The 57671-nt window shown below is 52.7% G+C and carries 53 protein-coding genes (2 of these 53 cut by a window edge); 14 read left to right on the forward strand and 39 right to left on the reverse strand.

The features are described from left to right. Nucleotides 1-296 carry the beginning of a methyltransferase domain-containing protein gene (locus BM025_RS02675; protein ID WP_085847035.1) on the reverse strand. It extends 463 nt beyond the left edge of the window, so only the first 296 of its 759 coding nucleotides appear in the window; its start codon is at nucleotides 294-296; its stop codon lies off the left edge, out of view. Between the two features lie 63 nt (nucleotides 297-359). Between BM025_RS02675 and gloB the strand changes: the two genes are divergently transcribed. The 3 genes from gloB (at nucleotide 360) to BM025_RS02690 (ending at nucleotide 4698) form a co-directional block, all read left to right on the forward strand. After that, nucleotides 360-1145, forward strand: coding sequence for a hydroxyacylglutathione hydrolase (gene gloB / locus BM025_RS02680; RefSeq protein WP_085847536.1), 786 nt, complete (start codon nucleotides 360-362; stop codon nucleotides 1143-1145). Nucleotides 1146-1381: 236 nt separating this feature from the next. Further along, nucleotides 1382-3715 carry an ATP-dependent Clp protease ATP-binding subunit ClpA gene (gene clpA, locus BM025_RS02685; RefSeq protein ID WP_085847034.1) on the forward strand — a complete coding sequence of 778 codons (2334 nt, stop codon included), beginning with the start codon at nucleotides 1382-1384 and terminating at the stop codon, nucleotides 3713-3715. Nucleotides 3716-3726: 11 nt separating this feature from the next. Beyond that, nucleotides 3727-4698, forward strand: a complete 972-nt coding sequence (locus BM025_RS02690; RefSeq protein WP_244515395.1) for a M23 family metallopeptidase — start codon at nucleotides 3727-3729, stop codon at nucleotides 4696-4698. Between the two features lie 4 nt (nucleotides 4699-4702). On the opposite strand, the gene BM025_RS02695 is transcribed toward BM025_RS02690, so the two are convergent. The 3 genes from BM025_RS02695 to BM025_RS02705 all read right to left on the reverse strand — a co-directional run bounded on the left by BM025_RS02695 (nucleotide 4703) and on the right by BM025_RS02705 (nucleotide 8238). Continuing rightward, the gene (locus tag BM025_RS02695; protein ID WP_085847033.1) at nucleotides 4703-6430 is read right to left on the reverse strand and encodes a peptidoglycan -binding protein; all 1728 of its coding nucleotides are present in this window, start codon (nucleotides 6428-6430) and stop codon (nucleotides 4703-4705) included. Between the two features lie 3 nt (nucleotides 6431-6433). Continuing rightward, on the reverse strand, nucleotides 6434-7609 hold the full coding sequence (locus tag BM025_RS02700) for a biopolymer transporter ExbB (RefSeq protein WP_085847032.1): 1176 nt from the start codon (nucleotides 7607-7609) through the stop codon (nucleotides 6434-6436). Nucleotides 7610-7689: 80 nt separating this feature from the next. Beyond that, on the reverse strand, nucleotides 7690-8238 hold the full coding sequence (locus tag BM025_RS02705; RefSeq protein WP_085847031.1) for a gamma-glutamylcyclotransferase: 549 nt from the start codon (nucleotides 8236-8238) through the stop codon (nucleotides 7690-7692). A 102-nt stretch (nucleotides 8239-8340) separates the two neighbouring features. Here BM025_RS02705 and BM025_RS02710 point away from each other — a divergent pair, with 102 nt between their 5' ends. Next, complete coding sequence (locus BM025_RS02710; protein ID WP_170842096.1) at nucleotides 8341-9342, forward strand: DUF2125 domain-containing protein; 1002 nt, start codon at nucleotides 8341-8343, stop codon at nucleotides 9340-9342. 5 nt (nucleotides 9343-9347) lie between these two features. Here BM025_RS02710 and BM025_RS02715 read toward each other — a convergent pair whose 3' ends face one another. From BM025_RS02715 to BM025_RS02740, 6 genes are all read right to left on the reverse strand, one after another. After that, entirely contained in the window at nucleotides 9348-10037 is a 690-nt protein-coding gene (locus BM025_RS02715) for an extensin-like domain-containing protein (RefSeq protein WP_244515396.1), read from the reverse strand. 65 nt (nucleotides 10038-10102) lie between these two features. Beyond that, nucleotides 10103-11023: a prephenate/arogenate dehydrogenase family protein gene (locus tag BM025_RS02720; RefSeq protein ID WP_085847029.1), complete on the reverse strand. Its 921-nt coding sequence runs from the start codon at nucleotides 11021-11023 to the stop codon at nucleotides 10103-10105. Further along, a complete protein-coding gene (gene hisC / locus BM025_RS02725) occupies nucleotides 11020-12108 on the reverse strand; it encodes a histidinol-phosphate transaminase (protein WP_085847028.1) in 1089 nt (362 codons plus the stop codon). The genes BM025_RS02720 and hisC overlap by 4 nt, the downstream gene beginning before the upstream one ends. Before the next feature lie 199 nt (nucleotides 12109-12307). Further along, nucleotides 12308-12928 (reverse strand): 30S ribosomal protein S4, encoded by a 621-nt coding sequence (gene rpsD, locus BM025_RS02730; protein WP_085847027.1) that lies wholly within the window; start codon nucleotides 12926-12928, stop codon nucleotides 12308-12310. Nucleotides 12929-13182: 254 nt separating this feature from the next. Next, nucleotides 13183-14244, reverse strand: a complete 1062-nt coding sequence (locus tag BM025_RS02735) for a Hint domain-containing protein (RefSeq protein WP_085847026.1) — start codon at nucleotides 14242-14244, stop codon at nucleotides 13183-13185. A 125-nt stretch (nucleotides 14245-14369) separates the two neighbouring features. After that, nucleotides 14370-15293 carry a lipid A-modifier LpxR family protein gene (locus BM025_RS02740; RefSeq protein ID WP_170842098.1) on the reverse strand — a complete coding sequence of 308 codons (924 nt, stop codon included), beginning with the start codon at nucleotides 15291-15293 and terminating at the stop codon, nucleotides 14370-14372. A gap of 252 nt (nucleotides 15294-15545) precedes the next feature. Here BM025_RS02740 and hpaR point away from each other — a divergent pair, with 252 nt between their 5' ends. Next, nucleotides 15546-16001 carry a homoprotocatechuate degradation operon regulator HpaR gene (hpaR, locus tag BM025_RS02745; protein WP_085847024.1) on the forward strand — a complete coding sequence of 152 codons (456 nt, stop codon included), beginning with the start codon at nucleotides 15546-15548 and terminating at the stop codon, nucleotides 15999-16001. Between the two features lie 23 nt (nucleotides 16002-16024). Here hpaR and BM025_RS02750 read toward each other — a convergent pair whose 3' ends face one another. After that, a complete protein-coding gene (locus tag BM025_RS02750) occupies nucleotides 16025-17491 on the reverse strand; it encodes an FAD-binding oxidoreductase (protein WP_170842099.1) in 1467 nt (488 codons plus the stop codon). Nucleotides 17492-17632: 141 nt separating this feature from the next. On the opposite strand from BM025_RS02750, the gene BM025_RS02755 reads away from it, so the two are divergent. Then, nucleotides 17633-18307 (forward strand): GntR family transcriptional regulator, encoded by a 675-nt coding sequence (locus BM025_RS02755; protein ID WP_085847022.1) that lies wholly within the window; start codon nucleotides 17633-17635, stop codon nucleotides 18305-18307. Here BM025_RS02755 and BM025_RS02760 read toward each other — a convergent pair. From BM025_RS02760 to dctP, 5 genes are all read right to left on the reverse strand, one after another. Then, on the reverse strand, nucleotides 18304-19821 hold the full coding sequence (locus BM025_RS02760; RefSeq protein ID WP_085847021.1) for a malonate--CoA ligase: 1518 nt from the start codon (nucleotides 19819-19821) through the stop codon (nucleotides 18304-18306). The genes BM025_RS02755 and BM025_RS02760 overlap by 4 nt on opposite strands. A 14-nt stretch (nucleotides 19822-19835) precedes the next feature. Then, on the reverse strand, nucleotides 19836-21083 hold the full coding sequence (locus BM025_RS02765; RefSeq protein WP_085847020.1) for a malonyl-CoA decarboxylase: 1248 nt from the start codon (nucleotides 21081-21083) through the stop codon (nucleotides 19836-19838). Continuing rightward, a complete protein-coding gene (locus BM025_RS02770; RefSeq protein ID WP_085847019.1) occupies nucleotides 21080-22396 on the reverse strand; it encodes a TRAP transporter large permease in 1317 nt (438 codons plus the stop codon). The genes BM025_RS02765 and BM025_RS02770 overlap by 4 nt, the downstream gene beginning before the upstream one ends. Nucleotides 22397-22398: 2 nt before the next feature. Further along, on the reverse strand, nucleotides 22399-22959 hold the full coding sequence (locus BM025_RS02775; protein WP_085847018.1) for a TRAP transporter small permease: 561 nt from the start codon (nucleotides 22957-22959) through the stop codon (nucleotides 22399-22401). 65 nt (nucleotides 22960-23024) lie between these two features. Beyond that, nucleotides 23025-24011, reverse strand: a complete 987-nt coding sequence (dctP, locus tag BM025_RS02780; protein WP_085847533.1) for a TRAP transporter substrate-binding protein DctP — start codon at nucleotides 24009-24011, stop codon at nucleotides 23025-23027. Nucleotides 24012-24145: 134 nt separating this feature from the next. Between dctP and BM025_RS02785 the strand changes: the two genes are divergently transcribed. Further along, on the forward strand, nucleotides 24146-24802 hold the full coding sequence (locus BM025_RS02785; RefSeq protein WP_085847017.1) for a GntR family transcriptional regulator: 657 nt from the start codon (nucleotides 24146-24148) through the stop codon (nucleotides 24800-24802). A gap of 63 nt (nucleotides 24803-24865) precedes the next feature. Here the strand turns inward: BM025_RS02785 and phnE (BM025_RS02790) are convergent, their stop codons facing one another. The 5 genes from phnE (BM025_RS02790) to BM025_RS02815 form a co-directional block, all read right to left on the reverse strand. Next, the gene (gene phnE, locus BM025_RS02790; protein WP_085847016.1) at nucleotides 24866-25672 is read right to left on the reverse strand and encodes a phosphonate ABC transporter, permease protein PhnE; all 807 of its coding nucleotides are present in this window, start codon (nucleotides 25670-25672) and stop codon (nucleotides 24866-24868) included. Beyond that, on the reverse strand, nucleotides 25669-26469 hold the full coding sequence (phnE, locus tag BM025_RS02795) for a phosphonate ABC transporter, permease protein PhnE (protein ID WP_085847015.1): 801 nt from the start codon (nucleotides 26467-26469) through the stop codon (nucleotides 25669-25671). The genes phnE (BM025_RS02790) and phnE (BM025_RS02795) overlap by 4 nt, the downstream gene beginning before the upstream one ends. Further along, a complete protein-coding gene (gene phnC / locus BM025_RS02800) occupies nucleotides 26466-27281 on the reverse strand; it encodes a phosphonate ABC transporter ATP-binding protein (protein ID WP_085847014.1) in 816 nt (271 codons plus the stop codon). The genes phnE (BM025_RS02795) and phnC overlap by 4 nt, the downstream gene beginning before the upstream one ends. A 64-nt stretch (nucleotides 27282-27345) precedes the next feature. Further along, nucleotides 27346-28302, reverse strand: coding sequence for a phosphate/phosphite/phosphonate ABC transporter substrate-binding protein (gene phnD / locus BM025_RS02805; protein ID WP_085847013.1), 957 nt, complete (start codon nucleotides 28300-28302; stop codon nucleotides 27346-27348). Nucleotides 28303-29114: 812 nt separating this feature from the next. Beyond that, complete coding sequence (locus tag BM025_RS02815; RefSeq protein WP_085847012.1) at nucleotides 29115-30200, reverse strand: ABC transporter ATP-binding protein; 1086 nt, start codon at nucleotides 30198-30200, stop codon at nucleotides 29115-29117. A gap of 106 nt (nucleotides 30201-30306) precedes the next feature. On the opposite strand from BM025_RS02815, the gene BM025_RS02820 reads away from it, so the two are divergent. The 7 genes from BM025_RS02820 (at nucleotide 30307) to BM025_RS02850 (ending at nucleotide 36956) form a co-directional block, all read left to right on the forward strand. Beyond that, nucleotides 30307-31002, forward strand: coding sequence for a GntR family transcriptional regulator (locus tag BM025_RS02820; protein WP_085847011.1), 696 nt, complete (start codon nucleotides 30307-30309; stop codon nucleotides 31000-31002). Next, entirely contained in the window at nucleotides 30999-31961 is a 963-nt protein-coding gene (locus BM025_RS02825; protein WP_085847010.1) for an alpha/beta hydrolase, read from the forward strand. The genes BM025_RS02820 and BM025_RS02825 overlap by 4 nt, the downstream gene beginning before the upstream one ends. A gap of 22 nt (nucleotides 31962-31983) precedes the next feature. Next, complete coding sequence (locus BM025_RS02830; RefSeq protein ID WP_085847009.1) at nucleotides 31984-33240, forward strand: ABC transporter substrate-binding protein; 1257 nt, start codon at nucleotides 31984-31986, stop codon at nucleotides 33238-33240. Nucleotides 33241-33314: 74 nt separating this feature from the next. Next, entirely contained in the window at nucleotides 33315-34214 is a 900-nt protein-coding gene (locus BM025_RS02835; RefSeq protein ID WP_085847008.1) for a carbohydrate ABC transporter permease, read from the forward strand. Beyond that, complete coding sequence (locus BM025_RS02840) at nucleotides 34211-35044, forward strand: carbohydrate ABC transporter permease (RefSeq protein ID WP_085847007.1); 834 nt, start codon at nucleotides 34211-34213, stop codon at nucleotides 35042-35044. The genes BM025_RS02835 and BM025_RS02840 overlap by 4 nt, the downstream gene beginning before the upstream one ends. Nucleotides 35045-35055: 11 nt before the next feature. Next, nucleotides 35056-35943 carry a sugar phosphate isomerase/epimerase family protein gene (locus BM025_RS02845; protein ID WP_085847006.1) on the forward strand — a complete coding sequence of 296 codons (888 nt, stop codon included), beginning with the start codon at nucleotides 35056-35058 and terminating at the stop codon, nucleotides 35941-35943. Next, nucleotides 35940-36956 (forward strand): Gfo/Idh/MocA family protein, encoded by a 1017-nt coding sequence (locus tag BM025_RS02850; RefSeq protein WP_244515400.1) that lies wholly within the window; start codon nucleotides 35940-35942, stop codon nucleotides 36954-36956. The genes BM025_RS02845 and BM025_RS02850 overlap by 4 nt, the downstream gene beginning before the upstream one ends. Nucleotides 36957-37171: 215 nt before the next feature. Here the strand turns inward: BM025_RS02850 and BM025_RS02855 are convergent, their stop codons facing one another. The 18 genes from BM025_RS02855 to BM025_RS02940 form a co-directional block, all read right to left on the reverse strand. Next, nucleotides 37172-38869, reverse strand: a complete 1698-nt coding sequence (locus BM025_RS02855; RefSeq protein WP_085847005.1) for an ABC transporter ATP-binding protein — start codon at nucleotides 38867-38869, stop codon at nucleotides 37172-37174. 29 nt (nucleotides 38870-38898) lie between these two features. After that, nucleotides 38899-39663, reverse strand: coding sequence for an ABC transporter ATP-binding protein (locus tag BM025_RS02860; protein WP_085847004.1), 765 nt, complete (start codon nucleotides 39661-39663; stop codon nucleotides 38899-38901). Further along, the gene (gene fhuB, locus BM025_RS02865) at nucleotides 39660-41627 is read right to left on the reverse strand and encodes a Fe(3+)-hydroxamate ABC transporter permease FhuB (RefSeq protein ID WP_085847003.1); all 1968 of its coding nucleotides are present in this window, start codon (nucleotides 41625-41627) and stop codon (nucleotides 39660-39662) included. Before fhuB ends, BM025_RS02860 begins: the two co-directional genes overlap by 4 nt. Further along, nucleotides 41624-42550, reverse strand: coding sequence for an ABC transporter substrate-binding protein (locus BM025_RS02870; protein WP_280139317.1), 927 nt, complete (start codon nucleotides 42548-42550; stop codon nucleotides 41624-41626). Before BM025_RS02870 ends, fhuB begins: the two co-directional genes overlap by 4 nt. Further along, nucleotides 42544-44682, reverse strand: coding sequence for a TonB-dependent siderophore receptor (locus BM025_RS02875; RefSeq protein WP_085847002.1), 2139 nt, complete (start codon nucleotides 44680-44682; stop codon nucleotides 42544-42546). Before BM025_RS02875 ends, BM025_RS02870 begins: the two co-directional genes overlap by 7 nt. 42 nt (nucleotides 44683-44724) lie before the next feature. Then, on the reverse strand, nucleotides 44725-45687 hold the full coding sequence (locus BM025_RS02880) for an AraC family transcriptional regulator (RefSeq protein WP_244515403.1): 963 nt from the start codon (nucleotides 45685-45687) through the stop codon (nucleotides 44725-44727). A 419-nt stretch (nucleotides 45688-46106) separates the two neighbouring features. Next, complete coding sequence (locus tag BM025_RS02885) at nucleotides 46107-46424, reverse strand: hypothetical protein (protein ID WP_085847001.1); 318 nt, start codon at nucleotides 46422-46424, stop codon at nucleotides 46107-46109. Nucleotides 46425-46439: 15 nt separating this feature from the next. After that, nucleotides 46440-47150: an orotate phosphoribosyltransferase gene (locus BM025_RS02890; RefSeq protein ID WP_211753541.1), complete on the reverse strand. Its 711-nt coding sequence runs from the start codon at nucleotides 47148-47150 to the stop codon at nucleotides 46440-46442. Then, nucleotides 47147-48424, reverse strand: a complete 1278-nt coding sequence (locus BM025_RS02895) for a Zn-dependent hydrolase (RefSeq protein ID WP_085846999.1) — start codon at nucleotides 48422-48424, stop codon at nucleotides 47147-47149. The genes BM025_RS02890 and BM025_RS02895 overlap by 4 nt, the downstream gene beginning before the upstream one ends. After that, nucleotides 48421-49371 (reverse strand): dihydroorotate dehydrogenase, encoded by a 951-nt coding sequence (locus tag BM025_RS02900; RefSeq protein WP_085846998.1) that lies wholly within the window; start codon nucleotides 49369-49371, stop codon nucleotides 48421-48423. Before BM025_RS02900 ends, BM025_RS02895 begins: the two co-directional genes overlap by 4 nt. After that, nucleotides 49371-50213, reverse strand: a complete 843-nt coding sequence (locus BM025_RS02905) for a dihydroorotate dehydrogenase electron transfer subunit (protein ID WP_244515405.1) — start codon at nucleotides 50211-50213, stop codon at nucleotides 49371-49373. Before BM025_RS02905 ends, BM025_RS02900 begins: the two co-directional genes overlap by 1 nt. A 14-nt stretch (nucleotides 50214-50227) precedes the next feature. Beyond that, complete coding sequence (locus BM025_RS02910; RefSeq protein WP_085846996.1) at nucleotides 50228-51511, reverse strand: TRAP transporter large permease; 1284 nt, start codon at nucleotides 51509-51511, stop codon at nucleotides 50228-50230. After that, a complete protein-coding gene (locus BM025_RS02915) occupies nucleotides 51508-51999 on the reverse strand; it encodes a TRAP transporter small permease (protein WP_085846995.1) in 492 nt (163 codons plus the stop codon). Before BM025_RS02915 ends, BM025_RS02910 begins: the two co-directional genes overlap by 4 nt. Before the next feature lie 103 nt (nucleotides 52000-52102). Continuing rightward, nucleotides 52103-53110 carry a TRAP transporter substrate-binding protein gene (locus tag BM025_RS02920; RefSeq protein WP_085847529.1) on the reverse strand — a complete coding sequence of 336 codons (1008 nt, stop codon included), beginning with the start codon at nucleotides 53108-53110 and terminating at the stop codon, nucleotides 52103-52105. Nucleotides 53111-53254: 144 nt separating this feature from the next. Next, nucleotides 53255-54139 carry a helix-turn-helix domain-containing protein gene (locus BM025_RS02925; protein WP_085846994.1) on the reverse strand — a complete coding sequence of 295 codons (885 nt, stop codon included), beginning with the start codon at nucleotides 54137-54139 and terminating at the stop codon, nucleotides 53255-53257. A gap of 369 nt (nucleotides 54140-54508) precedes the next feature. Then, nucleotides 54509-55642 carry an ABC transporter ATP-binding protein gene (locus BM025_RS02930; RefSeq protein WP_085846993.1) on the reverse strand — a complete coding sequence of 378 codons (1134 nt, stop codon included), beginning with the start codon at nucleotides 55640-55642 and terminating at the stop codon, nucleotides 54509-54511. A 96-nt stretch (nucleotides 55643-55738) separates the two neighbouring features. After that, nucleotides 55739-56956, reverse strand: a complete 1218-nt coding sequence (locus BM025_RS02935; protein WP_244515407.1) for an extracellular solute-binding protein — start codon at nucleotides 56954-56956, stop codon at nucleotides 55739-55741. A gap of 37 nt (nucleotides 56957-56993) precedes the next feature. After that, on the reverse strand, nucleotides 56994-57671 hold the 3' portion of the coding sequence (locus BM025_RS02940) for a carbohydrate ABC transporter permease (RefSeq protein ID WP_085846991.1). Its footprint extends 204 nt past the window's final position; the window shows 678 of its 882 coding nt (coding positions 205-882); its start codon lies beyond the right edge, outside the window; its stop codon occupies nucleotides 56994-56996.

Below are 57671 nucleotides of genomic sequence, written 5' to 3' on the forward strand. Positions count from 1 at the left end.
TTATCAACGAATCCCGTTTGCAAAGGCCAAGCCGTTTCGTGGCACAACGTCGATGTGTTTTCCATTCCGGCAGGCCAGTGCATCACGCCTTGCTGATCCGGCATCAACGCCACAACGCGGCGTGCATCAGCCAAATAGGGCCGCAACAAAGGCACCGAAAACCCAAAGCCTGCAACAGTTTGCCGTGACGCGTTGGGCCAATAGGCCACAACCTGATCACGGATCACGCGCTGCGCCGCACGGCCCAAACCAGTGCGATAATAGAAATTTCTCAGTTCAACAACATCAAGGTGCATTGCAAATCTGCGTTCCATAGCCAACTGTTGTATCAACCATGACGCACAATGCGAGAAAACACCATGACCGAACTCGTCACCTTTCCCGTTCTCAAAGACAACTACGCGTTTCTCTTGCATGATCATGTGTCATTGCGCACGGCTGTGGTTGATGTCGCGGATCACGCTCCTATTATTGCAGAGCTTGAAAAGCACGGCTGGGATCTCACCGATATTTGGCTGACCCACCACCACTGGGACCACATCGATGGGCTTGCCCCTTTGCTCGAAGCTTGTGCTGCCAAAGGCTGGCACCCACGCGTTGTTGCCGCCAAAGCTGACATGCACCGCCTGCCCCATACGCTGATCACCGATCAAGTCGAAGATGGCGATACCTTTATGTTCGGCGATATCCCTGTGCACATTATCAATGTGCCCGGACACACGGTGGGGCACATCGCCTACCACGTGCCAAGCATCGCAACATTGTTCACCGCCGATAGTCTTATGGCGCTGGGATGTGGACGCTTGTTTGAAGGCACCCCTGCGCAAATGTGGAACAGCCTGCAAAAATTGCGCGCCCTGCCGCCACACACGACAGTCTGTTCGGGTCATGAATATACCGAAAGCAATGCCGCCTTTGCCATGTCCATCGATCCAGAAAACCCAGCGCTGCAGGCGCGTGTGCGCGACGTTAAAGCTGCCCGCGCTGCAAATATGCCGACAGTGCCGTCGCAATTGCAGCTTGAGATGGACACAAATCCATTTTTACGCGCCGACAATAAAGACTTAAAATCAGCTGTCGGCATGGCGAATGCATCCGATTTAGACGTCTTCACCGAAATCCGTGCCAGAAAAGACAGGTTCTGATGTTGCATTTCGCCCTTGCAAAGGCGGCGTTCTAACATACATCATAACAACAAGGGGGCGGCTACGATGCGCCCTAATGAACAAATATTGGACGAACACGGAAAAGTTTACGTGTGTTAACCAAAAAACCTCTTGAAGTGCGCAGGTTTCAATCGAACTTTAAGAGTATGCGGCGACGGTGGCATTAAGACCGCCATCTGCACCGTCTGGACCCGAATGAAAGGAGCACCCCCACAGTGCCATCATTTTCGAACACCCTTGAGCAAGCCATTCACGCTGCGCTGGCTCTGGCCAATGCACGCAAACATGAACTCGCAACGCTCGAGCATTTGTTGCTCGCGTTGATCGATGAACCGGATGCTGCACGCGTTATGCAAGCATGCAACGTCGAGCTTGAAGAACTGCGCAAAACACTTGTCGATTACATTGAAGATGATTTGACAACGCTCATCACCGATGTTGAAGGGTCCGAAGCTGTGCCAACAGCTTCTTTCCAGCGCGTCATTCAACGCGCTGCCATTCACGTGCAATCCTCAGGGCGTACTGAAGTGACTGGTGCCAATGTGCTGGTCGCGATCTTTGCTGAACGCGAATCCAACGCGGCCTTCTTTTTGCAAGAACAAGATATGACACGCTACGATGCGGTCAATTTTATCGCACATGGCGTTGCCAAAGATCCTGACTTTGAAGAAGCGCGGCCTATTTCCGGCGCAGATGATGACATTGAAGGCCCAACATCTGGCGGGCCTACCTCTGGCGGTGAAGAAAAAGAATCTGCACTCGCCAAATACTGTGTTGATTTGAACAAGAAAGCCGCTGAAGGGGACGTGGACCCCTTGATCGGCCGCACACATGAAGTCGAACGCTGCATTCAGGTGCTATGCCGTCGCCGCAAAAATAACCCGCTTTTGGTTGGCGACCCTGGCGTTGGCAAAACCGCTATTGCCGAAGGTCTCGCCCGTAAAATCGTTGACGGCGAAACCCCTGAAGTTTTGTCTAAATCAACCATCTACTCTCTCGATTTGGGCGCACTCTTAGCGGGCACCCGCTACCGTGGTGATTTTGAAGAACGCCTCAAAGCCGTGATGAAAGAACTCGAAGATCACCCAGATGCCGTGCTGTTCATTGATGAAATTCACACCGTCATCGGCGCAGGCGCGACCTCTGGCGGCGCTATGGATGCGTCAAACTTGCTCAAACCTGCTCTTGCAGGCGGCAAGCTGCGCTGCATGGGCTCAACAACTTACAAAGAATTCCGTCAACATTTTGAAAAAGATCGTGCTTTGGCGCGCCGCTTCCAAAAAATTGATGTGAATGAACCATCCGTGGATGATGCGGTTAAAATTCTGATGGGCCTCAAACCCTATTTCGAGGACCACCACGACATTCGCTACACCAACGATGCGATTAAATCCGCTGTCGAATTGGCTGCGCGCTACATTCATGACCGCAAGTTGCCCGACAAAGCGATCGATGTGATCGACGAAGCGGGCGCTGCTCAGCACCTTGTCTCTGAAAGCCGTCGTCGCAAAACCATCGGTCCGAAAGATATCGAAGCTGTGGTGGCGAAAATTGCACGCATCCCACCGAAAAGCGTGTCTAAAAATGACACCGAAGTGCTTAAAGATCTGGAATCCACGCTCAAACGTGTTGTTTTCGGACAAGACAAAGCCATCGTTGCCCTGTCTTCGGCCATCAAACTGGCACGCGCAGGCTTGCGTGAGCCTGAAAAGCCCATCGGCAACTACCTGTTCGCAGGGCCGACAGGCGTTGGTAAAACCGAGGTGGCCAAGCAACTCGCGGACACGCTTGGCGTTGAACTTTTGCGGTTTGACATGTCCGAGTACATGGAAAAACACGCCGTTTCACGCTTGATTGGCGCGCCCCCCGGCTATGTCGGCTTTGACCAAGGCGGCATGCTCACCGACGGTGTCGACCAGCATCCGCACTGTGTGTTGTTGCTCGATGAAATGGAAAAGGCCCACCCTGATGTGTACAACATCTTGCTGCAGGTGATGGACAACGGCAAACTCACGGATCACAATGGCAGAACCGTCGATTTCCGTAATGTTATCTTGATCATGACAACAAATGCCGGCGCGTCTGAACAAGCTAAAGAAGCCATCGGCTTTGGTCGTGATCGCCGTGAAGGCGAAGACACCGCTGCGATTGAACGCACATTTACACCTGAATTCCGCAACCGTTTGGATGCCGTGATTTCCTTTGATCCACTGCCAAAAGAAGTCATCTTCCAAGTTGTCGAGAAATTCGTTTTGCAACTTGAAGCTCAGCTCATGGACCGCAATGTCCACATTGAACTGACCCACGCTGCGGCCGAATGGCTAGGCAATAAAGGCTACGATAGTAAAATGGGCGCGCGTCCACTTGGCCGCGTGATCCAAGAGTACATCAAAAAACCACTGGCAGAAGAATTGCTGTTCGGCAAGCTTGCCAAAGGTGGTGTTGTACAAGTTGGTGTCAAAAACGGCCAAATCGACCTTCGCATCGAAGAACCCGGCGACAGACGTATCAGCGCTAGAAAAAAGCCTCCTTTGCTGACAGCTGAATAAAACACCTTGCTATGATGCGCCACACCGCAGCTCTCGCAATGACAATCATATCCCTCGCAAGCCCAATGCTTGCGGGGGATATTTCTTTGAGTTTGCCGATTGACTGCACGCTCGGTCAAACTTGCTACATCCAAAACTTTGTTGACGCTGACCCAAGCAATAAGGCGACAGATTTCACCTGTGGAAACCTGACTTATAACACCCACAAAGGTACCGATTTCGCCCTACCCACACACGCCGACATGTTTAAAAAAGTCGATGTGCTAGCTGCAATATCAGGAACGGTTTTGGGCGCACGCGACGGAATGGAAGACCACGCACAAAGCACAGTTGGAGCACCTGATGTGACAGGGCGAGAATGCGGGAACGGTCTAACCATTGACAATGGACACGGTTGGACAACGCAATATTGCCATATGATGCAAGGCTCCATCACAGTCCGAAAAGGCGACCAGATCCGCGAAGGCGCAGTATTGGGACAGGTCGGTCTTTCCGGTAAAACCGAATTTCCCCATGTCCATTTCATGGTTAGAAAAAACGGGGATGTGATCGACCCTTTTAATCCGTCAACCTCAAAAACATGCCGAGACACTGGGGGCCAAACACTTTGGAAAGACACCCTGCAATATCAGTCCACAGGAATTTTAGCCGTTGGAATCACTGATGCAGTGCCCGAATACGCGACCATCAAAGCGGGCACCCCGCAGGCCACTTTAACCACAAACAGCGCGGCGATTGTTGTTTTTGGCTTTGCTTTTGGTGGTCAAAAAGATGACATCATGCGCCTGTCCATAACTGGGCCTGCGGGAGCCATCATCTTGAAGGATGCAAAAATCGAAAAACCTCAAGCACAGTATTTTCGAGCTGCGGGGCGAAAATCATCAAAACCTTGGCCGGAGGGCAATTATCAAGCCCGCGTACAAATCATTCGCAACAACACCGTGATCAGCGATATGTCAGACCAAATCACAATCGCGCCTTAGCCGACTATTTTTCGGTCAACTTCAATTCAATTCTACGGTTTTGAGCAAAGGCATCGGGGCTGTTCCCCTGGGCAATAGGATGAAATTCACCAAAGCCCGCAGCTGCCAAACGCCCCCCAGGAAACCCAAGTGCATCCGTCATGTAGCGCACCACAGACAGAGCGCGTGCTTGGCTCAATTCCCAGTTGTCTTTATACTCACCAGTTCCTGACAGCGGCACTGTATCAGTGTGGCCATCAACACGGATCACCCAATCAATTTCAGGTGGAATGTCTTTTGAAACATCTGACAAGATGCCTGCGACACGGGCAATTTGCGCTTGGCCGTTCGGTGCCAAAGTTGCTGATCCCGGCGCAAACAAGACCTCAGAACTGAACACAAAACGATCCCCAACGATCCGCACCCCGTCGCGATCTCCCAAAATATCACGCAACCGTCCAAAGAACTCAGATCGATAATTTTCGAGTTGCTTTGCCTCGGTTTCAAGCCGCTTGCGTTCCGCCTCTTCAAGGTCAGCACGGCGGCGCTCTTCGGCAGCGACTTGGGCTAACGCGGAATTGAGCCGAGATGTCAGCGCGTCGATTTGAACATTGGCCTGTGCATCGCGATCTGTGCGGTCGTCCAAAATCGCCTGCAACGAGGCCAACTGACTGCGCAGTGCTGACACCTGCTGATTGAGCAAGGCAACTTTGCGCGCACTGTCGGCAGATTTTTGGCTTTCAGTTGCCAGCGCGGCCTCTGCCATTGCCAAAAGTGCAGCCTGTTTTTGCGCCTCAGACATCTGTGTCTGCACATCTAGATCAAGTGATTTTTGTGCCGCCTGCGCTGCAGCGAGCAAAGTCAAAGTATTCTCAGCCGATTTGCGTTCTTCTTCGAGTGCAAGCGTCAGAGCCGTCAATTCGTCTTGTGATGCTTGGAATTTATCACGTAAAGCCTGCAACGCAGCTTGGTCCAAAATACGATTTTTTTCAGCTTCGCTGAGTGTCGCGGCACTCAAAAGCCGTTCTTTTTCAGACACGGTAAGCGCACTTTCCGCTTCAAGCCGATCTGCCTCAGATGCACTCAAAGCGGCCTGAACGTTATCTGCACGGGCACTCATTTTTACCAGAGCATCATCTTTATCCGCTATCTCAGTTTGCATCTGCGCGACCAATGCATCAAGCGCTTCGCGCCGTGCGGCAGCCAAACGTGCATTTTCTGTGGCCTCGTCAATCTCATCACGCGCCTTGGCCAAAGCCAACTGCAGCGCCTCTTGTTCGGTAATTATTTTTTGGTTTGCAGCCTCTAATTCAGCAAGGTCCGCGGTCAATACATCAGATTGCGCCAAAGCATTGTCGCGCTCAGACAATAAACTTGCCACTTGTGCTTCAAATGAAGCGATCTGCGCCTCTTGTGCGGTATTTTCAGATTGCAAAGACGAAATCAACGCAAGCTGTGCCGAAGCAACCTCACGTGCTTCGCTCAATGTCGCACGGATCGTGCCGAGCTGCTCTTCCAAACCAAACGAGCGTTGCTGTTCAAGTCCCAAAGCACGCGCCAAAGTTTCGACCTCAGACGTCAATGCATTTAGTTCTGTTTCTTGTCCCGAAATCGTGTCTCGTAGCATCGATTGCACAACCATGAAAATGGTCAAAACAAACATCAAAACGAGCAAAAGCGCGGTCATCGCATCGACAAAACCGGGCCAGATTGACCCAGACATACGTTGCGAAGAGCGACGTAAGACGGCCATAGCCTATTGATCCTGCCCGGCGATATCACGCAAAGCACGCGTGAGCGCCGAAATTTCACCACGCAGCGCGGCGGTGCTTTCTTGGCGACCCGCAGAGAGTTCTTCCAAAATGCGCAAAAGTTGCACATCAATAGAACGCAGACGCATCCGGCTTTCGGCATCATCGCCCAACCCAGCGTCGGTGTGCGCCGTCGCATTTTTTTCCAGCACCGTGACAAGGCGCTCCTGGGTCGAAGCGATTTGATCCAAAGCGGTGCCAGTGCCGCCATCATGCTCCATCCGCGCGACCATTCGGTCGATGGAGGTTGCAAGCTGATCGACCCGTTCATCAATCGAGCTGCGCGAGACTTCCGACTGAACAAAGAGGGTCTGAAGCGCCTCCATTTGTTGGCTCATATGATCCAAAACGGCCGCAGCACCCGACATTTCGCCGTCGGCTTCACCAGAGGAAAATCCGATGCGCGTGATCGATGACATCCATTCTTCCAGCTCGCGGAAAAAGCGGTTTTGACCATGGGACGCGAACAATTCCAGCAACCCCACAACCAGTGATCCCGCCAGCCCCAATAATGACGATGCAAAGGCAGTCCCCATGCCGCCAAGCTGCCGTTCAAGTCCTGACATCAGGCGTTCAAAAACGGCTGTGGCGCCCTCACCCTCGATCGGGGCCAACGATCGAATTGTATCGACCAAGGCGGGAACAGTTGTCGCCAATCCATAGAACGTTCCTAAAAGTCCAAGAAAAATCAATAGGTTGGAAATGTATCGTGTGATGTCGCGCGCTTCGTCAATGCGTGTTGCCACAGAGTCTAAGATTGACCGTGATGACGTTGATGAAATTTGCGACTTGGCACCACGTTCGCGCATAAGGCCCGCCAAAGGAGCCAAAAGACGCGGGGCATGTTTGCCCTTTTGTTTGGGGCGCACCCCAATGAAACGTTCAACCCAATTGACCGAAGCCACGAGTTGCCCCACCTGCCAAAAGCAGGCCACGACACCGATCACAAAGACAAACGCAATGAAGCCATTGAGATAGGGGTTGGCTAAGAACACGGGCAAAACCCGCGGCAAAGCGATGTAGCCGCCAAAGCTCACAAGCCCAAGAACAATCACCATTAAGGTGATCTGCCTCACGGGCTGAGAAAAATGCTGCGATACCTCTTGATCGGGTTGGCCCATTGACCCTGTCCTGACCTAATGTTTCCTGTTGAGGGTACGATAGGCGAGGAATGCTGCGATGCCAACATGCGATTTCACTCTTAAAGAGCCATGCGCGCACGAACCTTGGCAGCAAGGATGGTGAGGTCATCATCTTCCATACCAAGTGTGGCCAAATGCGACGCCGTATTGAACAAATACTCACAATTCGGGCCACGCCCACCCGTGGCAGAGGCAATGATTTCAGCTTGGCGGTTTAACGTCAAATTTCCCGTGTACTGCGCGTGTGAAGGATCAATCACATAGGCCAAAGCTGTGATGTCGCGCCCATCATTCAGGCGCAATGGCACGTGGTGCTCAACATAAGCAGATGAAACCAATTCACGTTCACGCAAATCCGCAAGGCTTTTCACTGCGGTGTCCGCCCCCACGCGAAAGGCCACGCCCTGACACTGCGCGCCTTTGTGGGCATCTAACGCCAAAACCAAACCCGGCAGTTCGGGACTGCCGCGATGATGGATCGACCACATGCAAAAGGATCGCGCATAATCATTGAGCACGGCAGGCGCATGATCGATGAATTCAAACTCTGGGTTCCATAGCAAAGACCCATAGCCAAAAACCCAAAACCCGTTTTCCAAACCTGTCATCGTGCAAATCACCCTTGGTTCATTGGCGCTCTGGCCAAGTTGCGTGGGTGTGTTTAAACACACCTTTGTCCGCTGTTGAAAGAGGTCATGAAAGGGAATGCCATGCGCAAACTGATTTGGCTGTGTCTGATTTTCGTCGTGTTGTACTCAGGCTATTGGCTGATTGCGGCCCGCGCAACCGAACGCGGAATTGCGACGTGGCTTAACCTGCGTCAAGCAGAAGGGTGGCAGACTGAATACACGTCACTTGAAACACGCGGGTACCCTTTGAGCTTTGCAACAACACTCACGGATATAGCCGTGGCAGATCCCGACACAGGCGTGCTGTATCAAACACCGCGCTTACAGATCAAAAGTCGTAGCTTCACCCCAACACAATTACATGCCAGCTTGGCCCAAGATGTGCGATTGTCGACGCCGTTTCAAAGCATCGACATCACCACACAAACGGCTGGCGGCACACTTTTTGTGGATGCGGGCACAGCGTTAACGCTGAACCACGCGGCCTTTGATTTCAGTGCCCTCAAAGCCACATCGTCTTTGGGTTGGGGGTTTTCATTGGCCAACGCCAAGGCCGTGGCAAACCGCACAAAAGAGACCCCTTTTGCGCATGATATATCCATACAAGTTAATGACTTAGCCCCTTCGGCATCCATGGTTTCACGCATGGATTCAAACGGCATATTGTCTGATACCTTTGACACATTGAACATTGAGACCAAGATCACATTCGACAAAGCATGGGATATCACTGCGCTTGAAGGGCCACGTCCGCAGCCCACACATGTTGTTTTGCACAACGCAGCCGCCACATGGGGCAAGCTTGATCTTCGGGTCGCAGGTACCTTTGATGTGGATGCGCGCGGCTACCCCAATGGCACGCTACAGATCAAAGCAACCAACTGGCGCGAGATGATCACGCTTGCAACCGCGGCGGGCTTTATTCCTAAAAATATTGAAAATATGGCCTTGAAGGCAGGCGAACTTTTGGCGGGTATGAAAGGGAATGCATCCACAATTGATGCGGAACTGACTTTGTCACGTGGCACAATTTCGCTTGGATTTTTGCCGCTTGGCCCCGCCCCTCGTCTTGTCATCAGATAGTGGCTTTAGCGACAGTAACTGCCTGAGCGATACCGCGCTGTGTCGAAATGAAAATGGTCTTTGTGGTATTTATTGGCGTTCGGGCCCAAGACTGTGCCAAACGGGCCGCACGCCGCTTTGTGCATCTTGCGCAAAATTTTTCCATCTACCCGGCGGCTCCACCCTTTGAGAACGCTGATCGTGTCACCGTTTTTCAGCGTAAATCCTGAAATATCAATGGCCCTGCCCCGCCCATGCTCAGACACTTTGGCACCAGCTTGATTGTTGCGCGTCCGGCAAGAATAGCTGGCGGCAACTTTGATCTCAGCCAAACCTCTGCCCTTGCGCTTAATCGCTGGTTTGGCACCTTTGTCGATCCAGACCCGCAACGCTTTGGCCGTTGTGCAATCAAGTGTTGCAGGTCGAGACAATTTAACACCTGCAATTTCAGTCACCCGCACAGGGTTTTCCAAACCACAGCCGTTCATTTTAGCCGGGATGGATACGATCTGCGTGCCGCGAATATCTGTGTGACCGCAAACCGACCCTTGGGTGCGGTAAGTCACGTTTGACACGACAGGCACAGCCAAAGATTTCGGGCGCAACCGCGGTATCAAAGACACGGTCAGAGCCGGAATCGTTTGCACAGACGAGACTGGCACTGTGCGTGGCAAGACCGCGTCAGGGCGTAAAATTGGAAAAGGAGAGCGCGTCATATCCGCCGCCGCGCTGACAGTTAAAAGCGTCAGGCATATCGCAGCTGGCATGGCCCGTAAGCGGGTCATGATGGTTTGGTGTTGCGTCCGAAATTCGGCGCGTCAGTGTCTTGGCCCGCCTCAACAATACCGCGCCGAATGGCACGTGTACGGGTGAAATACTCATGCAAATGATCGCCATCGCCCTGACGGATCGCACGTTGCAACGCAAACAATTCTTCCGTAAAGCGGCCCAAAATTTCGAGCGTTGCTTCTTTGTTTGACAAAAACACATCGCGCCACATTGTGGGGTCCGAGGCGGCAATCCGCGTGAAATCTCGAAAGCCTGCGGCAGAAAATTCGATGACTTCTTGATCTGTCACACGGCTTAAATCGTCAGCCACGCCAACCATCGTGTAAGCAATCAAATGCGGCGTATGGGACACCACGGCACAGACCAAATCATGGTGATCCGCATCCATATGTTTGGTGTTCGCCCCAAGAGCCTGCCAAAACGTTTCAAGCCGCAAAATTTCAGCATCGCTTGATGTTTCAGTTGGAACAATGAGACACCAACGATTGTCAAACAACTCAGCAAACCCTGATGTTGGGCCAGAATGTTCGGTCCCCGCCATAGGGTGCGTGCCGATGAATTCGACGCCTTCTGGCAGATGCGGCAAAACGGATGCAAAGATATCCTTTTTAACCGAACCGACATCAGACACCACAGCCCCTTTTTTCAAAGCAGGTGCAATATCTTGCATGACAGCGCCCATGGCCCCAACGGGCACAGCCAGAATTACAAGATCAGCATCCTTGACGGCGTCAGCAGCACTTTCGCACACATGATCCACAAGCCCTAAATCTCGCGCAATATTGCGTGTCTCAACAGAGCGCGCATAGCCTGTGATTTCGCCAGCCACACCAGCACGGCGCATAGCCAAAGACATAGAACTTGCGATAAGCCCCAGTCCAATCAGAGCCACACGCTTGTACAGCACGCTCATCTGCTTTGCTCCAAAAACTGCCCTATCACATGCGCGACACGGCGGCAGGATGCTTCGTCACCCACCGTGATCCGCAAGCAGTTGGGCAAGCCGTATCCCGCGACGCGGCGTACCAAAATACCATTTGATTTGAGAAATTCATCACAGCTTTCCGCTTCAGCGTCATCGATAAAGCGGGCCAGAATGAAATTCGCACAAGACGTGTCAGACGGCACGCCATGTTCCATCAAAGCCTCGGCCAACCAAGCTCTCAAGCGGGTGTTGTCTTCACGACATTTCTCAACCCAGTCACGGTCTTTCACAGCCGCTTCTGCAGCCGCGAGTTGCGGCTCGGACAAATTGAACGGACCGCGCACACGGTTCAACGTGTCGATGATTTCCTGAGGTCCATACCCCCAGCCAATCCGCGTGCCCCCAAGACCATACATCTTAGAAAAAGTACGCGTCATGACAACATTATCACGTGTTTCGATCAGGGCGGCACCACCATCGAACGCTTCAACGTATTCGGCGTAAGCTCCATCGAGCACCAAAATCGCTTGCGGCGGCAAACCGTCAGCCAGACGAGACACTTCACGCTGACCGATCATTGTGCCGGTTGGGTTGGCTGGATTGGCGACAAACACCAGTTTGGTTTTGTCTGTGCAAGCGGACAAAATAGCGTCCACATCAACAACCCGCTCGCGTTCAGGCACACAAATAGGTGTCGCGCCCGCCGCGAGCGTCGAGATACGGTACATCGCAAAACCATGCTCGGTGTGAATCACCTCATCGCCGACACCTGCATAGGCTTGACACAAAAAAGTAATGATTTCATCTGATCCCACACCGCAAATAATCTGTTGCGGGTTGAGACCATGCACATCGCCAATCGCTTGACGCAAAGCGCTGTGATCCGTGTTGGGATACCGGTGAAGTTGGTGCGAAGCCTTGGAAAACGCCGTTTTCGCACTGTCTGGTGTGCCGAACGGATTTTCGTTCGACGACAGTTTAATGGTGTTGTCCATTCCAGCAATTTTGCTCTGACCACCTTGGTACAAGGCAATCTCAAGAATTTTGGGTTGGGGTTCGATCACACGGGTCATAAATCAACTCACGATAAGGTTGTATTCGTCATACGCGTGTGAGCGCAGCAAGGAAAGTCGCTTCGCTATGTGACATCAATATGTTGCGCTGGCGCGTCTGTTTTATCGAAATTTGGCGACACAAACCATACATTCCATATCATGCAAAAAGGCCGCCCCAAGGGACGGCCTTTCTAAATCTAAATCGGATAGGCTCAGATTAGTTCTGAGCGTAGAATTCGATCACGAGATTTGGTTCCATTTGAACAGCGAATGGGACGTCAGAAAGGCCTGGCGTGCGCACGAAAGTCGCTTTCAATTTGGAGTGATCAGCTTCGATGTAGTCAGGAACATCACGTTCAGCCAATTGAGTTGCTTCGAGAACAACTGCGATTTGCTTGGAACGATCACGCACTTCGATAACGTCGCCTTCTTTAACGCGGTATGAAGGAATGTTAACACGCTTGCCGTTCACTGTGATGTGGCCGTGGTTTACGAACTGACGGGCAGCAAAAACAGTAGCAACGAATTTCGCGCGGTACACAACAGCGTCCAAACGGGATTCGAGCAAACCGATAAGGTTTTCACCTGTATCGCCTTTGATGCGCACAGCGTCAGCGTAAATGCGGCGGAATTGTTTTTCTGTCAGATCGCCGTAGTGACCTTTCAGTTTTTGCTTAGCGCGCAACTGAAGACCAAAGTCAGACAATTTGCCTTTGCGGCGCTGACCGTGCTGGCCGGGGCCATATTCACGACGGTTCACTGGGGATTTAGCGCGGCCCCAAATGTTTTCGCCCATTCGGCGGTCAATTTTGTATTTGGCAGATGTGCGTTTGGTCACGATCTGGATCCTTTCAATAGGGTACCTTGCAACACATGTCGCAAAGTGTGTGAAAGGTGCTGTCCTTTGCGTTCCACGAACTATGTGCATTAAGCACAGTTATCGTTTTCAGCCGACAGGCATCCCCTTGCGAGGGCCACCAACACCAATATAATAACCCGCGCACATCACTGCACACGGGATATGGGCGGCTTATAGCTGGCCCGTTGGGGGAGTCAAGCACAGGTGCCCGCTCAGATTACTATTTTTAAAACTTATGCGACACCTGACATAAGTATTGCGGCTTCGGCTCGGGTTAAAGTACGCCGCGCCGATGGCCCGTAGGTATCATTATATATAACGAGATCAGGAAACTGCCGCAAAAGCCCTGTTTTTTGATCCCCGGTGATATCATTTAGTGCAGCGATATCTGGGTGAAAGCTTTCGGTTTCAAACCCGTTGGCCACGATGATCTGATGTGCATCGAACAACAGATGAATATAGCGCACGTCACGTTGGGTGCGATCAATCACGATAGACTGATCGTTGACCAAATCTTTGGCTGCAATCAATACCTCGTCAGCGTTAAACAAATCTTGTGCAGCTTTGCCAGACACGAGCATACGGTGATGCGGGGATACGATTAAATCTGTATCAGGGTTGCCAGCGCCAAGCGCACCTGCCCGCAAACGAATGGGGCGCAACTCGGGCATGGCGTAAAGGCGCGCGCCAGAAATGCGTCTTCCGCCAATCCAGCGCAAAGCCTGCGGTCCATTGTCTTTGGTTTGCACGAAATCGCCCTCGGACAGATGCTCAACCAATTGCGGACCCGTTGGCGTCAAAATCTGAGTGCCAGGAGTGAAGCAAATCACCGCATTTGAAACCTCGGCTTGTGTTTTTTGAACGGCTCCAAGATGAAGAGACACGATCCAAAGGTCGGTGTCCTTGGGGGGCAAATCGCCTAAGAACATCAACAAAGGCGTGCCCAAATCCGGCATATCAATCAACGTGACTTCATATCGCTTAATACCATCGGTGACATCAAACCCGCCCTCAAACAACCGCGCGCGGGGACCATAATCATGATGTAGAGGGGCGCGGTCCAGTGCGGTTCCAATCAAACGACGTACAGAGTGTGCTGCCCGTTGATGCAATTCACGGACACCTATAGCATCATCGAGCACCAGAACATCACGCGACCCGTTCACGCAAACAGCATTGCCCGACCAGCGCCATAAGGCACCAATTTCAAGTTCTGTCACCTGAGCATGAGGGAAGCCTGCGACCTCTACCTGTGCCCATGCAATAACAAACGTGCTGGAAGAGCCCGTTTTCATAGCCTGTATGCCTGCCAATTTTTAATTTTGTTTTTATGAGGCCCAAGCTAGCACAAGCGAATCAGTCTGTTAATATAAAAATTATCCACTCATGACCGCCAATGGTCGGCATTTAACAGGGGCGCTTAAAACTGCAGGCTCACATTCAAAGATCCCACGACCTGTCCCTCAGGCTGGCTTTTGAATTCAGGGCTTAACCAACTCACCCCATAAAATACATCGGCTTGTGGTCCAGATAATTTCACCCCAGCACGCCCACGCAAACGAAACGGTTCAAGAGCATAGCCATCAGAGGCAGGAAGATACTCAGAAGACCAAACATGGGCTACGTCTGCACCCAAAATAAATTCACTACCATGAGCGCTTTGGTCCACAGTTGACGTTTCGTAAAGATGCCCCGTGGTGACATCTCTCAACCGGACCCCATCGGCCATAAGACTACCAAGAGAGATATCCGCACCAACACGCGCAAAGGTTTCAACACCAACTTGCGCTTCAGCAAAAGGGCGCACCTCAAGATTGCCAAGCTGCAAAGGTCGCGCTATTTCGCCACTCACTGTTGGATAGATAGCATTAGCCAACTGCGCCGACAAATCGGGTTCGGGGGCATTAATAGCGTCATGAAGCCAGCCATGGAAATCACCGATTCCAGTTTGCGGACCAACTGCGACCAAATCCAAGCCAAGACGGTTTTGCGTTGTGCCCCTTTGCGTATAACTGTGCACCCCATAGGATAAAACGCCAGCATATGGGCGATCCCCCGCAGCGGGGTTTGCAAGATTGGCGGGGGCAATCACCGCGCCGCGCAAACGATGCTCAAAAAGACGGCCGAATACATCAGGTACAGTATCATCCGCAGTTGGGCCACGCATTATCGAGACAGCGTAGGATGCAGTGTTCCATCGATCCTGTCCATCGCCGATAAAATCATTGGTAAAGAACCGTCCGGTGCCTGCATTTTGCTGCCCCTCAGACACAGCGGGCTGAGAAAGGGTAAAACCAAATAAAATGCTGATCACAACAGCAAAGCGGTAAAGATAAGTGTGCATGCAAAGACGTCCTTGAGGCGATGTGTACCTACAGGCTAGGAAAGTTTCGTTAACAGCCCCTATACAATCGAGAGATAAGGGCGTGATTGTGTCAAAAAATCTGATTTCGTTGCTTTGTGGCAAATTGGCAGCAACGCCATTTTTAACCATGCACAAATCGTCACAAGATTGAGCGCTGCGATTAAGCAATACCGTGAACATGTCAACAAATCTCTACTTGCACTTTACGTCACTTCCATTGATTTGTTGATTATGACCACAAATGACGCAGATATCAGACAGACCGCGCGATCTTTGCCAATCGCGCTTTTGCGGGCGCGTGAAACTGTCATGGGGCCCTACAGAGATATGCTGGCCAAAGCAGGCGTGAGCGAACAAAAATGGCGCATTCTCAGAGTCTTGATCGAAGGGGGGCCGATGGAGCAAACCTCCATCGCGGATGGAGCTTGCTTACTGCTCCCAAGCCTGACGCGCATTTTGTCATCTATGGAAAAAGAAGGACTTGTCACACGGGCCACTGACACGGCTGATCGGCGCAAAACCATTGTGACGTTGGCCCCTGCGGGCACTCAGGTGATCGCAGCGTATTCCGCTGAGAGCCGCGCCATCACAGTCCAACTTGAGTTGTCCTTTGGCAAAGAACGCTTGGACACCCTGCTTGATCTGCTCGAAGACCTGAACATGCGCATCCCAGACATAAATGGCTAGACAAGGCGCTTTGCCGATGTCGTTTATATAGTCGGCACCATTTTCCCCGGATTCATTAAGTTTTGCGGATCAATGGCACACTTAATCATCCGCATCACGGCCAATTGACCTGGGTCTTTCAGCGACGTCATCAGATCAAGCTTGCTTTGTCCAATGCCATGTTCCGCACTAAACGATCCCCCCAAAGTCCGCAAAAGATCAAAGGCCTGCGCCTTGACCTGATCCATCGGCAAGTCGACAAAGACATGCCCCTCAGCCGCTGCCAAACCGTAGTGCAAATTGCCATCGCCTAAATGTGCTACCATTAACGGCAACACACCAAGCGGCGTGCAAAATGCATCCATCGCCGCAACAAACTGCGCGACATGCGCCAGAGGCAACGAAATATCCATCAGGTAAAAAGGACCGTTTTCGGTGATCGCCTCAAGCACAGATTCACGCATTTTCCAAAGGTCGGCGCGTTGCTGTTCAGATTGCGCAATCATTGCATCAATCACGATTTCTTCTTCCATCAGCTCGCCCAAAATTTCGAGCACTCTATTTTGCAGCGCCACCGTGCCATCCTCTAACATCTCGGCATCATCTGCACGGCTAGACGCCACTTCGATCAACAAACCTGTTTCTGCCGGTGTATCCAGCGGTGGGCGTACATTGGGGATTTGTTGGCAAATCGTATCCACCATAACTTTTGGCATATATTCAAATGCCTCAACCGCGCCCCCCGTGCGATCTTGCAAGCGGTTCAACACATCAATCGTTGCAGAAAGTGTTTGGACTGAAACAAACGCCGTCGCACGCACAGCAGGTTTGGGTGACACCTTAAACACCGCAGCCGTAATGATGCCAAGCGTGCCTTCGGCGCCGATCAGTAAATTTTTAATGTCATATCCGGTGTTATCTTTGCGCAATCCTTGCAGCCCTGTGACAATCGTTCCATCCGGCATCACAGCCTCGATCCCAAGGCATAGATCACGCGTATTGCCGTAGCGCACAACATTCGATCCACCTGCATTGGTCGACAGATTGCCACCAATCATACAACTGCCTTTGGCCCCAAACATCAGAGGAAAAATCAATTCATGCTCCAACGCTGCAGCGTGCAGTGTCTCTAGAACAACCCCCGCTTCCACGGTCACCGTGCGCGCTGCTGTGTCGAACGCACGAATGCGGTTCATCCGCTCAAGCGAGATCATCAAACTGGGTTGTCCGCTGATCGGAACACCGCCACCGCACAGACCAGTGCGCCCTGAAACGGGCACCATCGCAATCCTATGAACGCCGCACAGCTTAACCAAATCAGACACCTGTTCCGTCGTGTCAGGCCGCGCGACAGCAATAGGCGTGCCAGAGTATTGCCCCGTCCAGTCTACGCCATATCGGTTCAGATCATTTGGGTCCGTCAACACGTGTTGCGTCCCGACGATATCTGCGCAGGCCTTTGTAAAATCATCCGATGACGAATGTGTCGGCTGATTTGGGGTGGTGTTCAAAGGGTCTCTCCATTCATCTTTTGCACATATAAATTTGCGCATAAATTGCATCTACCATGTTACATGTAAGTATATGTTGCCCACAACAAATAACATGTTCATACTCGCTAAAATGCCCCATCCATCCCACGACTGGACACCATGAAGCCCATCTCACTCCCCAAATCTTTGATGGAACTCACCGCAGATCGCATTCGCGAGGCCATTATTGATGGGGAATTTGAATTAGGCTCAAAGGTATCGGAACAAAGCCTAGCCGATGTACTTGGCATCAGCCGTTCCCCCGTGCGCGAAGCCTTGGCATTGCTACAGATCGAAGGGCTCATTCACGTGATTGCAAAACGCGGGTCTTTCATTTTCAAGCCCGATATAAAGATGGTCCAAGACCTGTGCGAACATCGCGCCATATTGGAAACTGCCTGTGTGCAACATGCGATAGATCGCAATCACAACGCCTTGATTCATGGGTTGCAACAAAGCATCGACAGGATGCAACGCGCAATCGATAGCAACGCCGCAGATGATTATGCCAAAGGCGATGTGCAATTTCACCTCGCCATTATTGACGCCAGTGAAAACGCCTCAATAGCAAAAATCTATACGCGCACCATAGGTCCACTTCTGGCGGTGCGCACCCATTTGCTCAGTGAAAAGACCGCGCATTTGGGGCGATCTATGGATGATCACTTGACCCTATTAGATGCCTGCACCCGCAAAGATGTGCAGCATGCACAAGCGATTATCACAAACCACGTGTCGCATTTGCTTGAGGCCTATAGCGCTCAACACGATGATCCCACGCCTATTCACGCCTAGGGTTGCGTGAACAAATCACTGTAGGTGTCACGCAGAATGTTCTTTTGCACCTTGCCCATGGTGTTGCGTGGCAAAGCGTCAACCACCACCAATTTGCGTGGGTGTTTGAACCGTGCCAACGAGGTTTTACAAGCCTCGATTATTGCATCCAGATCAGGGGTCTGATTTGGCAAAGCCACAATAACCCCCACGACAGTTTCGCCAAAATCAGGGTGCGGCACACCGATGACAGCGCTTTCCAAAACGCCCGGTTGCTCATCCAACACCAGTTCTATTTCTTTGGGGTAAATATTGTACCCGCCCGAAATAATAAGATCTTTGTTGCGGCCAACGATAGACACATAGCCCTCGTCGTCAATTGTGCCCAAATCACCCGTGATGAAAAACCCATCGCTGCGCAATTCTTCGGCGGTCTTTTCCGGCATCTGCCAATAGCCTTTGAACACGTTGTCACCGCGCACTTCGATCTGACCGACGTCACCATCTGGCAAGGTCTTTCCCGTTGCAGGGTCCGTGATTTTTAACTCAACACCGGGCAAAGGGAACCCTACAGTGCCCGCTTTGCGCGTGCCCTCATAGGGGTTTGAAGTGTTCATATTCGTCTCTGTCATGCCGTAGCGTTCTAGAATACGGTGACCTGTACGCTCTTCAAATTTGACGTGAGTTTCTGCCAACAGCGGCGCAGACCCCGAGATGAACAACCGCATATGCGTGGTCAGGTCTTTGGTGAAACGCGGATCATCCAGCAGACGCGTGTAAAAGGTCGGAACCCCCATCATCGCCGTCGCGCGTGGCAGGTTTTCGATCACAGCGTCTTGATCAAATTTCGGCATGAAAATCGCGCTGCCCCCTGCGGCAAGCGTCACATTGGTGGCCACAAATAGCCCGTGTGTATGAAAGATTGGCAAGGCGTGGATCAACACATCCTGCGCCGTAAAGCGCCATTCTTTAACTAGCGTTTGTGCATTGGACAACAGATTAGCCTGCGTCAGCATCGCGCCCTTTGAACGCCCCGTGGTGCCTGACGTGTAAAGAAAAGCGGCCAAATCATCAGCGTTGCGATCCACGGTGGCAAACGCTGTAGAGCATCTTTGCGCGCGCACCATCAACGTGCCGCTGCCATCAGCGTTCAAGGTTTCAACCTGCCCACCAAGCCCCTGCACGACAGGGGTAAGCGCGGTCACATTCCGACCATCGCACACCACCAAAGCCGCGCCGCTATTTTCAATGAAATAAGTCAACTCATCCACAGTATACGCAGTATTGAGCGGTAAAAATACCAACCCCGCTTGCACACAAGCCGCATAAAGCGCCAAAGCTTCTGGCGACTTTTCAATCTGGGCGGCAACACGGTCCCCCGGCTTTAAACCTATCTCGGTCATCGCATTCGCAATCTGGGCCGCGGTCGCAAGGAATGCTTGATGCGTGACTACCGTGCCATCCACCACGTGCAAAAATGGAGTGGTTTTGCCTGCGTGAACACCCAAAAGCGTATCGTAGAGAAGGTTTGCCATAGTCTAAGGCCTTTTTAAGTCTGTGTTATTGTGGTTGAGGCAGCCAAAGTTTGAACTGCGGCAGAGGCCACGACCTCTTTGGTGTTTGCAAAACGTTCGTGATTTTGCGCCACATTGTTTAGGTCGTAAAGATAGTTCACCATTGTCCCGCCAGATTGGGCGCGCCCTTTGTCGGAAATATCGGCATCCCCATGCACAGCGTGCACAATCGCGCCATTACCCAAGTGGAACCGCGCAACAGGATCATACGGCACACCACCACGCCCCTTTGCTGTCAAAAGATACGACGCGGCAAGCGTTTTCAGATCTTCAGGTACAGCATCGGACCAATCGATACCTTGCGCTGTCAACCACCGCGTTAAGTTCGGAATAGGGGACAGAGTCACAAAAGTCTCAAGCCCTGACAATTCAGCCGACAAATCAGACGCGACCTGTTTGATCAAAGAGTTGCCGAACGAAATACTGGCCAATCCCGCTTGGCAGTTTGAAATCGAATAGAATACAGCTGTGTCTGCTTGATCTGCCGGCAAAGGTGCGCGATCTTCGGCCAGAACATTTTGTACCGATCCTGGAATACCTTGGGTCAAAGCGACTTCGACAAAGATGAGTGGTTCATCAGGCATAGACGGGTGGAAAAAGGCAAAGCATCGCCGATCACTTGGCTCAAGGCGTCGACGCAAATCGCTCCAACTGTGAATGGCATGCACAGCTTCATAAGCTGTTATTTTTTCCAAAATACGTGCAGGGCTTTCCCAGTTGATTGGTCGCAGAACCAAGAACCCACGATTAAACCACGAGGCAAATAAATGCCTAAAGTCCAAATCCAGCGCCTCAAGCTGTGGGTCTTTATCGCTCAAGCGCAGCAAATCGGCCCGCATCCGCACCAAGGCCGCCGTGGCCCCCGGCACACCGTTTAAGCGCCGGATCAATTCTTGACGTCGTGGTTCTGCGGCGGATGCAAAAGCGCGGTAAGATGCTTTTGACGGTCCATTTTTATAGGCCACCAACGTGTCACGCACAGCTTCGGGGTCAATGTTCATGGCCGTGGCAATATGGTTGAAAAATGCCAGTTTTTGCGCATCATCCATCGCCTCAAACGCAGATAGAATATCTGACGCCAAAGCCAAACCAGAGGTTTCTCCGGCCGACCCAACAAGCGCTTCGGCCAACTCTTCAATTGGACGATTGTCATGCACATGTTGAGATCGTTGCCTGTATCGTCGCTCAAAGACGGTCGATAAAAGATCAGCAAGCAGTGTCATATTGCAGCTCCCATAACGACATCAGGCAACCATGTGGCCAATTCAGGAAAGACGCACAACAAGAAAATCGCCAAGATCATACAAGCAACAAAAGGCAAGGATCCCGTCAAAATCGTCTTAAGCGAAATGTCCGGCGCAATGCCATTGATCACATAAAGATTAAGCCCGACAGGTGGTGAAATCAGACCTATTTCCATGTTGATTGTCAAAACGACGGCGAACCAAATCGGATCAAATCCTGCCGTTGTGATGATCGGTAACAAGATTGGCGCAGCCATCAAAATCACTGCAACAGGCGGCAAGAAAAAGCCCGCTATCAGCAAAAAGACATTGACCGCAATCATCAAATACCAACGGTTCACGTCCAAGGTGCCAATCCATTCGGCGATAGATTGCGTGATATAGAGCGATGATAACATGTAAGAAAACACACCCGCCGCTGCGACGATAAACAGGATCATCACGCTTTCTTTTGTGCTGTCGCGCAAAACAACCCATAGATCACGCGGATGCCAAAGTTTGTAAATGATCACCGCAATCAGCAGACACAAAAGAGCGCCAACAGCCGCAGTTTCAGAGGGCGTCGCGATACCACCATACATGGCATAAAGCACGCCGACGATGATCGCCAAGAATGGCAAAACACGTGGCAAAATTTCAAAGCGTTCTTTCCACGTGTAACTACCAGAACTGAGCAATGCAGCGTCGCCTGATTTCCATGTGGAATACAAAGACCACGCCATGAACAAAACCACCAACAAAATACCCGGAACGACGCCAGCCAAAAACAAGCGTCCAATCGAGGTTTCGGTGGCGATGCCGTAAACGATCATGGTCACAGACGGTGGGATCAAAATACCCAGCGTTCCGCCCGCAGCGATAGACCCTGCGGCCACGCCATCAGGATAGCCACGCTTGCGCATTTCGGGGATGCCCATTTTGCCAATAGCAGCACAGGTCGCGGGCGACGATCCTGACATCGCAGCGAACAAAGCGCAGGCACCAAGATTGGCCACAACAAGCCCGCCGGGCACACGCGTCAACCAACGTTCAAGCGCTTCATATAAATCTGCCCCTGCCCGCGTCGATGCAATGGACGACCCCATGATGATGAACATAGGGATCGATAAAAGCGCAAAGTTATCCAGCTTGCCGAATAGAATCTCAGGCAAAAGTTCAAGCGAACGCGCCCCATCGAAAACAATCAGAAAGCCTGCGGACACAATCAAAAGACCGATCGCAACAGACACACCAGAGAACAACACAAAGATGGTGGCCAGCGCCACGATCCCGCCAAGAAGAAGAGGGTCCATAGTTATGTCTCCAGACCAAATGGTTTTTCGCTGCCAAGCAAAAGGGCGACAAAATCAGCAATGAGTTGTAGTAAAAACAGCCCAAACCCGACCGGAATTGCGAGGTAAGGAATCCACAAACGCACCCCCCAAACTGTGTCGGAATGCCATCCTTTGGCCCAAGCAAAGTGCCAGTATTCAAAGCCGTACCAAACCATCACGATCATGATCGAGATTGACAAAATCGAGGTCAAAATAGCCATATAAAACCGCGCGCGCGGGGCGAGCATAAGTGGGATAAGATCAACGTTCACATGACCGCTCAGCAACTGCACATAGGGCAGTCCGATCAATGTGGCAGCGATGACCAAATAAATCACAGCTTCGGTTTGCCATATGGTCGATCCGTTCAAAACAAATCGCACAAATATCATCTGACAGGTGATCGAAACAGCGGCGACAATCATCGCAGCCGAAGTCCAGCCTGCGAGTGTCGATAGACCTGCAACGCTGCGCAAAAAAAGATTGTCGCCGGCGGTGGAGCGTGAGGGGGCGACGGGGGGCGTGCTGCCGTGACCAGACATAGATGCCGTCCTTGTATTTTCAAAGTTCAAAGGAATGGGACGGCACAAAGCCGCCCCACATAAGGTCACTCAACAGCAAGCGCGAGATCCAGCAGCGTCTGACCATCAGGGACGTCTGCAACGAATTGTGCGTAAGACGTCGTTTGTGCCAGTGCACGCCATGCTTCGAAATCCGCAAGGGACATTTCAGCAATTTCAACGCCAGCGTCCTGAAAGACTTGTGTCGATGCTGCGTCTTCTTTTTTGGCCTCTTCAAGATAGAAAGCCTGTGCTTTTGCAGAGGCCGCGATCAGGGCCTCTTGCTGCGCAGCGTTCAGCCCTTCAAAGGCAGATTTATTCATCAACATCGGCTGATACATGAACCACAACGCAACATCCGCCGCAGGGGTATAGCAGCTCACTTGCTCATAAATTCGGTAAGACACAAAAGACGAAGACGACGTGTTCGCAGCGCTCAAAACGCCAGTTTGCATCGCGTTGTAGATTTCAGAAGACGCCATTGACGCGATAGACGCCCCTGCCCCTGCAAGCATTTGTTCAAACGCTTTGCCTGCTGCGCGGGTTTGCAACCCTGCCACGTCTTCGGGTTTGGTGATGCATTTGTCTTTGCCTGCAAATCCACCAGCCAAATAACCATGCACCAAAACCATCACATCATCTTCGGCCATCTTGGCCTCAAGCGCATCCATAAAGGGCGACTCGCTCAGACGGGCGGCATGGTCGTGGTTTTTCACCAGACCAGGCATCAATGTCAGATTGTAAGATGGCTGCTGCCCGCCCGCATAGCTAAGCGGCAAAACGGTCATGTCCAGTTGGCCACGGCTGAGCGGCTTGTACTGCTCACGTGGTTTGAACAGAGATTTTGAACCAAAAATTTTGATTTCCAAATCCACATCTGCGGCAGCAACATCATCTGCAACCATCTGCGCGACTTTGTGTCGGATATCTTTGTTAGACCATTGATGCGACAACCGCAATTCGGTGGCGTTTGCCACGCCAGAAAAGGCCATCAATGCAATCACGGCACCAGTAGTGAGCAACTTCATATTCATATCTTCCTCCCATTGGGTTCCTTGTGAAAACAAAAGAACCTTTGCCAGCATCGCCAGACAGAATTCAAAGTCAAGTTTTTTGTATACAATAAATTTAATATTGCGCACCATATATCCATTTGGTACTGTTTATTATGGATATTAGACGCGCTGACATCATTGCTGACGCCCTAGAAGAACTGGTTTTTTCCGGCACCTTTCAGGATGGAGATCGCTTGGACGAAATCAAATTGTCCAAACAATTTGACGTGTCACGCACCCCCATTCGAGAGGCTTTGCAGCGTTTGGTGAACTCTGGTTTGGCCGAACAATTCCCAAGGCGTGGTGTGTTTGTGCGACAACCTGGTCCCGTCGAATTGATGGAAATGTTTGAAACGATGGCCGAAGTCGAAGCTGTCTGTGGCCGCTTGGCAGCAATGCGCATTTCCGATGCTGCGATTGCTGATCTTGAGGCCGCAAACCAGCGATGCCAAAAGGCCATCGATCAAAATGATGCTGATTTATATTACCGTGAGAATGAGCGTTTTCATCACATTATCTATGCTCAATCAGGCAACGCCTTTCTGGAAGGCGAGGTGTTGCGGCTGCATAAGCGGCTTAAACCCTACCGTCGCATTCAGCTTAGGCTGCGTGGCAGAATGGCACAATCTATGGACGAACACATTCAAGTCGTAGATGCGCTCAAAGCAGGAAACACTACTCTTGTGGCGCAAGTCCTACGGGATCATGTCGCGATCCAAGGTGAAAAGTTCCACCATTTGATGACGAGCCTGAGGACCGCAGCACAGTAGCCAAGGGCACTGCCGCAAACGCATATGCCCGTAGGCATATGCAAAAGCTCCGACCACCAATCTCTATATAATGGCCTTGCGCACTTGGGCGGAAACCCATTCACTGACAACAACAGTTGCAAGGATAAGGATCAAGATCACCAAGACTTGATCCCAAGCCAAAATCGCGAGAGACGCATTCATTTTCAGTCCCAAGCCACCAGCGCCTACAAGGCCCAAGATGGCACTTTCACGGATATTGATGTCCCAGCGAAACACTGAAATACTCCACAAAGCAGGCATAATTTGCGGCACAATCCCGTAAGTTAAAACTTGCGTGGGGGCCGCCCCTGTTGCGGTGATTGCTTCAATTTGACGTGGGTCGGTTTCTTCGATCGCCTCGTACAAAAGCTTGCCGACAAAACCGATAGACCGCAGTGCAATGGCGATGATTCCAGCCAACAAACCGGGGCCGATAATCGCCACCAAAAGCAATGCCCAGATCAGCGAATTGATCGACCGAGATGTCACAATGATGAACAAAGCGATAGGACGCAAAATCGTGGCCGAAGGCGTGGTGTTGCGTGCCGCCAAAAAGGCAACAGGAATGGCGATCAAAACACCGCCAATGGTGCCCAAGGTCGCAATGTTGAGCGTGTCCCAAAGGGGCTTCATCAGTTCGGGTAAATAGCCCCACTCAGGGGGAGTCATGCGGCTGCCAATGTCCAGCGCCTGCGCGGGTGCATCCCACACAAAAGCCCAAATCGTATCTTGCGACATGATCCGCCAGCACCATACGAACAGAGCGACCAAGGCGAACCAGCCCAACCAAAGAAACAGGCGATGTTTCGGGGTGCGATACGTCCAATCGGACGAAGATATATTGGTCATTGCAGGAACTTTCGCAGATAGCTTGAGCTGTATTCAGCCACCATAACGATGGCGATGATGATCAACAGGATGGCCCCTGCACTGTCATATTCGTAGCGATCAATCGCCGTGTTCAACGTGGCCCCAATGCCGCCCGCGCCCACGATGCCGATCACAGCACTTTCACGAAAATTGATATCGAGCCGATACAAAGACAGGCCAATCAACCGTGGCATAATCTGCGGCTGCACCGCGTAGTTTAACATTTGAAACCATGAAGCCCCTGTGGACCGGATCGCTTCGACCTGTGTCTCATCTACCTCTTCAATTTCATCAGCCAACAGTTTGCCGATAAAGCCGATGGTCGCAAAAGACAGGGTCAAAAAGCCCGCGAAAGGACCAAACCCGAACATCGCTACAAGGAAAATCGCAACGATCAACTCTTGCAATGAGCGGCTGATCGCGATGACCGCACGACAAAACAGATAAACAGGGCGCGGCACGATATTACGCGAAGCGCCTATCCCGATGGGGATGGAAATAAGCACACCCACGACGGTCGAAGTCAGCGTCATAGTCAGGCTTTCAATCAAACCTTGGCTGATGTCGCCCCAACGACTGGTGAAATCAGGTTGCAAGAACCCCATGACAAATCTTTGCCCACGTTCCAAACCCTCAGAAACGCGCATCCAATTGACCTCAACCGACCCAACGGCCAACACCAAATACACCAGCGCAGCGATTTGCACCGCAATGCGCAGACGTCGATCAGGGATGATTTGTGGCGGGCGTCGCCATGTGGTTGGATAACTGCTCATGCCAAAACCTCGGCAACTTTTGGAACCACCACAGGCGTATCATCAGCATCATCGTCGTTACCGACAGGATTCCAATCTTCGGCCCCATAAATTTCGGTCAAAACCGCTTCGCTCAAACCGTCAGGTGCGCCATCAAAAACAACCCTGCCCGCGCGAAGCCCCACAATGCGCTGCATAAAGGCCTGCGCAAGCGGCACATCGTGAATGTTCACAATGGCAGGCAGATCGCGTTCAGCACAAATTTCGGTCAACAACCGCATGATTTGACGGCTGGTTTTAGGATCAAGGCTGGCAGTGGGTTCATCCACCAACAACAGATCGGGGTCTTGCATCAAAGCACGCGCGATTCCGACACGCTGACGTTGTCCACCAGACAGGGCATCGGCGCGCTTGTCGGCATGTTGCAACAGACCAACACGATCCAACAGCTCATAGGCGCGTTGAATATCGCGAGGTTCATATCGGCGCAGCCAACTGCGCCAGAACGAAACATACCCAAGTCGCCCCGACAGGACGTTTTCCATCACAGTCAAACGTTCCACCAAGGCGTATTCTTGAAAAATCATACCAATTCTGCGGCGTTGATGACGCAACTCTGAACGGCTGAGTTTCACCAAATCAACATCGCCCAACCAGACCTCGCCCGAGCTGGGTTCAACCAATCGATTGATACAGCGAATAAGAGTGGATTTCCCCGCGCCCGATGGCCCGATCAATCCAATCAATTGTCCCTTTTGGACATCAAGCGACACATCGCTCAGGGCCGTATCACCAGTTTTGTAAGTCTTGGACAGCCCATTCAATTTAAGCATGCAGGTCGCTCCGAAATGCGACAGGCGAGCATCAGCCCGCCTGTGTTAAAGATAAATGCCGAGTTTATTGGCAATTGTAGGAAACGCCGTTTGCGTCATCGATTTTGCGGATCACTTCCCAGTCTTTTTTGAATGTGATTTCGATGAATTGCTCTTCGCCGCTTTTGCCGAATTCTTCCGCAAGAGCAGACCCTTCCCAATCGAAAGAAAAGAAAGCTTCTCTAACTTTTTCTTGCAATTCAGGTGTTAGGTTGTGCGCCATTCCGTACCCCGTGGTAGGGAATGTTTGTGACGTGTAAAGATTTTTGAATTGGTCAACCGTGACCACATCGCGTTCGATCATCCGCGCCATGACTGAATTGGCAATTGCTGCAGCTGGGTAATCTTTGTTCGCGACACCCAAGATTGAATTGTCGTGCTTGCCAGAAAACACAGGTTCGAAATCTGTGCCAGCTACCATGCCAAAATCAGCTTTTAAGATCGCGGAAGGCGCTTTGAAACCAGAGTTGGATGTTTCCGTTGTGAAAGCCAATTGGCCGCCCTTGAGGTCTGCGATCTCTTCGATGCCTGAACCAGGGTATGTGATGATTTCCATCTCATAACCAAAAGACCCGTCTTTCGCGGCCATCATCGCAAAGGGGCGCAAGCCGCCACAAGCAACGGCCAAAGGGTTTGAGCCAGTGTTGAAACCGGCAACGTGCAAACGGCCCGCACGCATCGCCTCGATTTGTGCTGCATTGGATTGCACAGGGAAGAACTGAACCTTTTTGCCGGTCACTTCGCTCATGTGATCCAGAAAGCCAGCCCAAACTTCGGCGTAAACTGCGGGATCTTCAACTGGTGTATAAGCAAAGATCAAGGTCGACGGATCAATCAAATCGGCAGCATCTGTCGGCGTGTCTGCAACAAGATCGCCGTCGGTGTCAGTGTAACGATCGCTCAACTGAAAGTCAGCGAAAGCAGGCACAGTCATTGCGGTAAAAAGGGCAATCGCAGAAGTCGCACGTTTGAGATATGTCATTGTTTATTCACTATCCATGTTAATTTCGATGGCACGTTCAAGCTGGCTTTAGTTAATCGGTTGGCTGGGCAAAGATCACTCTGATCTGCACCTTAGATTTGATAGTTTGCACAATGATAATCTGTCAAGCGGGACATCTCGCACATGCAGCATTAACAGGTTGATTTCACAAAACTTTTACATAACCCGATTGCAATTTCAAGATACAAATAATCCATGCAATCAAAGGTATCGCGCTTGCCCGCCGTCCTCCACTCATGTCAGTATTTTTGGTGGGGTCTTTGACAAATTTTGGGGTGCCTTCGAACTTCAAAGCGATCAAATTTTGATACGCCAAACCACTTTGGTGCCTCAAATTGACGTTTCATATTTGGATAGGAAATTGTGCCTGTTCAGCATGCGTAAAAGTGCTCTGCAGCCCCAATAGCATCACGCGACAAACATAGTTATACGAGTGTATTCGCTTAGTTAGGGCCGCCATCGCAACTTTAATCAGACTGCACAGCATATGAATTATCGAGGCCACACAACACGCCAACGAGACCGGCATGTCCGGTTTTGCAAAACGCATGGGCCATATAAAAATCGTGCACCCGTGAGGCGCGTGTGCCGTAAGAAACTGATGGCTACAGGAAGACGTGAAAGCCCACAAAAAGACTTCGCAGGCCTTTTAAGTAGAAAAAATCTCTATGCAATATATTTTAAGTCCTCTTCAAATAAAAAGCTGCATCGCAGCAATTTACAATGCGGCAACGCAGCGCTTCATTCACAAAAAGTCCCAATTCCAAGGATCGGACAACACCACGAAATGCTTATGACGTGCTGTCTGTTTCAATCCGGTCACCTGTCGCGGCATCGAACACATGCAGTTTCATACGATCAAATTGCAGCGGCAAATCCATCCCACGCGCGACAGGGTCTTCGGGGCTCAAACGAACCACAGCCATCGCTCCCGCGATGCGGGCAGACACCATCGTATCAGAGCCCAAAGGTTCGAAAACCTCGACCTGTGAAACGAAATCTGAGACCTCTGCAAGACAAAGCCCGATCGCTTCAGGGCGCGCACCAAGATGCACTTTTTGCCCGTCCTGTGCATCAATGCGCTTAAAGGGCAGACGCAAGCCATCGATCTCAACAAAGCTCCCCTCTGCTGCTTGGCGCACAACACCGTCGAACATATTCATCTGCGGCGACCCAATAAATTCGGCGACAAACCGCGTTGCTGGCCGTTCATACAACGTCAAGGGGGGCCCCTCTTGCAAGATGCGTCCGTCTTTCAAAATCACGACACGGTCCGCCAACGTCAGCGCTTCGACCTGATCATGAGTGACGTAAATCGTGGTGCGACCAAGAAGCCCGTGCAGACGCTTGATCTCGGTGCGCATCTCAACTCGCAACTTGGCGTCAAGGTTTGAAAGCGGTTCATCAAACAAGAACGCAGACGGGCGCCGCACAATCGCGCGCCCCATCGCCACACGTTGACGTTGCCCGCCCGAAAGCTCTGCAGGGCGGCGATCCAACAACTTTTCAATCTGCAACATCTGCGCGGCTTCAGCGATCAGACTCTTACGATCCGCTTCGCTGACTTTACGCATTTTAAGGCCGAAACCGATGTTATCAGCAACGCTCATATGGGGATAGAGCGCGTAATCTTGAAACACCATTGCGATATCACGGTCACGCGGCTCAACCGAATTGACGACTTTATCCCCGATCAACAAACGCCCCCCCGTGATGTCCTCAAGCCCTGCAACCATCCGTAAAAGCGTGGATTTCCCGCAGCCAGAAGGACCTACAAGTGCAACAAATTCTCCATCCTTGATTTCAAGGTCAATCCCGTGGATTGCCTTTACGGCCCCGTAGTTCTTTTCAATCTTATCTAGCGTGATCGTGGCCATCCGCCCTCTCCTCCCGTTTTGACGGCACCCCGAATTTGGGCTTGCCAGTTCACATTAACTTCTATTATCGTTATTGATAATGATATCATAAAGCAAGTGAGTCGACATGGCCGCAGAGAATTTTCCAAACACAACGCCCCAAAAACTGGTCCGCACGACCAGCGCAAGACGGTCGTTCCATATCTACACCAGCCTTCAGCGTGAGATTGTGTTGGGAATGCTCGCACCACGTTCAACATTACTTGAGTTGGAATTGGCCAATCGGTTCGAAGTCAGCCAAGGGACAGTGCGCGAAGCACTTTTGCTGTTGCAAGAAGAAGGCTTGGTCCACCGCCAACCGCATCGCGGCACCACAGTCGCAGATTGCCGGGCTGAGGATGCAGAAGAGCTTATCCGCCTGCGCCATGACATCGAATGTCGGGGGGTAAAACGCGCCATAGCACGCCAAGGCAATGCCTTGGCAGATCGGATGCGCACGCATCTTAGCGCGATGCAAGAGGCCGCAGATGCCGGCGATGAATACCTGCTGTCCGTGCACGACCGCGCATTTCATTCAGAGCTTTTTGCCTGCGCAGACCTGCCGCCTGTCCAGCCAGTTCTGGCCCGCGCGTTGGTGCATGCACACCGGTATAAAATCCTACATCCGGCCCAAAATCGCGACCTAAAAGACACGGCCAATCGGCATCTGGCGATCATCGATGCACTGGACGCAGGGGATGCAGACCAAGCGGCTGCGGCCCTGTCCCGCCACATCACAACCATCGTCGATTTCGGCCCAAACATATTGGCAGAAGATCTATGAGCCGTCCGTCTTCGCAAATGAAAACGATCCTTGATCGTCTCGCGGTTGAAGATGCCGGTCTTCCCGATCCGACCCTGTGCCCTGCGCATGAGGGCCGCAAACAGGCGGAGGCTGCGAATCTGCGTTGGAATGTCGATTTGCCAGATATGGAACGGATAGAAGAAGTTCATGTTTCCGGCTCACAAGGCGATATCCCTTGCCGGATTTTGACCCCAAAAGGCACGCCACGAGGCACGATTTTGTTCATCCACGGAGGCGGTTGGGCATTTTGTTCAATGGCGACACATGAACGCTGCGCCCGAGTTCTGGCAATTGAAGCACAAGCAACAGTCGTGATGTGTGATTACCGTCTTGCCCCCGAGCACCCCTACCCTGCAGGTCTGGACGATTGCACCGCAGTTTGGAGGGCGCTGGCACAGGCGCAAGCCCCGTTTAGCACAATAAAAGGCCCGTTTGCACTATCCGGTGACAGCGCAGGCGCGAACCTTGCGATGGGGGTGATGCTTGACAGCGGCCCTAAACCGGATTGCGGCCTGTTGTTTTACGGCGTTTACGATACGGATTTTGCGTCGCCCTCTTATATTGACGCGGCGCAAGGGCCCGGACTGACGCGAGATAAAATGTGCCGCTATTGGGATTGGTATGCGGACGCCGCCCAGCGCCTTGCCCCACAAGTCGCACCAATGCGCGCTAGTGATGCGGCCCTAATGGCGCTGCCGCAACTTTATCTTAACGCCGCAGAAATTGATCCGTTGCGATCGGACACAGAACGCTTGTTCGCGCGGCTTTCAAAACTGGGCCGCAAAGATCGCTTTCATCTACATGGCGGCGTTGTTCACGGTTTTTTGCAAATGACCACCGTGCTTGAGGAGGCACGATTGGCTCTTGGTTCTGCGGGGGCAGCGTTCCGCGCTTTCACCAAGGAACCGCCCCACGACCAAACGGAAAACGATGACTAAAACACTATAGGGAGGAGACACTATGACACATTCAAACAAGGACACGGCACCAACAGCTTGGGCTAAGACACTCAAAACCCTTGCGATGGGCCTGCTTGCCAGCACCGCGATAGCATCGGGCGCACAAGCACAAGAGGTGAACTTTTGGTATCACTTCGACAATGCTGATAACCCGATGTCTGCGCTCGTTGAAAAGTTCGAGGCGGAAAACCCAGGCATCACGGTGAACGCAGAAAACGTTCCGTGGAATAGCTATTACGATCAGCTTTATACCTCAATCGTTGCAGGCACAGGGCCGGATGCGGCGCTGGTCAAACTCAACGCGCAACCGCGCCTGATCGAGATGGAAGCACTTGAACCACTCGATGCGTGGATTAACGGCTGGGGCGGCAAGGCCGAAGTACAAGACAACCTGTTCACTTTGACCGCAGCCGCAGATGGGTCGCATTATTATCTGCCCGTGCAATATGTGGTGCTCTATCTCTACTACCGCACCGATATGTTCCAAGAACTGGGCCTGACCCCGCCCACAACCTGCGACGAGTTCCGCGATGCGGCCAAAGCACTGACCCGCGACACAGATGGCGATGGCCATACCGATGTCTACGGTTTCGGATTCAGGGGCGGCAAAGGCGGGCATGACCATTGGGCCAGCCTGACCCTAGCCCGCGACGGCGTGGGCTTTGGCAAAGGCGAATTGACTTCTGAAGCAGGCGTTGCCGGCACGCAGTTTGTGCTGGATCTATTCCAAAAAGATAAGGTCTTTCCACCCTCAGCACCCAACGACGGTTTCAAAGAAATCATCGGTGCCTTTCAGGGCGGTCAGACTGCTATGACGATCCACCACATCGGCTCTTCTGCAGGAATGGTTGAGGCGCTTGGCGACAAGGTATCAGCCGTACCTGTGCCTGAATGCGGCGGCGGTCATTGGACGTCGTTCGGCGATGAAAGCACGGCTGTTTTCTCTGCCGCGCAAGACAAAGAAGCCGCTTGGAAATGGATCAGCTTTCTGTCCAGCCCGATCAACAACGCAGAGTTCAACAAGGCCACAGGGCAGCTACCTGTGACCAAAACCGATAGCGCCAATTGGGATGGCCACGCGGCACGGTTCGTAGACGCGACTGTGGCTTCTCTGCCTTTTGCAGAGTTGCTGCCCAACACCAGTGAGACAGCCGACTTCGCCAATACCGTTTGGCCGGTTGCGATGCAGCGTGCCTTGATCGGTGAAATTTCAGCCACTGAAATGAACGCCGAAATCGACGCTCTGTACAACAAGTAACCTCCCTGACTGGCGGGCCAACGCTATGGTCCGCCATTTTTAACTGAAAGCCCCCCTAAACCGGAAGACAGCCCATGTCCGTCACGACCGTCCCACCGGTGCCATTGTCGCGCCGCGTGCTGCCCCTTGTCATGCTTTCGCCCGCCGTTCTGGTGACGTTGGCCATCGTGTTTTTGCCTATGGTACAAGCGCTCTGGATGAGCCTGCATGACTATGTCCTGTTCCGCCCCAAGAACTTTGATTGGGTCGGGTTGAAAAATTTCGTTACCGTTTGGAATGATCCTGTCTTTTGGACATCGTTGCGCCATACCGTGATTTGGATCGCGATTACCGTACCTGCGCAGATGCTCCTTGGGCTCGCTACGGCACTATTGCTGAACCAAAACTTTCCTTGGCGTGGTCTTGCGCGGGCGCTGGTGATTATCCCTTGGGCGCTGCCCTCTGTCGTAATCGCGCTGATGTGGGTCTGGATTTACGATTCAAACTTTGGCGTGCTGAATGATCTCATGCTGCGGTTCAACTTGATTTCCAGTGCCATTCCGTGGCTCGCCGATCCTGACACCGCGCTTTATGCAATTATTCTGACACTGACATGGCAGGGCTTTCCATTCTTCGCGGTGATGATCCTTGCCGGGCTGCAATCAATTCCGAGAAGCTATTACGAAGCCGCTTCGATTGATGGCGCATCACAGGCCCGCCAGTTCTGGCACATCACGTTGCCGGGTTTGTCAGGGGTTTTGATGACAGCCACTTTACTGCGGGTGATTTGGGTCGCGAACTCGATTGACGTCATCTACGTGATGACAGGCGGTGGGCCGGGATATTCGACATATACATTGCCGCTTTACGCCTTGGTGAAAGCGCGCACAGGTTTGGATTACGGATATGGTTCGGCGTTGGCCGTCAGCTTTACCCTGCTTCTTTTGGGCTTCGTGGTTCTATACTTGCGCCGCGCAGGAAGGAACATCGCATGATGGTTCGCAACACCTCACTCATCCGTAGAATTTTGACAGTTGATCTGCCTGTGCTGTTGATTTTGATCTTTACCCTTTCACCCTACCTTTGGATGGCGCTGACATCCGTGACGCAAGAAAGCAAGCTGTTCACCCAAGGCCCCTCGCTAACGGGTGCGACATTGGAAAACTATCTGCGCTTGTTCAAAACGGTGGGCTTTGGGTCCAATCTTTTGGACAGCTTCATCGTCGCTGGCGGCACCGTGGTCGTCGGTCTCGCGCTGTCTGTTCCCGCGGCCTATGCCTTTTCAAGGTTCAGATTCAAAGGGCGCCGCCTTTTGATGCTTCAGTTTCTTGTAATCAATATGTTCCCTTTGGTGCTGTTGATCCTGCCACTGTTCATCTTGATGAAATCGCTTGGGCTGGTGGACACCTATTTCGCGCTGATCATCGCCAATTCAACCGTGGCGATCCCGTTTTCGGTTTGGATGATGACCAGCTATATCGATGGCATTCCACGCTCTCTTGATGAAGCGGCCATGACCGATGGGTGCAGCCGATTTGGGGCTTTGTTCAAAGTGGTTCTGCCGCTTTGCACCCCGGGGATCATCGCGACGGGCGTCTATATTTTTATCACTGCATGGAACGAATATCTCTATGCGCTCACCCTTGGCGGGCGCAACATAAAACCGATCACCGTCGCAATTCAGACCCTCATTGGCGAGTACCAAGTCGAATGGGGTCTTTTGACAGCGGGCGGTATTGTTGGCGCGATGCCAGCCACGCTTTTGTTCCTCTTCATACAAAAACGCCTGATCGCAGGCATGACCCAAGGCGCGGTCAAAGGATAAGGACCTTTATTTTGAAAAATCCAATTGGCATTATATCCATGCAATTCGTGCGGCCTTTCACGGGCAAGCATCTGCATCTGTTTCGTGACATCAAGTCTATGGGCTATGATTTCATCGAGCTTCTCGTGCCAGAACCAGAAGATGGCATTGATCTTGCAGCTGCGAAATCTGCATTGGCAGACGCAGATCTGGGCATCGTTTTGGCAGCACGCGTCAACCCGCAGCGTTCAATTTCATCCGAAGATGCAAGCGCACGGCAAGGCGGACTTGATTACCTCAAAAGTTGCATCGACAGCGCCAACGCTCTTGGTGCCACAATCATCGGCGGCCCCCTTTACGGCGAGCCTATGGTGTTCGCGGGGCGTCCGCCCCTGCCTCGCAGTGCGGATGACATGAAAGCCCGCGCGGATCGCATGATCGAAGGACTGGCACAGGTCGCCCCCTTGGCCCGCGCCGCAGGACAAACCTTTGCAGTCGAACCCCTCAATCGGTTTGAAACCGATATGCTAAATACCACACGCCAAGGCGTCACTCTTGTCGATACGGTGAATGATGCGGGCCTTGGGCTGATGCTTGATACGTTTCATATGAATATGGAAGATCAATCCATTCCCGATGCGATCCGATTGGCGGGCAAACGCACAGTGCATTTCCAAGCCAACGAAAACCATCGCGGTTTTCCGGGCACGGGAAATATGGACTGGCCCGCCATCATGCGCGCGCTGCATCAGGTGGGCTACACTGGCCCCGTTTCGCTAGAACCATTTCGCCGCGACGATCAACGGCTAGCGCTGCCAATCGCCCATTGGCGTGCCCCTGCTGAAGATGAAACACCAAAGCTTAAAGCGGGCCATGCGTTGATCCGCGCAGCGCTTGATTTTGCGGAGTATGAACAATGACTGACACACCAAAAATGCTCAACATCGGCTGGATCGGCTGTGGTCGCCACGCAACATGGATGCTGTTGCCACAGATCGGCCGCGCAGGCATGCGAATCGCGGCACTTTGCGACCGCGATGAAACGGCACTCAAAGCCACAGCGGGCCATTACGGCGTCACCCAAACCTATACCGACTGGCGCGATATGTTAGAACAACCCGGGTTGGATGCGGTGTGCATGGCCGTCGGCCCCGATGTGCATTTTGCCGCAACACTGGCCGCGTTGGAAAAGGGTCTTCCGGTCTTTATGGAAAAACCCCCAGCCGCCACACATGCCCAAGCGCTGGAGTTGCAACACGCCTCTGACCGCACGGGCGTACCGGTCTACGTGGGATTTATGAAACGCTATTCCACGGGCAACCGCATTGCGCATAACATCTTGCAAGGATCAGAGTTCGGCCCTGTGCTTGGCATCACCGGCAGCTATATGACCGCGCCAAGCTATTTCACGGGCGAGGTCGATTACACAGGCTTTTACCTACATCACTGCGTGCACTACATGGATTTGATGCCGTGGCTTGCGGGCAGCCCTATTGCAGAAATGACCGTGCGCAGCACCGTGCCCGCAGCAGGTAAAATCCTATTCCACATGGGGTTCACTTGTGAGAATGGAGTGATCGGAAATGTGGTTATGGGCACGGTGCAATCGCGTGGCACCCCTATGGAACAGATCACTGTGATGGGCGACCATAACCGTATCGAAGTGGACAATGTGATCAATGTTGCTTGGCACCGCGATCCACCATTCAAAGCCGAAGATCCCGAGGCAACGTTAAGCAGTGATAATGATACTCTGGTGTGGCAACCCAACTTCACCGCTGCGGCCAACGAAGATCACAAAGGCTACGCCGCGCTGATGGCGGATGTGGCCAAAGGTCTGGCGGGCCAACCCACGGCTGCCCCACGCATTGCCGACGGCGTGACAGCTATGGCCACACTTGAACGTATGATTGCCAATATCGAAGAAAAGTAGCCTTGGCTTATTCGATAAAAGGCGCTCTAAATCTGCATTTAGGGCGCCATAAAAATACGGTGTATCAGAACAAGACAGAGTTGGTCTGGCGTGATCTATGGGTAACATAACGCCAGACCGAGAGAGCAATCTTTCCATATATTAATGGTGTCTATCATCCATAGCGGCTGCACAAATGCATTAAAAGACTGGACTACAACCATGACAAGAGCAGCTTATGATAGGCGCGTATAAAGCCCGTTTTCGGCCTGCAGATCATCATGTGTACCAGCTTCAACTGTGCGCCCTGCATCCATCACGATGATCTGGTCTGCATGCCGCACAGTTTCAAGCCGATGCGCGATAACCAAGGTTGTACGCCCCTTTGAAAGCCGCTCCAACGCCTGTTGAATCTCGCGCTCTGTCTCACGGTCCAACGCAGATGTCGCTTCGTCAAGCACAAGGATCGGTGGGTTTTTAAGAAAGGCGCGCGCGATAGCCACACGTTGTTTTTGCCCACCGGACAACATCACGCCCCGCTCGCCCACAATCGTATCCAGCCCCTCAGGCAAACGCGCCACAAGGCTGCTCAACTGCGCATTCTCGACCGCAGCATGAAGCTCTACCAAACTGGCATCAAGTTTGCCGTACAAGATGTTGTCACGCAGGGTGGTCCCGAACAAAAATACGTCTTGCGATACTGTTCCAATTTGTGTCCGAAGACTGTCGAGTGTCATGTCTAAAACATCGATACCATCAATGGTTATGCGCCCAGAAGTGGGATCATAAAACCGTGGCAATAGCGCCAAAAGCGTGGTTTTCCCCGCACCCGACGGCCCGACAAAGGCCACGGTCTCTCCCGCTTTTGCGACAAAACTAACGTCATGAAGTACAGGCAGGGGACTGTCATAGGCAAAAGCCACATTTTCAAATCGAACCTCGCCTTTGAACGCAGGCGCAGGCCGCGCGCCAGGACGATCCGTCACATCACATTCGGTGTCCAAAAGCTCAACGTAACGCCTAAATCCGGCGATGCCGCGCGGATAGGTTTCGATGACTGCGGCGATTTTTTCAAGCGGGCGGAAAAACACGCTGACCAAAAGTAAAAAACCGACAAAGCCCCCCGTGGTCAATGTGCCCTTAAGCACAAATCCCGCCCCAGCCACCATCACCACGACCTGCACAAAACGCAGGCCCATATATTGAATGGCGCTGGCCTTTGCCATGATCGAATATGCTGACAGCTTGGTGTCGCGATACGCTGCGTTGTCGCGAGCAAACAGCTTTTCCTCGTGCTGTTCGTTGGCAAAGGCCTGCACGACGCGGATGCCTCCGATCGCTTCTTCGAGTCTCACGTTAAACGATCCCACGCGTGCATAAATATCCCGCCACGATCGCGTCATGCGCGCACCATAAACAGCCACAACCCAGACCATCAACGGCACAATCACCGCAGTGATCACGGCAAGCCCCGGATGCAGGTTCATCATAAGCAAAAAGGCACCCACAAAGGTCATAATCGCGATGAAAAGATCTTCGGGACCGTGGTGCGCGACCTCACCGATTTCTTCGAGATCTCGGGTCACACGCGCCACCAATTTGCCAGTGCGCGCACGATCATACCAACGCCACGACAGGCGTGTCAGATGAGCAAAGGCACGCCGTCGCATTTCCGTTTCGATTTCAATCCCAAGCCGATGCCCCCAATAAATCACGATACCCATAAGTCCAGTGTTGAGCGCATAGATCATCAACAATCCGACTGCGGCCAAAACGGTCAGCCCCCAATCGCCAAGCGGCAAAAGATGGTCGATAAATCCAGTGATGGCGAGCGGAAAAGCAAGTTCGAAAAGACCCGATAAAACGGCCGATCCGAAGTCAATCCAAAACAGACGTTTGTGGGGTTTATAGTAATCAAAAAACTGGCGAAGCATGAGGCTGGCTTTCAGATGATATTTTGGAATTAAAGAGGGTGAACAACGGGCGTAGGCTCAGCATCTATGACCTGCATGGGCACACCATAGATACGCAAAAGCGCCGCAGGATCGAGCAATTCTCGCACCTCTCCCTGAAGCGTGACACGCCCCGTATCGAGAGCAATGACATGATCGCAAAACCGCACAGCCATATTAACATCATGCAACACAACAACAGCAGAAATACCACGCCTGCGGACGGTGTCGCGCAACAGGCCCAGCACTTCGACTTGGTGGGCCACATCAAGCGCAGAAATAGGTTCATCCAACAAAAGCGTTCGCGCGCCTTGTGCAAGCATCATGGCGATCCAACCGCGCTGACGCTCTCCACCTGACAAAGTATCGACAAGCTGGTCGCGCTTGTCTTCTAAGCCGCATTGCGCAATCGCAGCATCAATCAAGCGATGATCCTCAGGCCCGAGACGCCCCAAGGCTCCGCGCCACGGATAGCGCCCAAGCGCGATAAGTTCGCGCAGCAAAAGCCCCTCAGTCGGTGGCGTCACTTGCGGCAAAAAAGCCAAATCACGGGCGAAATCACGGGCCTTCCAGTCTTGCAAATTTTTGCCCGCATACTGGATGGTTCCGACGCTTGGGTGCGTTTGAGCCGCAAGCATTTTCAACAGGGTCGATTTGGCGGACCCATTGCGCCCGACAAGTGCCGTGATCCCCGTGCCGACCGACAAAGACAGTCCATCAATAAGCCGACGCCCAGGCACATCAAAACAAATGTTTTCGAGAGTAAAAAGGGTCATGAATGTCTCCGTCCTAACAGGGCTACGAACAGCCAAGGCGCACCGATCAGCGTGGCAAAAAGCCCAAGCGGAAGATCGTAAGGATAACTTGCAGTGCGCGCGCCAAACGCTGCAACCGTCATCAAAAGCACCCCTAGGCACCAGCTTGCAGCCAAAAAGGACGCAGGGCGCACAAGGCCAAGACTGCGCGCAATATGTGGGGCCATGAGACCTATAAAACTCACCGGACCGACCAAAACACTGGCGGCCCCCGTCGCCAATCCCGCGCCCAGCACAAGGCCAAGTCGCACCCGCCCAAGCGGCAGCCCCACTCCGCGCGCCACACCCGCGCCCAAAGGCAGGATGTCAAACCAGCGAGAGACCAAAAGCGATGCGCCTAAACCCACCACAGCCATGACAGACAGCGCCAACGCGCCGGACACACTAGCCCGCGATGCGCTGCCCGCAAGCCAGCCCAAAAGCGACCAAGCCCGTGGATCACCTGACGCCATAACCGCAGCCAAAAGCGCAGAGGCAAAGGCCCCGACCGCCAGTCCCGCAAGCAATAAACGCGCAGGGGCCATATCGGATCGCATGGCATAAGCGGACAAAATAATCAGCGTCACAGCCGCACCAGTTGATGACCCAAAAGCAAGAGTAAAGGGCGAAGGGACGGAAAAAAGAAACAGGGTCGCAGCATATCCCAACGCCGCTCCGCCTGTGACTCCCAAAACCTCGGGGGCGGCCATGGGATTGGCAGTCAGTCTTTGCAACACTGCGCCGGACAACGCCAGCAACGCCCCAGCGGACGCGGCGGCCAGAATGGCGGTGGCACGCAACGGCAGGAATGTCGCGGCTATATCGCCAGAAATGATCCCCCACCCGTCGGGTCCACGCCCGCCCAGCAGGCTGAGCGCCGTCAAAATGAGTGTCACACACACAATGGCAGCAACCCGTTTCCACGGATGTGTGGCACGGGGGGCGATAAGATCACTGCGTTCGGTTTCAGGCGGCACGATGTTGCGCAGTTTTGGCAACAAAGCGATCAACACCGGCCCACCGATCAATCCGGTCAGCGCGCCTGTTGGCATCTCAGGTCCGCCCAAGGCTGCAAGCGCCATCAATGCACTATCAGACACGGACAAAAGCAATGCTCCTGCAAGCGGTGACCACAACAGAACCTGTGTGACAGAGCGTGCGCCCAGCCTGCGCACCAGCGCGGGGGCGGCCAGTCCAACGAACCCGACAAGGCCCACTTCTGCGGACACCATACCCGAGAGGATCACCGCGAGCGACAGCGCCGCGAACCGTGTGAGACCAACCTGCGCGCCCAGTGCTTTGGCTGTGGCCCCACCTAAGCTTAGAACAACAAGCGGACGGGCCAAAAGCGCAGCCGCCACGCCACCCAAAACCAAGGTCGCCATGAGGCGGAACACCCCATGCCAACTGTCTTGTGACAACGCGCCACCATTCCAAATGACGAGCGATAAGAGATAATGCCCCTGCCCCAATGTGAGCGCCGTGGATATAGCAGAGGCTAGCATCCCCACCAACATTCCACAGATCGTAACGGTCACGGGCGCAAAGCCACGTCGGGCCCCAAGTGCCATGACAAGCCCTGCCGTCACAGCACCCCCAAAAAGGGCAACAGGGCCACGTCCAAGCGCCAAAGCTTCAGGCCAAAGCAGCGTTGCACCAACCAGAGCCAACTGAGCGCCAGACGCCACACCAAGGGTGGTCGGGTCTGCCAGTGGATTGCGCAAAACGGCCTGCATCAAGGCCCCAGACAGACCAAGAAGACCGCCGATCAAAAGTGCGATCCCCGCACGCGGCATAAGACCAAAGGCAAAGAAAATCTGTTCGGGCAAAAGCGTTGCAGGATTGGCAAAGGGCGAGGCCCATTGTGACAAAGGCAAAGCGCTTAAAGCTGCAAGGCCCCACAAAGCAATCGAGCTTAGGGCTGCGACAAAAAACAAACGTATCATGCGCGCTCCAAAGCCGTGACAAGGTGATCGGCAAACCGCAGGGCCGAAGGCGCGCCCCCAAACGGGTTGTTATCACTCAAGGAGAGAAGACGCCCAGCGCGCACCGGCGCGAGCGCAGACCAAAGCGCACCCTGACGAATGGCCCGCTGCGCATTTTGGGGCACATCCCCGACCAGAACCAGATGCGCGTCTGGAAAAGCGAGGAGTTTGGACACAGGCACCGGCGCATTGAACCCAAATTCTGTGCCGCCAGCCCATGCATTCGTCAGGCCAATCCGCGCCAAGGCTCCGCCATAAATACTGTCTGCGCCGAAGACTTGGATGTGGCGCGCATCGCCGACGGTCATAAGAACGAAAGGTCGATCAGCAAAGGCACTCACGCGCTCAGCCAAATGATCAAACTCGGTCTCAAAATGTGCACGGGTCTCTTGGCCTTGCGCTCTGAGATCAAGATGATCTGCGAGCGCTTCCATTGCCAAGAGCACTTTTGGCAGGGCCGGCTCGCCAGCGACAAACAGCGAACGGGTGTACACTGGCGCGATGCGTTCCAATTGGGGTTCTACAAAACTGTAGAAATTCGATGACAAAATGAGATCAGGGGACACAAGGCTGAGCGCTTCGAGATTAGGTGCGCCACGCAGGCCGAGATCAGCACAAGCATCGGGGAGCGTGATGGCGGCCCCTCGGACGAATTGGCGCTTTTCGGCAAGTGCTGCCAAAGGCAAACCCAACGCCATAGCCGTTTCCGCCATGGCCCAATCTATTGCCGCTATACGCGGCGGGGCCCAATCTATTGCCGCGATGCGCGGTGAGGCCCGATCAACAAGCAGGTTGGCTGCACCCGCGCGAGAGGCCACAAAAGCCGAAGCTCCCGTGGCCAAAAACGCGCGACGCGTTAGCGTGGTATGCGGCAGTTTTACCACTCTTTGGTGAGCGTCGCGGAAACCGTGCGACCGTCGCCATAGTAGGTAGAAAAATAGCCAACAGATGAAACATAGACCTCATCGGTCAGGTTGGTGACATTGAGCTGAAACTCTGTGCCATTGCCAAAATCATAGGACGCGGCTGCATCTAGCAGCGTGACGGCCTCAAGATCATTGGCGTTGGCATTAAACGCGTACCGATCCCCGATGTAGCGCGCCCCTGCGCCCAAGGTCAGACCCGACAGTGTGCCATCCATGAATTCCTTAGAGGCCCAGAGCTTAAATGTGTGTTTAGGCGTTAAACCCAATTCATTGCCATCATTATCACCCTCGATGATCTCGCTGTCTGTGTAGGAATAACCACCGGTGAGGCTCCATCCATCGGCCAGATTGGCGCGACCTTCCAGCTCAAGCCCACGGATACGGGATTTGCCAACTTGATCATAAATAGTAACCCCTGCGCCATTCTGAACATTGACGGCACGGTTCTCTTCATCAAGTTGATAGAGAGACGCGGTGAGATAGGCGTCAATCGTTGCTGGCAGATATTTCACACCCAACTCCCATTGCTCACCTGTGGTTGGATCAAGCGCGTCGCCATCTGTCCCCGGCTCGGCAAAGCTTTGGAAAGAGGTGCCATACGACATATAGGCCGAAAGCCCGTTGTCCCAGACATAGCCAAGGCTGGCCTGACCGGTGGTCGCACTGTCTTCACGCGACAGATCGGTGTAACCTGGATAAGCGCCGGTGCCAGGAATATCGTAAAGCGTCTCGGATTGCCCCTTGGCCTCATTCCAGTCATGGCGCAAGGAAAGACCAGCGCGCCAGTTGCCATATTCCAATTCGTCACTGGCATAGATGCCGATTTGTTTGACTGTCACGTTTTTATAGGCAGCCCAGCTTGTGCCATCTTGAACGGCTGTGGCCGGGGCATAATCTGGGTTAGAAAAGTCGATGGGGTCTTGTCCGTAATAAAAGATGCTCTTCGCTGTTTCTTCGAACCGGCTGGCATCGATACCAAAGGTCAAGCCGTGAAACACGTCGCCCATGTAGACATCGCCCTCAAGCCGCAGATCGGTTGCGAATGAGATCACATCCTCGTCTTGCAACAGTTGCGTGCGCGCCACTTCGGTCCCCGTCACGGCCCCTACGGAAAGGTTGGAATAGGACCAATCGAGTTTCGTGATCCCCGTGTTGTTCACAACACGCCAGCCATTGTCGAACTCATGAGTGATCTGAGCGCCCAGATTGAATGTCTTGCGGTCGCCGTATTCCAGTGCTTCATTCCCGAAATAAAAGTCGCGCAGATCCTCGTTCGCATAGACGCCCACAAGTGCATTGGGCACACCAGAAGGTGAATCGGGATCGTCATTCTGGTAAGACGCAAGAAATTCGACCGTGGTCGCATCCGAAGGACGGTATTTCGCAGCAAACCCCAGATACCCACCAGGATTGTCATAATCTTCAATGCCCAAAACACGGTTGCCCGTCTTGCCGACAACACGATAGGAAAACTGATCATTCACAACGCGATTGGCATCTCCGAAGATATAGTAAGAACCGTTGCTGTCAAAATACAGCCCCGCTTCGCTGGAATCCCCATCAAATTGCGCACGTTTTTGGATCAGGTTTACAAGACCAGCCGGAGAGCCCGCACCATAGAGCACAGAATTCGGTCCACGCAAAAGCTCCACCCGCTCCATGCCGTAGATATCCAAAGACGGCGCGCCGTAATCAGGCTTGGTCGAGCGGCTAAAATGCAACCCGTTGAGGTAGATTTGGTTTTGCAAATCTGCCCCTCGCACCGAAATCGAGTCAAACCGTGGATCGGCACCATAGGCTTCGGTCACAACACCGGCGGAATACCCGAGTGCTTCGGACAGGTTGTTGGCCGCCGTATCTTCGATTTGATCCGTGGTCACCACGGTGATCGATGAAGGCGTCTCTAACAAAGAGCGCCCGCTTTTGGTGGAAGCCGTGGTGCCCGCCGCATACCCAACCACTGGGCCAGTTGGGTCTTCTTCGGATTGCACAATAATCTCGTCGAGATCTATGGCATCCTGCGCAAGTACAGTGTTGGCACTCAAGACAAGCGCACTTGCACTGAGCATGAGAAAAAATGTCAATTTCATCGGGGGGGCTCCGCTAGCGATTTTCCTGAGTGTTTAAGTCAACTATCGGAAGGCGTCTTGAACGAATGCGCCGCCATTTGTGTCAATCCACCGCAAATCCGTTTCTTTTGTGTCACGTCGCCATTGCGAAGGCGGCAATCCAACGGCGCGTCGAAACGCACGCGACAGATGTGCCTGATCAGAGAATCCTGTCGCCACAGCGATATCCGCCAAAGACCGCTGTGGATCTGACATCATGTCTTTTGCTGCCGCGACGCGCTGCTCAATGATCCAGCGTTGTGGTGAAAGTCCGGCGGATTGCTTAAAGACACGGCTGAACCAACTTTCAGACAGCCCCGCCACCTGCGCAAGTTCAGCCACCCCCACGGAACGTTCTATGTTTTGCATCATGTGATGCTCTATTGCGGCCATTTGATGCGGCGGCAGGCCGCCGCATGTTTGGGCGGGGGCGTCTGGCGTGCTATCGATGACTTCACCCAAGAGCGCATGCAGCAATCCATCCAACATGAGCCCCCCTCGTTGAGGGGTTTCAACTTCGCGCGCGGCAAGGCGGGCAAGAGTGAGCAAGGACGCGTTGTCAGGCGCAAACATCGCCTTGCGTGGCACATCCCGAAAACCCGCCGCTATCAGCCGCGCGTGCAATGCAGCGACATCAAGGTGGAAATCAACATGACTAAGTGACTGCGCCTGACCAAGCTGGGTCCAAAGCGGCACGCCAGCGGGCACGAAAAACGCGCGCGTTCCAAGCCGTCCGGCGTCATTATTAGTGGTTTTAAGCATCATGTCAGGCGGTGTATCATCGAGAAACACAACCAACCGCGGATCGGGTGCCGTGTAATAGCCACCGCCCCCCTTTTCCCCCTCAACATGCCAAACATCAGCAACCGCGCCCGAAAGGGTGCGAAACGCTAGGGGTTTGAGCGTGCGCAAATCGTGGGTCTGCGCCTCCATACGAGGACGAAACACCCGCGCTGCACGCGATGTTGATAGGGCTGCAGAGGACATTTTGAAAATCTAAGTGCGTTTGGAGTTTTGTTCTTTCTTTATCTGATAAAAATAATCAGGTTTGTCAAGCTCAGGGCACCCAGACGAGAACTAAGTGGGTCTGTTGTCCTGCATGACATCACGTCACATGTGATGCTTGCGATCCATAAGATGTGTCAGAATTGGTGATCAAGCAGCCAATGAACCACTTCCACTCGCAAAAATTTCACAAGTCCCACACCTAAAATAAAAACGGCTTCACCCCGAAAATAACGAGGGGAAGCCGATCAATGTACAACCTATGTGTAGAGAAAAGACCCAAGCTAGGATGAAATCAAAAATCTAAGGGTCACGCCTCGACAGAAATGTGGACCCCATCAGATAGGGTTCATCCTAAAAAACTAATATCGCGACGGGTTCACAATTTGCGCGACACGTTCTCACTGCGTTCGCTCAACATGCGCTTTAACGACTTCATTCAGCACAGAAAGGCGTTTCTCAATGCTGTCGTTCAAAGAGGCTTCGAGCGCTTGGATATCGGCGCGAAAGGCTTCGAAATTCTGCTCAAGCGCCTTGCTTGAAAGAGGCTGACGTTCGTGCATTTCAACGAAATTTTCAGCGCTGGTCGCAAGAAAATAAAAGGCGGCCGCATGTTCCGGCTCCGACAAAGTGCGCTCAAACGCGGCTTTTGCGACTGCGGAATAGGCGTGGATGCCACGCCCTTTTTCCGTGATCAGATCGAGAAGAAAATTAAACATAGGTGTCTCCTTAAGTTAGAATGTCAGGCTGCGCGCGCCACCATTATCGGCGGACCAGCCCAAAGGGTCTTTCAGAAATGCAGCGATGATCTCGCGCTCTTGCGGCGCAAAACGATTATGAGTCTGGGCGACATCAAGAATATCAGCCCAAGTGCAAAGCGCATGAAGTCGGATGCCCGAGCGTTCCATGGCCGCACCGGTTTCAGCAAAAATGTCATACTGGAACAACATGAACACATCTTTGACCACGAGCCCCGCAGCGCGCAAAGCCTGACAAAACCTCAACTTTGAGGCACCGTCCGTGGTCAGGTCTTCCACGAGCAGCACACGTTGTCCGGGTTCCCAAACGCCTTCGATATGAGCTTCGGGGCCAAAGCCCTGCGCACGTTTGCGCACATATTGCATCGGTAACCCTGTCTCAAAGGCGATCCAAGCGGCAAAGGGAATACCTGCAGTTTCCGCACCAGAGATGGCATCAATCTGATCACGACCAACTTCAGCGTCGATGACCTGCGCCGCAAACCCCATGAGTTTTTCACGCACGGTTGGAAAAGAGATCACTTTGCGCACATCAATATAAACGGGGCTTGCTACACCTGACGAAAGGATAAAGGGGCGATCTTTGGCCACCTCCACCGCATGAATATCAAGAAGGGCAAGCGCGGTACTACGCGCGATTTCCATGCGGATCTGCGGGCTGAGTGGCATGGTAAGAGACTCCTTCATGATGCAGTCTCCATATAGGTGGAAAGTATATCAACGCCCACCATAAAATCAGCGATATCCATGGCCTCATCAGGATTGTGAGACCCGTTGCGGTTACGAACGAAGATCATGCCAGAAGGCACACCCGCCTGCGCAAAGACCGCCGCATCATGGCCCCCACCAGAGGCCATTTTGAACGCCTCACCTGTGACCTGATCCATCACTTGCGCGAGGTCTTTCACAACGGTCGCATCCATCAGCGCGGGAGCAACAGAAACCTGCGCACCAGCATCAAAGGTAACACCACGGCTACGCGCAATATCGTTCATCTCGTCTTTAAGATAGTCGCGCATCTGTTCCAATGTGTCAGCGTCTTGGGACCGCACATCAAGCGAAAAACTGATCTCGTCTGGGATGCGTGAAATTGCGTGACTGTTCGGATCTGTGCCCACAACACCAGAGGTGAGGACAAGATCCTTACCGGTATTCAAAAGGTGCTGCCACGTGCTGTCGAGACGGTGCATAAGCTCGGCAAAGGCCAAAACAGGATCGTGGCGATAGGCACGTGGCACAGCGCCCGAGTGTCCAGCCTGACCGATGCAGTGAATGTCGCGATAGCGGAAATTGCCGCGAATGCCTGTCACCACGGCAGCAGGCAAGTTGCGTTCGACCAAAAGCGGGCCTTGTTCGATATGCAATTCAAGGTAAGCGTCGATCCGACTTAGATCATAGATCGGCTTTTGCGCCCCTATCGGAGCCGTGTCGATGCCAAGCTCTGTCAAATGACTGTGCAAGGCGCGCCCATCGCCTTTGTGGGCGGCGTTAAATTCGGATTCAGGCAAGCTGCCTGTCAGCATTTTTGACCCCAAATAACAGGCACCAAACCATGCACTTTCTTCGCCTCGCATGGCCAGAACCTTAACCGCTTTGTTCAAATGGCGGTGGCCTCGGCGGGCTTCGATCAGAACCATGAGACCAGCGATCACGCCTGCGAGGCCATCGTAATTGCCGCCCATGGGCACGCTGTCCACATGACTGCCGATCACTGTATAGGTTGGCGTATCTATGTGCTCTGGCACGCAAAACCATAAATTTTTGCCCGCGTCTTCCGAGACACAAAGCCCCTCTGCGCGGGCTTGGGCTGCGAGATAGTCAAGCGTTTCGCTTTCCATGGCTGAGAATGCTGGGCGGCTCACCCCCGCTTTGTCTTGCGACAATTGGTAAATGTCATCAAACATCTTTGCTGCCAGATCTGATGCGCTCTCTATTTTTCCTTCTGTGCGATTGTGTTTCATTCGATCACACCAATTTCAGGTGCAGAAATGGACCCGATGACCTCATCAAGAGAGTTGATGCTATGCTCGACCATCCAGTCTCGAAGCTCAGTGATCAAACGTGCCATGACGGTGGGCGATTGAAAGGTCGCGGTGCCAATTTGGACCGCAGATGCGCCAGCAATAAGAAATTCGAGCACATCATCCCGCGTTGAAATTCCACCGCACCCGATGACGGGAATGGTCACGGCTTTGGCACATTGATAGGTCATGCGCAGCGCGATGGGTTTGATCGCGGGCCCCGACATACCGCCCATAACATTGCCAAGACGCGGACGCCGTTTTCCAATATCAATGGACATACCAAGCAGCGTGTTCGCAACGACCAGCGCATCAGCCCCCGCTGCTTCGGCAGCAAGCGCCACTTCGACGGGTTCGCCTGTGTTCGGGGTGAGCTTGGCCCAGAGCGGCAGGTCTGTTTCAGCACGCAAACGGGTGACAACCTCGTGGGTGGTATCGGGCCGCATGGCAAATGCATTTCCATCTGCCTCAATATTCGGGCAAGAAATATTCGCCTCGATCGCGGCCACACCTGCAAGGCTCACCTCGCCAGCCAGACGGGCGAATTCATCAAAGGAATGCGCCGATATAGACACCACAAGCGGCGCTTTAAATCCCGCCCAAAACGGCAGCATTTCATCACGGAAATATTCAATGCCTTTTGAGGGAATTCCAATGGCATTTAGCATCCCTGACTGCAGATCACAGACCCGCGGTGTCGGATTGCCAGCCCGGGTGCCATGCATGATCGTTTTAAGCACATGCGCGCCCAAAACATCGAGATCGAATACATCCGCGAGGTCTTCAGAAAAGGTGCCAGAGGCAGGCATGATCGGGTTCTTGAATGTGAGCGCGCCGATACGCGCACTCAAATCCACACCGTGTTCAAATGCGGGCAGGTCTTTCATCACATGGCCTCCGAAATAGGGAATACAGGGCCTTCGCGGCAGACACGGCGCTGGATGATCTGGTCGCCAACACGGAAACTGCGCACGCAGGCCTGACACATGCCAAGTCCGCAAGCCATTTGTTGTTCCATAGCAATCTCGCCGGGGATGCCATGGCTTGCGCCAAGGCTTTGCAAAAGACGTAAAAGGCGCGAAGAACCGCAGGTGTAAAACGCATCAACTTGGCTTGTTTCAATACGGTCTTCGATCAACGTGCGCAGGGCTTCGGGTGTAGAGCTTCCATCTTGATCATGAACGACGATGACCTCGGCCCCGAAGCTTTTGAACAGATCAACAGACATCGCCAACTCAGGACGACGTGCAGAACAAATCGCGGTCATTTTACGACCTTTTTCTTGGGCCATACGCGCCAAGGGTGCGAGCGTGGCAAGCCCGACCCCACGCGCGACCAGCATCAAATGTTGCCAGTCATCCGGCATAGAGAACCCCTGCCCCAAAGGCCCAAGGACATTGAATGCATCGCCAGCTTCAAGCGTGGCAAGACCACGTGTGCCAGCGCCAGTCACTTTGTAAAGAAACTCCAAACGCCCCGCCACCTTATCATAGCCATAGATGCTCATGGGGCGGCGCAGGAACGGATGCTCACCTTGTGGTTCAGGGCACAAAAGTTGAAAGAACTGCCCAGGCTGGCAGTCCAGAATTTGCTCTGGAGCGTCCAAGGTGAGCAGGCGATACTCACCGTTGACTAAAGTATTCGAGACCACGCGACAGGTGGCTTCGGAACAGCGGGGCCGTAGCCCCTGCGAAACAGGGACGGTCATAACGTTCGGGAGATGGGTCATGGGTCTGCCTTCGATCAGCCGTAGATCAGCTTGGGAATGAAGAGGGAGATTTGGGGAATATAGGTGACGAGCAAGAGCACGATGAGGTTCACCAGCACGAAAGGCCAGACGCCCCGAATGATATCTGCCACAGGCTTATTCAACGTCGAGGACGCGACGAAAATATCAAGACCAAAGGGCGGTGTGATCATTCCAAGGCTGACATTAAGCGTCACCAACATTCCGAAATGCACCGGATCAATGCCAAAACTCATGGCAACCGGATAGAGCGGCGGCACAAGCACCAGAAGCGTCGAGTTAGGGTCGATAAACATGCCCGCTATGAAAAACAGAATGTTCACCACAATAAGGAAAGTGATCTTGCCTGCACCGGAAGAATCCAAAAAGGCGATAATCTCATTGGGGACTTGCGCCAACGTAACAAAGAAAGCGATCAACCCACCCATGGCCAAAAGCACGAATATGATAGACGTATTCACAGCGCTGTCTTCGGTGATTTTGGCAAGACCTTTCAGGTCCAATGCTCGGAACACAAACATCTCGACAAGGATCGCATAGACCACGCTGACGGCTGCGGCTTCGGTCGGGGTGATAATGCCGGAATAAATTCCTCCCAAAATGATAACGGGCATACCGAGCGCCCATTTGGCTTCCCAAATCGCGCGAAACCTGTCTGCCCACGGCATGCGCGGATCATGCGTCACCCCATCGCGCCCGGCCTGAATGCGCACATATATTGAAAACGCGAGGCCAAGGATAAGACCAACAGCTAGGCCGCCAGCAAAAAGCTTGGCAATCGATGTGCCGGTGATCCAACCATACACGATCAGTGTAATTGAAGGCGGAATCAATAGCGCGGTTTCTGCAGAAGACACCAAAAGTCCAAGACTGAAACGGTCCGAATATCCTGCTTTACGCAGCTCGGGGTAAACCATGCGACCCATAGCGGCCACAGTGGCAGGCGCCGAGCCGGACACAGCGCCAAAAGCCATGCTGCCACCGACAACGACATGGCCCATGCCGCCTCTCGTGTGCCCCACGAGTGCCTTGACCACGCCAATCAATTGGCGCGCGATTTGGCCCGATCCCATGAGATTTGCCGCGAAGATAAAGAAGGGAATAGCAAGAAGCGTCGAATGGTCGATGCCGCCGACGATCTTTTGCACAACAGCTGCGTCAGGAAGATGGGGGTAGAATCCCTCTTTATAAGCCAGCGCCGGAATGCCCAGAACGAGAAGCATTTCAAAACCCGCGACCAGCAGAACCACGGCGAGAAGAAGAACGAGAGCGAGGATCATTCTGCGACCTCCTGATACCGATCAATGACGCCTACAAGGCTTAGCCCATAGCGCAGCCCTAACAGCAAAAAACCAAGAACAGGCGCGAGATAGATGTAGCCCATTGGCACGCCAAGGGTCGGGGATTTTTGACCTGTTTTGAGAACAAATTGCACCAAATCAAGCGCCAGCCACGCAACATAAAGGCACATCGCAAGCCCCACCAGATCAATGAATTTCAAAAGCAAATTCAGTACAGGCTTGGGCAGATGCTCGCGCATGTTGGTGATCCCCACATGTTTGCCACGCTCAAGGGCCAGCCCCAGCGCCAAAAACACCAAGAACAGGTTCATCATCCGCACAGCCTCTTCGATCCAAGCAAAGCGGCTTGCGAATGTGCCACCAATTTCTCGGGTCACGACAGAGCCCGTGTAGAGAAACACCATGATCAGGAAAAGGGCGATGAGGACGGTCTTTTCAACCGCTCGGAGCGCTGTAAGAGCTTTCATAGGATGGGCTTTCGATCACCTGGGAAAAGGTAACTCCGCAGCTTGGTCAGGGCCAAAAACTGCGGAGCGAAGAGGTCTGGAAGGGGCCAGGCCTCAAAGGTTTTTAAAGTGCGCTGTAGGCTTCAGTGTAGATGTCGAGCAGTTTCTGACCTGCGTCGTCTGTTTTGCCCACATAGGCGTCAGATGCCGGTCCAAACATCACATCACGCAGCTTGGTGCGCTCTGCTTCATCAGCAACGCGAACATTCGCGCCCGATTCCTTGATGGTCTCAAGTGCGGATGCAACAGCTGCGGCTTTGTGCGCGGTCAATTCAGGGATAACCTCAGCAAAGGCGTCTTTGATAATGGCTTGGTAATTCTCTGGCAGGCTTTCCCAGAACATCGGGCTGAAAAGAATCACGTCTTCCATAGCACCGTGATCAGACACGACGACGTTCTTTTGAACTTCGTAAAATTTCATCGCCTTGATTGTGTCCAGTGGGTTTTCTTCACCATCGACAACGCCAGTTTGCAACGACGTGTAAAGCTCGCCAAACGGCAACGCGATTGCTGAGGCGCCCAAGGCGTTAAACTGCTCGATCAAGATTGAGCTATCCATAACGCGGAATTTCTGACCAGCAAAATCCTCAAGCGTGTCAAGCGGCTCGTTTGACGTAAATTGTTTTTTACCGTTGGGCCAAAGATCGATTGCCACCATGCCTTTATCAGAAAAACTATCGAGCAAGGCTTGGCCAAAAGGACCATCACGTAGTGCTGCAGCCGCGGCGGTATCTTCGGGGATCAGGTAGGGGATATCGAGGATGGAAATGAGCGGATTGAAGCCACCCAAAAAGGCCGCTGGTGCGACAGTGGCTTCAATAGTGCCCAGTTGAACACCTTCGTTCATCTGGCGCTGATTGCCGAGCTGGCCTTGGGGAAAGAGTTGAAATTCCACGTCGCCTTCTGTGCGTTCAGACACAAGTTCGGCTACTTTTTCAAGATAAACGTGGCGGCTTTGCTGCGTGCTTTCGAGGTGACCGATGCGCGCCACATAATCTTGTGCAAGCGCTGGAATAGCAAAGGTCAGACCCGCCAAAAGGGCGACAGAGAACAGAGATTTCGAATGAGGCATGAAGCACTCCCAGTTGTTGGTTTCTTTATTTGAATCATAAACCACCCAAAGCATGCATGCGGTCAATATGAAAAGTCTAAAAAATGAGACTAACTTATATCTTGACCAAAAGTCCAGACAGCTTTGATGAATATTTAGGCAAACTTATGTAACTGACAGCCCTTCGCGTGCAATCAATTCCTCGATATATTCGGCGGCCTCATGCCCCTTAAGCGATGTCGCCCAGAGCCGATCAGCAATTCCTTCGTGTAGATCGAGAGCTTCGGGCGCGGACGTGATAAGACCGACACCGACACGAATATTCGGATTGTGCCCAAGACGGAACGGACTGATGGTCAAGACGGAGCGCCCGCCCTGCCTTACGATTTGAAACGAGGTTGACGGGATAGGTTCGCGCGCCACGCCGATTTGCACACCAATTCCGGGCGCGCGTAACATTTCGACAATATGACGCACTTCCAACAGAGCCATTTTTCGACGCTGTTCACGGATTTCCGCAGGTAACTCAGAAGCTCCTTCAAGACCCTCTTTAAGAAACTTCCGAATGTCCGCGTCCGATATGATCGATGCCAAAAGGGGACGTCTCGTGGCAAAACGCTCTTTTCTTTGCTTCAATATGCTCAATATAGCATCTACATCCTGCCCCCCTGCCCCTTGAACGACTTCATAAAGGACATCCTTAAGAATCGTGTCGTAGTGCTCGGTGGTCAGTAGATACGAGATTGGACTAAACAGCCCTATGATCTGATCGCAATCTTCCTCGATCTGACGCATCCGCTCAAAAAAGCTCAGGGCATTGTCGACATATTCTATCCCGACCCCCATCAAGCTAGGAAGAGAGACGTGAAGTTCACTGGCAATGGCAGAAAGCATGTCTATTTTGGCAATCTCACCTTTTTCTGCACGATAAAGCGCAGCACGCGAGATATTTAGCCTGACAGCGAGCTCCTCAGGAGTAAGGCCCCGCCCAAGGCGATGCGCCTTGAGCCGCGCGCCTATATCTTTGGAATTGAGTTGCGTGTCGTCCACTGTGCGCTCGCTTGAAAATTGGTTTCTCAGCCAGCGCCGCACAAGGAAAAGGCGACATTACAGCTTGTATCAAAAATGAGATAACCATGATTTTATAGCTATCGCAAGTGCGTTTCCACTTACCCTTATGATTAGCACCTCACCAAAAATCTGACCTGCCCCACTAAAAGCACCTTATTTGACGTCGGCGTTGACGGGGCCGTTGGGGTGTTTTGATTGGGGGCTTTTGGCTCATCATACCCACTGACGCGCGAACATGCGGCAGACAACGTAAAAGACCCAGTACAGGGGCAGAAATCAACTCTTGCACAGGGCCATCTATTTATAATTTCGACCTTTGAATGGTCAACTCATCCGCTGAGCGTTTTATTACAGGGACACAGGCGGTGTCATCGCGGACATGTCGATTTTGCGCTCAAAAGCTTGGCCGTCGGCGTCGAACACGTGGCAATCCCCTGCCCCGAAGGACACGTTTACCGCGCGATCATCTTCGATCATTTGTGTGCCCGTCAAAACAAAGCAGAAATTCTCTTCGTGGCCGGGCAATGTCGCATAACCGATGGTGAGTTGCCCCAGATGTTCGACAACGGTTGGCGTCAGGGCCATCGTCGCGTCACCAGCCCCCAAAGAGATGTGTTCTGGGCGGACGCCGAGAGAAACCTGAGAGCCAACGAGAGCCGCGCGGCGATCCGCAGGCACATCAACGTCAATGGTCAAGCTTTGGCCTTGGAAATCAACAGTGATTCCGTCATCTGAGACCGATAGCACATTGACGGGCATAAAGTTCATCCGCGGGTTGCCAATAAAGCCCGCCACAAATGTATTTTCTGGTTTGTGATACAGCGTAAGAGGTGCGCCGACTTGGGCAATATAGCCGCCATTGAGGACCACAATGCGGTCAGCCATAGTCATTGCTTCGACTTGGTCATGGGTCACGTAAACCATCGTCGCGCCAAGCTGTTTATGCAAGCGCGTCAATTCGATCCGCATGTCGGCACGTAGGGCTGCATCAAGGTTTGAAAGGGGTTCATCGAACAAGAAAATCTCGGGTTGGCGCACGATGGCACGCCCAATGGCAACACGCTGACGTTGACCGCCAGACAAGTTCCCTGGCCGCTGATCCAAGCGATTTTCAAGGTGCAAGATTGCAGCGGCCTCTTCTACCTTTTTACGAATTTCTTTTGCTGGAGCACCCTCGACCCGCAAGGGGAAGGCGATGTTTTCGTAAACCGACATATGCGGATAAAGCGCGTAGGATTGAAACACCATCGCGATGCCACGCTTGACGGGGGCCAAATCATTGACGCGTTTTCCGTCGATAACAATATCGCCAGATGTGGTGTGCTCTAAACCAGCAACCATGCGCAACAAGGTTGACTTACCGCAGCCAGACGGGCCAACGAACACGACGAATTCGCCTTCGTGTACATCCAATGAAACGCCTTTTACGACTTCAAAATCACCAAAGGTCTTTACGACGTTTTTAAGGGAAAGCTGGCCCAACGGGGTTCTCCTAGCGTTAGAAATAATAGGGTATCCGAGATCGGATAGGTGTAGCCCAGCCATCAAAGTGCGGCGGCTGAGCTACGTTAGTGAGGTCTATTTGTAGTCTTCAAGCTCAGCGGCTGCTTTGCTCAGGGCCTCAGCAGGTTCCGCATCGCCGATAACAACAGACTGCACCATCTCGATCATCACGTTCTGGAAGCCTTTGTAGTCGGTGAACAATGGCTCTGGGCCACCAAATTCAATACCGTCGATGAATGGCTGCCAGTATGGCGCGTTCGCAAGCATTTCATCAACCGCAGGGCCCGGACGCAATGGTGTCAAACTTGCAGCACCGCCGCCTTCATAGGCTTCTTGAATTTCAGGAGAGGTGATGTATTTCGCAAATTCAATCGCCTTTTCTTCAACACCAGTGCCGTCGAAAATAGCCAAAGAGTCAGTGATCAATAGTGTGCCGGGACCTTCAGCAGATGGGCCGAGCGGTAGATCAGCAACACCCCAGTTGATGTCGGTGTCTTGTAACATGAAAGACGCGCCAACAGATGTCTGGATCATGCCCACTGAAGCATCAAGAAAGATCGCACGAATTTCATTTTGCTCATAGGCTGTAGCGCCCTCGACAGAATAAGGTGTGATGTCTTTGTAAGCCTGCAATGCAGCCAATACTTCTGGGCTGTCCATGGTGATGTTGCCATCCGCATCGATGACCTGACCGTTGTTGGTGTAAACCCAATGCATGAACTGGTGCATCGTGTTGTCAAAGGTTTTAGCTGGCAAGCCGTATCCTGCAGCATCAGTATTTTCAGTGATCTGTTTCGCAAACGCAATCGCTTCTGCCCACGTTTTGGGTGGCGTTTCTGGGTCTAGGCCAGCTTCTTCAAAGATGTCTTTGTTCCAGTAGAACGCCTTAGTTGAAAAGGCGATAGGGACGCCCCACTGCGTGTCTTGGAATGTCACAGTACCCACGATGTTTGGATAGTATGATGCTTTTTCCTCGTCCGTCATTGGGACAGGAACGATCAGTTCGTTCAACGCAAATTCTTTGAGTGTGCGTGAACCAACGTAAGCCATGGCAACGGGGCTACCCGCTACAGCCAAAGTTGTGGCTTTGTCTTGGCACTGCGCCCAACCGACGATCTCGGGTGTTACGGTCCAGCCTTCGTTTGCGGCTTCCCATTCAGCGATGTATTTTTCATGAACTGGGTCAATTGAATCGCCACAGTAAATCCAGCTCAGGTCTTCTGCTAAAGCTGGCAGGGCGGTGGAGCACGTCAGCATAAGGCCGATCAAGCTGTTCTTTGTAAATGATGTCACGTTTAGTCTCCCGCTTGGTTGATTATTAAATCGTTTCTTATTCTTTGATCGCGCCGGCGGTCAGACCACCGACAAGATAGCGTTGTAGGAAAAAGATGATGACCATAGCGGGTGCGATCCCGACAAAACTGGCGGCCATCAGCTCATTCCAGATAACTTCTTGTTTGCCAAAATAGGCAAATAAACCCACCGGCAATGGCATGTATTCTGTCTTTGAATTGAACGTCAGCGCAAAGATGAATTGCTGTGCATAAGCCCCGATGAACGTCATGATCGCGACCACGATGATGCCGGGTCGTGCAATCGGTAAAATCACGCGGCGGAATGTGTAAAACTGCGAAGCGCCGTCCATATACGCCGCTTCATTCAGCTCTGGCGGGATCCGCATCATATAAGTACGCAGCAACCAGATCGCGGATGGGATCAGGAACGCGGCCCCCGGTACGATCATCGCGTAATAGGTGTTCAACAGGCCCAAAGTCCGCATAAGCCGAAACAATGGGATCAACAGCACGGCACCTGAAAACATCGACACAGCCAAGAATGCGCCAAGGACCAGCGCCATGCCTTTAAAACGGAACCGCGCAAAGGCATAGGCCGCAGGAACCACAAGGATCAGCACGATAATGGTCGACACAACAGAGATCAGCAGCGAATTGAAAATGTATCGCCCAAAGCTGGGAACACTGATCCACATGGTGCGATATGCTTCAAA

The sequence above is a fragment of the Pacificibacter marinus genome, assembly GCF_900109555.1.
Classification (GTDB): domain Bacteria; phylum Pseudomonadota; class Alphaproteobacteria; order Rhodobacterales; family Rhodobacteraceae; genus Celeribacter; species Celeribacter marinus_C.

Coding starts and splice junctions, on each gene's coding strand:
- phnD (WP_085847013.1), bottom strand. CDS start 28,302: ATGACATATCTCAAACGTGCGACTTCTGCGATTGCCCTTTTTACCGCA.
- BM025_RS02915 (WP_085846995.1), bottom strand. CDS start 51,999: ATGAAAGCTCTTACAGCGCTCCGAGCGGTTGAAAAGACCGTCCTCATC.
- hisC (WP_085847028.1), bottom strand. CDS start 12,108: ATGACCCGTGTGATCGAACCCCAACCCAAAATTCTTGAGATTGCCTTG.
- BM025_RS02835 (WP_085847008.1), top strand. CDS start 33,315: ATGTCCGTCACGACCGTCCCACCGGTGCCATTGTCGCGCCGCGTGCTG.
- BM025_RS02850 (WP_244515400.1), top strand. CDS start 35,940: ATGACTGACACACCAAAAATGCTCAACATCGGCTGGATCGGCTGTGGT.
- fhuB (WP_085847003.1), bottom strand. CDS start 41,627: ATGATACGTTTGTTTTTTGTCGCAGCCCTAAGCTCGATTGCTTTGTGG.
- BM025_RS02815 (WP_085847012.1), bottom strand. CDS start 30,200: ATGGCCACGATCACGCTAGATAAGATTGAAAAGAACTACGGGGCCGTA.
- BM025_RS02775 (WP_085847018.1), bottom strand. CDS start 22,959: ATGTCTGGTCACGGCAGCACGCCCCCCGTCGCCCCCTCACGCTCCACC.
- BM025_RS02715 (WP_244515396.1), bottom strand. CDS start 10,037: ATGACGCGCTCTCCTTTTCCAATTTTACGCCCTGACGCGGTCTTGCCA.
- phnE (WP_085847015.1), bottom strand. CDS start 26,469: ATGAGCAGTTATCCAACCACATGGCGACGCCCGCCACAAATCATCCCT.
- BM025_RS02840 (WP_085847007.1), top strand. CDS start 34,211: ATGATGGTTCGCAACACCTCACTCATCCGTAGAATTTTGACAGTTGAT.
- BM025_RS02910 (WP_085846996.1), bottom strand. CDS start 51,511: ATGATCCTCGCTCTCGTTCTTCTTCTCGCCGTGGTTCTGCTGGTCGCG.
- BM025_RS02760 (WP_085847021.1), bottom strand. CDS start 19,821: ATGGCAAACCTTCTCTACGATACGCTTTTGGGTGTTCACGCAGGCAAA.
- BM025_RS02755 (WP_085847022.1), top strand. CDS start 17,633: ATGAAGCCCATCTCACTCCCCAAATCTTTGATGGAACTCACCGCAGAT.
- phnE (WP_085847016.1), bottom strand. CDS start 25,672: ATGACCAATATATCTTCGTCCGATTGGACGTATCGCACCCCGAAACAT.
- BM025_RS02735 (WP_085847026.1), bottom strand. CDS start 14,244: ATGAAAACGGGCTCTTCCAGCACGTTTGTTATTGCATGGGCACAGGTA.
- BM025_RS02920 (WP_085847529.1), bottom strand. CDS start 53,110: ATGCCTCATTCGAAATCTCTGTTCTCTGTCGCCCTTTTGGCGGGTCTG.
- BM025_RS02820 (WP_085847011.1), top strand. CDS start 30,307: ATGGCCGCAGAGAATTTTCCAAACACAACGCCCCAAAAACTGGTCCGC.
- BM025_RS02765 (WP_085847020.1), bottom strand. CDS start 21,083: ATGACACTGCTTGCTGATCTTTTATCGACCGTCTTTGAGCGACGATAC.
- gloB (WP_085847536.1), top strand. CDS start 360: ATGACCGAACTCGTCACCTTTCCCGTTCTCAAAGACAACTACGCGTTT.
- BM025_RS02770 (WP_085847019.1), bottom strand. CDS start 22,396: ATGGACCCTCTTCTTCTTGGCGGGATCGTGGCGCTGGCCACCATCTTT.
- BM025_RS02895 (WP_085846999.1), bottom strand. CDS start 48,424: ATGAAACACAATCGCACAGAAGGAAAAATAGAGAGCGCATCAGATCTG.
- BM025_RS02690 (WP_244515395.1), top strand. CDS start 3,727: ATGATGCGCCACACCGCAGCTCTCGCAATGACAATCATATCCCTCGCA.
- BM025_RS02700 (WP_085847032.1), bottom strand. CDS start 7,609: ATGGGCCAACCCGATCAAGAGGTATCGCAGCATTTTTCTCAGCCCGTG.
- hpaR (WP_085847024.1), top strand. CDS start 15,546: ATGACCACAAATGACGCAGATATCAGACAGACCGCGCGATCTTTGCCA.
- BM025_RS02880 (WP_244515403.1), bottom strand. CDS start 45,687: ATGTCCTCTGCAGCCCTATCAACATCGCGTGCAGCGCGGGTGTTTCGT.
- BM025_RS02825 (WP_085847010.1), top strand. CDS start 30,999: ATGAGCCGTCCGTCTTCGCAAATGAAAACGATCCTTGATCGTCTCGCG.
- BM025_RS02785 (WP_085847017.1), top strand. CDS start 24,146: ATGGATATTAGACGCGCTGACATCATTGCTGACGCCCTAGAAGAACTG.
- BM025_RS02705 (WP_085847031.1), bottom strand. CDS start 8,238: ATGACAGGTTTGGAAAACGGGTTTTGGGTTTTTGGCTATGGGTCTTTG.
- BM025_RS02855 (WP_085847005.1), bottom strand. CDS start 38,869: ATGCTTCGCCAGTTTTTTGATTACTATAAACCCCACAAACGTCTGTTT.
- BM025_RS02875 (WP_085847002.1), bottom strand. CDS start 44,682: ATGAAATTGACATTTTTTCTCATGCTCAGTGCAAGTGCGCTTGTCTTG.
- BM025_RS02860 (WP_085847004.1), bottom strand. CDS start 39,663: ATGACCCTTTTTACTCTCGAAAACATTTGTTTTGATGTGCCTGGGCGT.
- dctP (WP_085847533.1), bottom strand. CDS start 24,011: ATGAATATGAAGTTGCTCACTACTGGTGCCGTGATTGCATTGATGGCC.
- BM025_RS02830 (WP_085847009.1), top strand. CDS start 31,984: ATGACACATTCAAACAAGGACACGGCACCAACAGCTTGGGCTAAGACA.
- BM025_RS02710 (WP_170842096.1), top strand. CDS start 8,341: ATGCGCAAACTGATTTGGCTGTGTCTGATTTTCGTCGTGTTGTACTCA.
- BM025_RS02885 (WP_085847001.1), bottom strand. CDS start 46,424: ATGTTTAATTTTCTTCTCGATCTGATCACGGAAAAAGGGCGTGGCATC.
- BM025_RS02695 (WP_085847033.1), bottom strand. CDS start 6,430: ATGGCCGTCTTACGTCGCTCTTCGCAACGTATGTCTGGGTCAATCTGG.
- BM025_RS02720 (WP_085847029.1), bottom strand. CDS start 11,023: ATGAGCGTGCTGTACAAGCGTGTGGCTCTGATTGGACTGGGGCTTATC.
- BM025_RS02900 (WP_085846998.1), bottom strand. CDS start 49,371: ATGAAAGACCTGCCCGCATTTGAACACGGTGTGGATTTGAGTGCGCGT.
- BM025_RS02905 (WP_244515405.1), bottom strand. CDS start 50,213: ATGACCCATCTCCCGAACGTTATGACCGTCCCTGTTTCGCAGGGGCTA.
- BM025_RS02890 (WP_211753541.1), bottom strand. CDS start 47,150: ATGAAGGAGTCTCTTACCATGCCACTCAGCCCGCAGATCCGCATGGAA.
- BM025_RS02740 (WP_170842098.1), bottom strand. CDS start 15,293: ATGCACACTTATCTTTACCGCTTTGCTGTTGTGATCAGCATTTTATTT.
- phnC (WP_085847014.1), bottom strand. CDS start 27,281: ATGCTTAAATTGAATGGGCTGTCCAAGACTTACAAAACTGGTGATACG.